Below are 56,966 nucleotides of genomic sequence, written 5' to 3'. Positions count from 1 at the left end.
TGGTCGGTGTTATCCTGGTTCAGAAGTCCGAGGGCGGTGGCCTTGGCGTCGGCGGCGGGGGCAATCCCGGCGGCCTGATGTCGGCGCGCGGCGCGGCCGATTTCCTGACCCGGGCGACCTCGATCCTCGCCGGTCTTTTCGTGGTTCTCAGCATTCTTCTTGCCGCGATGGCGGTCGACGCCAACAGCGTCGGCGATATCGATACCTCGCTGCAGCGTGGCGGTGAACCGGCGGCTCAGGAAGCCCCGGCAGACCCGCTTGCCGGCTCGGCTGGTGGCGAATCGGAGGCGGGTGCCGCAGCGGCCCCCGCGAACGACGATCCGCTCGCCGGAGCCGCGCAGCAGTAAGAGCTTCGCGAAGGCGAGTTCGGATCGGAAAGTCCGGAGCCGTCTCGAAACAGCATTGTAACCGAAATGCCGTCTGGCGCAGTCAGGCGGCATTTTATTGAGTTTGACCTGTGGATTCGGGTTCTTGGCGCTTGCGCTGAACCCCCCACGCAATTTAAGGCCCAATTCCCATGGCGCGGCACATCTTCATCACCGGCGGCGTGGTCTCCTCGCTTGGCAAGGGCCTCATGGCCGCCAGCCTGGCCGCGTTGCTGCAGGCCCGTGGGTTCCGAGTGCGAATCCGCAAGTTCGACCCCTATCTCAACGTCGACCCGGGCACGATGAGCCCGTACCAGCACGGCGAGGTCTTCGTGACCGACGACGGTGCGGAAGCCGACCTTGACCTTGGCCACTATGAACGCTTCACCGGCGTCTCGGCGCACCAGGGCGACAACATCACCTCGGGCCGCATCTACCAGGATATCATCGCCAAGGAGCGCCGCGGCGACTACCTCGGCGCCACCGTCCAGGTCATCCCGCACGTCACCGACGCGATCAAGAACTTCGCGCAGGCCGACACCGAGGACCTCGACTTCGTGCTGTGCGAAGTCGGCGGCACGGTGGGCGACATCGAAGGCCTGCCCTTCATCGAGGCGCTGCGCCAGATGCGCAACGAGCTGGGCCGCGAGAACACCTGTTTCGTCCACGTCACGCTGGTGCCCTACATTGCGGCGGCGGGTGAGCTGAAGACCAAGCCGACCCAGCACTCGGTGCGCGAGATGACCGGCCTTGGCATCCAGCCCGACATCCTTCTGTGCCGCTGCGAGCACGAACTGCCCGAGAGCGAGCGCGCCAAGATCGCTCTGTTCTGCAACGTGCGCCGCGAAGCGGTCATTCCTGCGCTCGACGCGCCCAACATCTACGCGGTGCCGCTCCAGTACCACGCCGAGGGTCTCGACGCCGAGGTGCTGCATCACTTCGGCCTCAATTCGCCCGCGCCGGAACTGTCGCGCTGGACCGGCATCGTCGATCGCTTCCAGAACCCGGAAGGCGAAGTCACCATCGGTGTCGTGGGCAAGTACGTCGGCCTGCCCGATGCCTACAAGTCGCTGAACGAGGCGCTCGTCCATGGCGGCATGGCCAACAAGGCCAAGGTCAAGATCAAGTGGCTCGACGCGGAAATCTTCGAGCAGTCCGATGCCGAGATCGCGCACGCGCTCGAACCCATGCACGGCATTCTCGTGCCCGGCGGCTTCGGTGAGCGCGGGACCGAGGGCAAGATCGCGGCGGTGCGCTTTGCGCGCGAGCGCAAGGTGCCCTTCTTCGGCATTTGCCTGGGTATGCAGATGGCCTGCATCGAGGGCGCGCGCGCGGCGGGCATCGCTGCGGCAAGCTCGACCGAGTTCGGCCCGACCGACGAGCCGGTGGTGGGCATCATCACCGAGTGGATGGGCAAGGAAGGCCTGGAAACCCGCGCCGAAGGCGGCGATCTGGGCGGCACCATGCGCCTTGGCGCCTACACCGCCAAGCTGGACGGCAACAGCCAGGTTTCCAGCATCTACGGCGGCGCGACCGAGATTTCCGAGCGCCACCGCCACCGCTACGAAGTCAACGGCAAGTACCGCGACGCGCTCGAAAAGGACGGCCTGATCTTCTCGGGCATGTCGCCCGATGGCCTGCTGCCCGAAATCGTCGAGCGTCCCGATCACCCGTTCTTCGTGGGCGTGCAGTTCCACCCCGAACTTAAGTCGCGTCCGTTTGAACCGCACCCGCTGTTCTCGGGCTTCGTGGCGGCCGCGCTCCAGCACTCGCGCCTGGTTTGAGTGCTTCGCCGCGCCTTGGCGTGGGTCTTGTCGGAAACGGCATGGCCGCGCGGGTGTTTCACGCACCCTACATTGCGGCCTGCACCGGCCTTGACCTGCGCGCGGTGGTAAGCCGCCGGGCCGAGGCCGAGCTGCCTCTGCCCGGCCTCGCACGGGTGCCCGACATCGTCGATCTGCTGGACGATCCCGCGATCGACCTTGTCGTGATCGCCACCCCCAGCGCCACGCATGCGCAGCTGGCCCAGCAGGCGCTCGACGCGGGCAAGCACGTCGTCGTCGACAAGCCCTTCACCCTCGATCTGGCGAGCGCGCAGGATCTTGTCGCGCGCGCCAAGAGGGCAAACCGCGTCGTCACCGCCTTTCACAACCGGCGCGGTGATGCCGATTTCCTCGCCATCGAAGCGGCCATTGCGGCAGGGGAGATCGGCCGCGTCGTCCACTTCGAATCCCACTTCGACCGCTTCCGCCCCAAGGTGCGCGAGCGCTGGCGCGAGGACGGCAGCGAAGGCTCGGGCGTGTGGTTCGATCTTGGTCCCCACCTTGTCGATCAGGCGCTGTGCCTGTTCGGTGCGCCCGAAGCCGTAAGCGCCGATATCGCAGCGCTGCGCGAGGGCGGCCGGTCGGACGACTACGCGCACGTCACGCTCCACTACCCACAGTTGCGCGCCATCCTTCATGCCGGAATGTGCGTGGCGGGCGGCGAACCTCGCTTCCGTGTCCACGGCACGGGCGGCTCACTTCTGAAGAACGGCATCGATCCACAGGAAGCCCAATCCGTTGCGGGCATGCGCCCCGGCGATCCCGACTGGGGCCGCGATCCCGAACCGCTGGTGCGCTTTGATGGCGAAGGTGCTCGCCACGAGACGCCCCTTCCGCGTGGGTGCCAGGAACGTTTCTACGAGGATGTCGCCGCCGCGTGCCGGGGCGAGAAGCCGGTCGCGGTGTCGGGTGAGGACATCGTCCTCGTCCAGGCGGTGATCGAGGCCGCGCGCACGGCGAGCCGGACCGGGCAGCGCGTGGCGCTGGCCGAGGTGTTGGAAGAGGCAGGTCGGAAGTAGGATTTGCCGAGGGCCATTGCCCTCGGGCTCCCCGAACTGTCCAGCTCACGTCCCGCGCGCGACGCAGGCCGAGAAAGGCGACGCTGCCCATTTCGGGGTCAAGGGGCAATGGCCCCTTGGATCATTTCCTTCCTACCTTCCTGTTGCCTTTCCCGTCTTTTCGCGAAACCTTGGGTGTTCGGGCTCTCATCGTTGTGGGCCTGGCGAAGAGGGGGGAACACGTGGCTTTACCGCGTTCGCGCAAGCAGAAGCTGCACATCCTGGGCAGTCGCCTTCACAAATGGCTGGCAGTCTGTGTGGGGATCCAGGTCCTCCTGTGGATGGGCTCGGGAGCGATCATGTCCTGGCTCAAGATCGAGCATGTGCGTTCCGAGCATGTCATCGCGCGCACGCCGGGGGCGCTTCCCGCCGATGCCCCGGTGCCCTCGTGGCTGGCGAACGACGGCACGCTTGTCGCGGTCACGACGCGCGCGGTGAACGGGCAGAGCGTCATCGAAGTGCGCCGCCGCGATGGTTCGGCCGCCCTGCACGATCCGGTATCCGGTCGCCGGCTTTCCCCGCTTTCGGCCCGCACGGCTTCCGAGATTGCACAGGGTGCGTGGAAAGGGGCGCCGACAGACGTGCAGGGCGTCTTGCCCGTGCGCGCGCCGGTCGGGACCGAGTACGGCGGGCCGTTTCCGGCCTGGCAGGTGACGTTCGCGGACCCGGATCGCACCCGGCTCTACATCGATGCGTCGAGCGGGGCGGTGCTTGCCGCGCGCAGCGACACCTGGCGTGTCTTCGACCTTGTGTGGGGCCTGCACATCATGGACTGGACGCTGCGCGAGAGGATCAACAGCTGGTGGCTGTTCGTCTTTGCGCTGGGCGGCACGGCCATCGCGCTTTCGGGTTTCGTGCTTCTGGCAAACCGATTTCCGCGCCTGCCTCGTCCCCGCAAGCGGCGCTAAGTCGCTGAGCTTGCTCTTGCTCCGCCGCTCGCTAGCATGGGGGCATGGCAACCGGGCATCAAGGTGAGGGGCAGGGGGCGGACACGCCATGGCCTGAGGGCGTGATCGAAAGCGACGTTCCGGCCCGGCTCGACCGCCTGCCGTGGTCGCGCTTTCACTGGCTGGTGGTCTGCGCGCTGGGCATCACCTGGATTCTCGACGGGCTGGAAGTCACGCTGACCGGCTCGATTGCGCCCGCCTTGCGCGAGAGCCCGGTGCTCGCCTTTTCCGCGCGCGAGATCGGGCTGGCGAACAGCCTGTATCTGGCAGGTGCGGTCACGGGCGCTCTGTTCTTCGGCTGGCTGACCGACCGGCTGGGGCGCAAGCGGCTCTTCACGCTGACGCTTCTGATCTACCTCCTCGCCACGGCAGGCACGGCTTTTACCTGGGACCTGCCGAGCTTTGCGCTCATGCGCTTTCTCACCGGCGCCGGGATCGGGGGGGAGTACAGCGCGATCAATTCGGCCATTCAGGAGCTGATCCCCGCGCGCCGCCGGGGCTGGACCGACCTTGTCATCAACGGCTCGTACTGGGTGGGGGCAGGGGTTGCGGGCGCGCTCTCGGTGGTGGTGCTCGATCCGCGCCTCTTTGCCCCCGATGTCGGCTGGCGCATTGCCTTTGGCTTCGGGGCGGTGACGGGGCTCATCGTGATCGCGCTGCGCCGCCACATCCCGGAGAGCCCGCGCTGGTTGCTCACTCACGGGCAGGGTGCCAAGGCCGAGGCCATCGTGGGTGAGATCGAGGCGCGCACGCAGACGCAAGGGCTCACCATTCAGGGTGAAACTCCGAAGGCCCGTCTCAAGGCACGCCGCGCCACGCCCTTGCGCGAAGTGTGGGAGGCGCTCTTTCGCACGTATCCGCGCCGCACCGCGCTTGGCCTTGTTCTGATGGCGGCGCAGGCCTTCCTCTACAACGCGATCTTCTTCACTTACGCCCTGATCCTGAGCGATTTCTATGGCGTGCCTTCGGACCGGGTGGGCTGGTACGTGCTGCCTTTCGCGGTGGGCAACGTGCTCGGGCCGCTGCTGCTGGGCCCCCTGTTCGACAGTTGGGGGCGGCGTCCGATGATCGCGCTGACCTATGGCGTCTCGGGGCTTCTGCTCGCCGCGACGGGCCTCGCCTTCCGGCTTGAGATGCTCGATGCCACCACGCAGACCCTGTGCTGGAGCGTGACGTTCTTCTTCGCCTCGGCCGCCGCCTCCTCGGCCTATCTGACCGTGGCCGAGAGTTTCCCGCTCGAAGTGCGCGCGCTGGCCATTGCGGTGTTCTATGCGCTGGGCACGGGGATCGGCGGGGTCATGGCGCCCTGGCTCTTCGGTGTCCTCATCGAGAGCGGATCGCGCGCGGACGTGCTGGGCGGCTATCTCCTTGCCAGCGCGCTCATGCTGCTGGCCGCCTTCGTGGGCTGGCGCTTCGGACTCGATAACGAGCGCAAGGCGCTGGAGGCCGTGGCGCGGCCCCTGTCCTGGCACGATGAGGACGGCGGGTAACTACGCGAAAAAGGGCGGCCCGCGTGTGCGGACCGCCCTGAATGGCATCATCGAATGGAAGAGGCCTCAGGCCGCGGCGCTATCCGCGTCCTTGTTGGGCTCGCTCTCGATCACCTTGAGCTGGTTGCCGCCAATGGCGATCTTCTTGGGCTTCATCGCCTCGGGCACTTCGCGCACGAGGTCGATCACGAGGAGACCATCGGCCAGGTCCGCCGCGTCCACCCGCACGTAGTCGGCGAGTTCGAAGCGGCGATCAAAACCCCGCTGGGCAATGCCCATGTGCAGGAAGTCGCCATCCGCGCCCTCGTCGGGCTTGCGGCCCTTGACGATGAGCAGGTTGGCCTGCGCGGTGATGTCGATGTCCTCGGGCTTGAAGCCGGCCACGGCCAGCGTGATGCGGTAGGCATCCTCGCCGCGGCGTTCGATGTTGAAGGGCGGATACTTGTCGCCCGCGTTCACGCGGTGCTGGTTCTCGAGCATGTCGAAAAGACGGTCGAAACCGACCATGGAACGGCGATAGGGCGCAAAATCGATACGGTTCATGACAAAAATCCTCATCTGAGCAATCTTCGTGGGTGAAGCCCGGCTGCCCGGCGCTTCGTCAGGTGTGTCATCCCCTTTTGGCTGGGCCATGACACATGGAATTAGATATGATAGCCCCGCGCCAAATCAAGGGCCTGACACACGGCCCTTTCGTAAAATTTCAGGAGACACCCGCATGAGCCAGCCCAAGGTCGAGATCTACTCCAAGTGGGGCTGCCCCTATTGCGTGGCCGCCAAGGCTCTGTTCGACCAGAAGGGCGTGGCCTACGAGGAATACGACATCACCATGGGCGGCCCCAAGCGTGACGAGATGGAAGCGCGCGTGCCCGGCGCCCGCACGCTTCCCCAGATCCTCGTGGACGACAAGGCCTACGGCGGCTTCGACGATGTCAACGCGCTCGAGCGCGCGGGCAAGCTCGACGCCATCCTCGGCCTGTGATCGGCTGACCCGATGCCCCGCGCTGCACTTTTCCAGATGACCAGCGGGATCGACCCCGCTGCCAACGCTGAGGCCATCGTCGGCGCCATCGCCGAGGCGCGCCGCGAAGGCGCGGCAATGCTCTTCACGCCCGAGATGTGCGGCCTGCTGGACCGCGACCGCAAACGTGGTGCTGCGCATGTCGTGGCCGAGGGCGAGAACCCGGTCCTCGCCGCCGCGCGCGAGGCGGCCGCGCGCGAGGGCATCTGGGTGCACCTGGGCTCGCTCGCGGTGCAGGGCGATGACGCGGGTGAGGGCGGGGACGGGCGCTTTGCCAACCGTGCCTTCGTGATCGACGATACGGGCGCGGTGCGCGCACGCTACGACAAGATCCATATGTTCGACGTGGACCTGGCGACCGGAGAAAGCTGGCGCGAATCGAACGCCTATGCCCCTGGGCGCGAGGTGGTGACGGTGGATACTCCGCTGGGGAGGCTTGGCCTCGCGATCTGCTACGACATCCGCTTTCCCGCTCTGTTCGAGGCCTTGGGGCGCGCCAAGTGCGACGTCATCGCCATCCCCGCCGCGTTCACCGTCCCCACGGGCCGTGCCCACTGGCACCTATTGCAATGCGCCCGTGCGGTCGAGGCGAGCGCCTACGTCGTGTCGGCCGCGCAGGTCGGCGAGCATGCGGACGGGCGCACGACTTATGGCCATTCGGTGGTGGTCGACCCCTGGGGCGAAATCCGCCTCGACATGGGCGGAGCCGACGACGGCGGGTGCCCCGGCCTTGGCTTTGCCGAAATCGATCCGGCCCGTATCGCCGAAGTGCGCGCCCAACTCCCCAGCCTTGCCAACAGGCAGACCTTGCCAAGCCCCCTGTGATCGCCACATAGGCGTCACATGATTGTCTACGATCTGGAATGCCGCGGTGAGGGTCATCGCTTCGAGGGCTGGTTCAAGTCCTCGGACGATTTCGCGCGCCAGCAGGAGCGGGGCCTCGTCGCCTGTCCGTTCTGCGGCTCGGGCGATGTTGCCAAGGCGCCCCAGGCCGCCCGTCTCGCGCGCAAGGGCAACCAGAAGCCCGAACCCTCCCGCCCCGCCGCCAGGTCGCCCGAGCGTGGACCCGCGAGCGCGCCGCGCGAAGGCGGCGAACCTGTCGCGGTGGCCCCGGTTTCCTCGCACGAGTTGCCCCAGCAGACGGTGGAGATGATCCACAAGCTCGCCGAAATGCAGGCCAGGGCGCTCAAGGCCTCGCGCTATGTGGGCGAAAGCTTCGCCGAGAATGCACGCCAGATGCACTACGGCGAGCGCGCGGTGGAGCAGATCCACGGCGAAACCACGCTCGAGGACGCGCAGGAACTGATGGACGAGGGCATCTCGGTCGTCCCCCTCCCGTTCCCGATCGCCCCGCCGGACGAAACCAACTAGGTTTACGCGCCCCGCACGCCATCCCCCGCTTGCCTAGCCGCCTTCCCGCCGCTAGGACGCCCTTGCGTGCGCCCATAGCTCAGCCGGATAGAGCACCAGATTCCTAATCTGGGGGCCAGTGGTTCGAATCCACTTGGGCGCACCAACATCTCTCTTTCTTCATATCGCAGGATTTCGTTCGGGCGCTGCGGCGTGGCCCGCTTCCGGCGGGGGCGAGTCTGCTCGGGCTTTGTGGCTCTGGTGGGACCAGACGCTGTCGCGTGGGCCGTTGCGTGCGCGGCGGCGGGTGGCGCGTGCGGCGAGGGTGAGGCTGGCGGCGAGCGCGACGCTGACGGCATCGACCAGCGGCTGGCTCCAGGGATGCAGGTCAAGGAAGGTCAGGCTCGCCAGTGGGATGGTGAGAAGGGCGAGCGCGGCTGCGGGGAGGAGTTCGCGCGCGCCTCTTGCGGTGCCGCGCACCAGCGCCCAGGCGACGAATCCTGTAAAGACCACATAGTAGATGGCGCTGTGAATGCCCGCGGTGGCCTCGGTGCCGAGCGGTTTGGCCGCTGCAAGCGTCACCGCGATTCCCGCCACGCAGCCCAGCGGTACGCCCACGGTGAGCGCGCCCAGGGCTCGTGTCGCGCGGGTCTGCGTCACCGCACCGGCCTTACGCTCGCGCTTGCGACGCGATTCCACCCAGAGCAGGTTGCCCGTGTAGAACAGCATCGCGCCGGCCAGTCCCAGCAGGAAGTAGGACCAGCGGATCGGTGCTCCGCCGAAGCTGCCGAAGTGCAGCGCGAAGAAGTTGGTGATCGTGGCCCCCCATGCGTCCTGCAGGCCGGGCATGTAGGTCGTGTCGGTCAGCGCGCCGGTGACCGGATCGGCCTCGACCATGCCGAACGTGGGGCCGCGCAGGCCAAAACGTGGATCATGGCCGCTGAGGCGCGCCTGCGGCTGACCCTCGCGGCCCGTGTGGTAGGTGATCGCGCGGATGGTGAAGCCCGGCGCCTGGCTCTCGACACGCTGGGCGAGCTTGGCCGGTGTGAGCAATTCGGGACCCTGTCCGTTCGGGTTCGGCGGGGGCGGCGGTGCCATCTGTGCGCGCGGGGCGCCCCGGTCCATGAAGGCGGCACCTTGCAGGTCGTAAAATTCGTCGTGGAAGGCGAAGACCACGGCGGTCAGGGCCATGACGATGTGGAAGGGCAGGCTGACGATGCCCAGCACGTTGTGGACATCGAGCCACATGCGCTTGGCGTTCTTGCCCACGCGCACCGCGAAGAAGTCCGCGACGAGACTGGGGAGGAGCACGATTACGCCCGAGACCAGCGCGATGAAGTAGAGCAGCGAGATCGCGCCCATGATCGGCATGGCAACCTCGTGCGCAAAGGGCAGGCCGACCTGCTGGTGCAGCCTGTCGATGAACTGCGCCACGGGCGAGGCGGCCTGCTTCTCGACCTCGAGCGTGCCGTCGGGCGCCAGCGCGGCGAGGAAGATCTCTGGGTCGCGTCGGCTGCCCTGCGACCATGTGACGCGGGCCGGGTTCTCCGGTCCGGTTTCAAGGTGCACGTCGTAGGAGCGGGCGGCCTCGGGATGGGCGGCGAGGACCGCCTCGACCAGTTCGGGCGCGCGCTCCAGCGGGACCGGGGCCGAGAGCGAGGTGGGCGCAGAGGCCCAGCGCTGGATCGGCTCCTCGAACATGGTCACAGCGCCCGCGAAGAAGGCGATGAACAGGGCGAGGCCGGAGACGATGCCGACCCAGCCATGTATCTCCTTGTACATCCGCAGGATATCGGTGCGCACTTTCATGACAGGCTCCCCAGCGCGAACAGTGTGAGCCACACGGCTGCGGCGGCAAGGCCGAGCCAGAGCCAGGCGCGAAGGCCGCTGCGAAAGAGAAAGCACAGCGACAGGACGGCACACCAGACCGGCGCGATGGTCCACATCGTGAACTGGCCTTGCGGGGAAAAGAAGCTGTCGCGCACGCCCAGCAGGGTGGCGAGCAGTCCCGAGACACCAAGCGCGAGGGCGAGCCCCAGGACGAGGCCGGCGGCGGTCTTGCCCGCCCAGTTCCGGCTGGTGAGTGGCGGGGTCATTTGGGAGCCTTTCGATCTCCGGCGCGCCAGGCGGCCGCGAGTGGGAGCAGCGACCAGACCAGCATGAGTGCGGTCAGCCAGATGAAGACGGAGGTGGCCGGGCCCGACCAGGTGAGCAGGTCAAGAAGGCCGAGCAGGGTGGCGCCCCAGCCTGCCCAGAAGATCCCGCGCGCTGCAGGCTTGCCCGGGCGCAGCGCCTGGTTGGGCGCGGCGCGGTAGAGTAGCGCGGCGCCCAGCACGGTCAGGACGAGACCGGTGGGCAGGGCCAGTTCGGCCGGGAGCGTGGACCCCGTCATGGCCGGGCCTCCTGGAATGCGACGCGTACCGCCTGGCCGAGGCCCGGCAGCAGCGTGCCGCCATGGCTTTCACCCGAATAGACGCGGCTGTGCACCTCAAGATTCTCCACTGCGGCGAGACGGTCGGCCAGTTCGCGGTGGGTCATCGTCATGGCCTGGCTGCGGGCGCGGACGCTGTCCTGCTCGCGTTCCCCCACCGCGAGATGGAGCGTACGGGGCCCGGCCGCCGCGAGGCGCGCGGGAAGGCCGGCAAGGCCGCCCAGCAGGCTGCGCGCCCCGAACCAGAGCGAGGGGCTGGTTGCTACGTAGTTACGGAACAATTCCGGCTCGCCCAGCAGTGTGTCGAGAACAAAGAGAGCGCCGAAGCTGTGGCCCCACAGCGTCTGGCGGGCGGTATCGACACGGTAGCGGCCCGTAATGCGGGGCATGAGGTCGCCCGCGAGGAAGCGGCGGAAGGCAGGCGCGCCGCCGGTCGGATGGGCGACGGCGTCCGGCGGACCTTCGGGCGTGTAGTCGAAGCTGCGCCGCGCGAGCATGTCGTCCCCGTCCGGGTAGCCGATGGCAACGACGATGCCTTCGCTCTGCCCTTCGTCGCGGCCGAAGCGGGCCAGGCGCTGTGCGGTCTCGACCGCGCTTGCAAAGGTCATGTCGCCATCGAGCAGGTAGAGCACGGGAAAGCCGCCCGGCGGTGCGGGGCGCCGGGGCACGTGGACATGGACGCGATAGCGCGCGCCCGTGCGCGAGGTCATCGCGAATGTGTCGCTGCCCTCGATGATGTAGGGCGCGGCCAGGAGCGGGGCGGGCGCGGCGAACGTCGCCAGCGCAAGCCCCGCCGTGAGCGCGCGTGCCCTGGAGCTTACCATGTGAACTGCACCCGCGCGGTCACCACGCGGCCCTGTCCGTAGTAGCACGAGGCGACCGAGGTACAGGTGACGACATAGCGCGTGTCGGCCACGTTGCGCGCGTTGAGCGAGAGGCCGATGCCTTCCAGCGCCGCGTTCGCCTCGCCCAGGTCATAGCGCAGCATGAGGTCGAACAGGGTGTAGTCCTGGATGCGGAAATCGGCGTTCATCGCATCGCCCCAGCTCTTGCCGGTGTAGCGCACGCCGCCCCCGAAGCCGAGCCCGGCCAGCGGACCGTTCGCGATGCGCTGGTTGACGAAGAGCGAAGCCATGTAGGCGGGCACCTGGGGCAGGCTCTTGCCGACGAGGTCCTCGTGGGTGTCCTGGGTCACGTCGGAATCGAGGTGGGTGGCGGACGCGATGACGGTCGTGCCTGACCCCAGCGAGGCACGGGCCTCCAGTTCCGCGCCGCGAATGCGCGCCTCGCCGGCCTGGACCAGGCAGACATTGCCGTTGCCGCAGATCGTGCCGTCGGGATCGTTCGTCTGGACGTTCTGCTGGGTAATCTCGAAGACCCCCGCGGTGAGGTAGATGCCCGTGCCCGCCTGGTAGCGCAGGCCCGCCTCGAACTGCTCACCGGTGGTGGGGCGGAAGGGCTGCTGGTCGAGCACGCTTTCAAGCGGCACGAGCTGCGGGATGAAGCTTTGTGAGTAGCTGAAGTAGGGTGCGAGGCCGTTGTCGAAGAGGTAGACCGCGCCCGCGCGCCAGGTGAATTTGCTGGCGTCGTAGTCGTTTTCGGTGTCGGTCAGGCGGTTGCGGGTGTGGTCGCTGGTCCAATCGTAGCGCCCGCCGATGTTGAGGCGAAGGCGTCCCCATTCGACCTCGTCCTGTGCGTAGAGGCCGGTCTGCTCGCTCGTCGCCGCGCCGTAGACCTGCGGGGCCATGTTCGCGGCGTAGTCCTGGCTGCCGCGCGGCTGGGGATCGAAGATGTCGTAGAGCGGATCGACCTGGCCGCGCGGCAGGCCGGGCAGGCTGACCAGGTCGCGGTCGTGGGTCCAGTCGGTGTGGAAGTAGTCCAGCCCGGCGAGAAGGGTGTGGGCAAGCGTGCCGGTGCGCACGCGCCATTCCAGCTGGTTGTCGATGGCAAAGCCGTCGCTCGAGCCTGCCGAGGCGATCGCGCGGCGTCCGATGGTCTGCCCGTCGATGCAGGCCGGGCCATACTGCGGGACCGCGCTGCAGTCGGTCACCGTCCCGCCCGAGAGCACGGTCACCCGGTAGGCCGAGGTGATGTGGGTGTAGCGCAGGTTGTTGCGGAAGGTGAGGTTGTCAGCGATGTCGTGGCGGAAGAACGAGGCGGCAAGATACTGGTTGCGCGTGAAGTTGTTCCACGAAGGCTCGCCGATGTTGGCGTCGTTGGCGATGTAGCCGCCGTTGCTGGGCTCGTAGGTGCCCAGCGCGGGCAGGAACTGGTAGGTCGCGCCGCCATCGTCGTGCTGGTACTGGCCCAGCAGGGTCCAACTGGTGGCCGCAGTGGGCTCCCAGGTCACGCTGGGCGAGACGTAGTAGCGGCTGTTCTCGACATCGTTGACCTGGCTGCCACCATGTTGGGCGAGGCCGACGAGGCGGGCGGACAGGCGCCCGTCCTCGTCCAGCGGGCCGCCGAAGTCCGCGCCCAGGCGGCCCGACCAGTTGCCAAGATCGGTGTAGCCTTGGGCCTGGAGCAGCACTTCGCCCTGGAAGTGGGAGGTGGGGCGCTTGGTGACGATGTTGACGATGCCGCCCGGTGCCGACTGGCCGTAAAGCACGCCCGAAGGGCCTTTCAGGACCTCGATCTGCTGGAGGCCGAAGGTGTCGAAGCCGAAGCGGGTGAACTGGCCGCCCGTGGGCAGGCGCAGCCCGTCGACGAAGTTGTTGTTCGAGGAATAGCCACCCGCGCTGAAGCCGCGCACCGAGACCTCGTCGGTGCGGCTATCGATGCCCATGGGTTCGGCCTGGACCCCGGCGGTGTAGGAGAGGGCATCGGCGATTGTCGTCGCCCCGCGCAGGTCCATCTCCTCGCGCGCGACGATCGAGACGCTCTGGGGGGCTTCGATGATGGGCGTGTCGGTCTTGGTGGTCGAGGTCGCGCTGGAAAGGCCCGTCGCGGTGACGATGATGCGCTTGCCTGCGTCCTCGGGCCCCAGATCATCTGGACCCGGAGCGGGCGCGCCTTGCGCGGCGCACAGGCTGCTCCATCCGGCGCTGAGCAGCAGGCCGCCAATTGCGTACGTTCTCACGATGTCCCCTCATTCTCTCTGATCTCTCGCGACTCCTTCTAATGCGAATCAGTCGCATTAGCAATGCTAAGTGGAGTTTTGGAAGGCGGAAGGGGGTGGGCATTGGCGGACGAAGGCGGTGGCCGTGTGGCCTGATCCGGTGGCGGAACGCTCGACGCAGGAGAGGGGGCACGAGGGTGCAAAGTTCGCGGACACAGCGGCTTGGGCCGCGTGCGGGAAGGAAAGAGACGTCTCCGAAAAAAGGGGTTCCGAGGGCCATCGCCCTCGGGCTCCCCGAAATGTCGACGTCACCTTAAGTGAACAACGCGGGCTGAGAGAGCGGAGGTGGCCGAGTTTGGGGTCAAGGGGCGATGGCCCCTTGAAAGGATTTTCTTCTTCTGGCTCGCTCCGGTGAGCCCGGTCCACGCCTCAAACCTCGCCCGCCATGCGCGCGATGATCGGACAGTCGGGACGCGCATCGCCCGCGCAGCCCTCCGCCAGGTGGAGCAGGCTTTCGCGCATGTCGGACAGCGCCTTGGCCTTGCGGCCCAGTTCCTCGGCCTTGGCGAGCGCGAGCGCCTTGACCTCGGCGCTGGCGCGGTGGTCGTTACCCCACAGCTCCAGCAATTCGCCGATCTCCTCGATGGCAAAGCCCAGATCGCGCGCGTTGGCAATGAAGCGCAGCCGCGCGATGTCGGCGTGGGCGTAATTGCGATACCCGCTGCCCCGGCGCGCGGGCGCCGGGATCAGGCCGATCTTCTCGTAGTGACGGATCATGCGCTGCGAGACGCCCGTGCGTGCAGAGGCTTCCCCGATGTTCACAGCTTCGTCGCTTTCAGGCGCAGCGCGTTGCCGATCACGCTGACCGAGGAGAGCGACATCGCCGCCGCCGCGATCACGGGGGAGAGCAGGATGCCGAAATGCGGGTAGAGGACACCGGCAGCCACCGGCACGCCCAGAGCGTTGTAGCCGAAGGCGAAGAGGAGGTTCTGGCGGATGTTGGCCATGACCTTGCCGCTCAGCGTACGGGCCCGGGCAAGGCCGGTAAGATCGCCTGTCAGAAGCGTGATCCCCGCGCTCTCGATCGCGACATCGCTGCCCGATCCCATCGCGATGCCCACGTCTGCTGCGGCCAGTGCGGGGGCGTCGTTGACCCCGTCGCCCGCCATCGCGACCACCCGGCCTTCGGCACGCAGGCGTTCGACCACCTCGCTCTTGCGGTCGGGAAGGACTTCGGCCTCGACCTCGGTGATGCCGAGACGGCCGGCGATGGCCGTGGCGGTCGTCGCGTTGTCGCCGGTGAGCATGACCACGCGCAGTCCCTCTGCACGCAGCGCGGCGAGGGCGTCGGACGTGCTCTCCTTCACCGTGTCGGCCAGCGCGAGAACGCCGCCAAGGTCCCCGTCAAGCGCGACGAAGATCGCGGTGGCACCGTCCTTGCGCAGGGCCTCGGCGGTTTCGGAAGCCGCGTCGGTCGCAATGCCGTTTTCCTCCAGGAAACCGGCCGAGCCGACAAGAACGCGGCGTCCTTCCACCTGGCCTTGCGCGCCCTTGCCGGTGGGAAAATCGGCTTCGGTCACCTCGCCCAGGGCCAGATCGCGGCGCTGGGCCTCGGCCACCACGGCGCGCGCGAGCGGATGCTCCGAGGCTTGCTCGAGCGCGGCAGCAAGGCACAGCACATCGTCTTCGCCGTACCCGCCGAAGGTGCGGACCTGCGTTACCGAAGGGCGTCCCTCGGTGAGCGTGCCGGTCTTGTCGACGACCAGCGTGTCGACCTTCTCCATGCGTTCGAGCGCCTCGGCGTTCCTGACGAGGATGCCTTCCTGCGCGCCGCGCCCGATGCCGACCATGATCGACATGGGCGTGGCAAGGCCGAGCGCGCAGGGGCAGGCGATGATGAGGACCGCGACCGCGGCGAGCAGGGCATGGGTGGCGCGCGGTTCGGGGCCCCAGATCATCCAGGCGGCAAAGGCCAGCGCGGCGACGGCGAGGATCAGCGGCACGAACCAGCCCGCGACCTGGTCGGCAAGGCGCTGGATCGGCGCGCGCGAGCGCTGCGCCTGCGCGACCATCTGGACGATGCGCGCAAGGAGCGTGTCGCGTCCCAGCTTCTGCGCCTCCATGACCAGCGCGCCGCTGGAGTTGAGCGTGCCCCCGATCACCGCATCGCCCGCCTCGCGGGTGACCGGCATGGCTTCGCCCGTCACCATCGATTCGTCGAGCGAGGAGCGCCCCTCCAGGATCGTGCCGTCGACCGGGATCTTCTCGCCCGGCCGCACGCGCAGGCGGTCCCCGATCCTGAGTGCGTCCAGCGGCACGTCTTCTTCGCCCGTGTCGGTCAGGCGCCGCGCGGTACGCGGAGCCAGGCCCAGCAGCGCCTTCAGCGCGTCGGAGGTGCGCTCGCGCGCGCGCAGTTCGAGCACCTGGCCCAGCAGCACGAGGACGGTGATCACCGCGGCGGCCTCGAAATAGACCGGCACGGTGCCGTCCATGGTGCGCATGGCGGGCGGAAAAAGTCCGGGCGCGAGCGTCGCAATGATCGAATAGGTCCAGGCAACGCCGGTCCCGAGCGCGATCAGCGTGAACATGTTGAGATGGCGCGTGCGCACCGAGGCCAGCGCGCGCGTGAAGAAGGGCCATCCCGCCCAGAGCACGACCGGGGTGGACAGGACGAGCTGGATCCACACCGAGACATGCATGGGGACGAGGCGGTGAAGCGCCGGGACAATATGGCTCCCCATCTCCAGCAGGAAAACGGGGAGAGCAAGCGCCAGCGCGACCTTGAAGCGGCGCGTCATGTCGCGCATTTCCTCGCTCGGGCCGGCGTCGGGATCGACCATCTCGGCCTCGAGCGCCATGCCGCAGATGGGGCAGGCGCCGGGGTGGTCCTGGCGCACGTCCGGGTGCATCGGGCAGGTCCAGATGGCGCCTTCCGGGACAGGCTCGTCGGCGCCCGCGCCCTCCAGCCAGCGGGCGGGATCGTCCTCGAACCGGGCCTGGCAGCGTGCGCTGCAGAAGTGGTAGGCCTGCCCTTCGTGCTCGGTATGGTGCGGGCTCGTCGCGGGATCGACCGTCATGCCGCAGACGGGATCGGTGACCGTGTGCGCCTCGTGTCCGCCTTGCGCGCTCTGCGGGGCATGGTGATGGCAGTGCTGTTCGTCGTGCATCGCAGTCCCTCCTTGGACCCGCTTCCCATATAGGGTCTGACATCGTGTCAGGGTCAAGGGTGTGGGCGCGCATCGGTGTTGTTGTGATACAACATATCATGCTAGGTGGCCTGCGTACCTATCAGGATCGCAGGATTTCCATGACCCCATCTTCCCGGCCCGACACGCGCCTGCCCGTCACCGTCCTCTCCGGCTTCCTCGGCGCGGGCAAGACGACGCTGCTCAACCATGTCCTCTCCAACCGCGAGGGGCGCCGTGTAGCCGTCATCGTCAACGACATGTCCGAGGTGAACATCGATGCCGATCTCGTGCGCGGAGGCGGGGCGGCGCTGTCGCGCAGTGAGGAAACGCTGGTCGAGATGACCAACGGCTGCATCTGCTGCACCTTGCGCGACGACCTTCTTCAGGAAGTGCGCCGGCTGGCCGAGGAAGGGCGCTTCGATTACCTCCTGATCGAGAGCACGGGGATTTCCGAGCCGCTTCCCGTTGCCAGCACCTTCTCGTTCCGCGACGAGGGCGGGGCTGCGCTCGACGATGTCGCCCGGCTCGACACCATGGTGACCATGGTCGATGCGGTGAACCTTCTGGCCGACTATTCGAGCCAGGATTTCCTTGCCGACCGGGGCGAGAGCACGGGCGAGGAGGATACCCGCTCGCTGGTCGGCCTCTTGGTCGAGCAGATCGAATTTGCCGATGTCGTGCTCATCAACAAGGCCTCGTCGGTGAGTGCGCAGCATCTGGACGTGGTGCGCAAGCTCGTGCGCAGCCTCAACGCCGAGGCCCGGATCGAGATCTGCGATCATGGCCGGATCGAGGCGGGTACGATCCTCGACACCGGGCTCTACGACGAGGAACGTTCCGCGCAGCACCCGCTCTGGGCCAAGGAGCTCTATGGCTACGCGCAGCACCGCCCCGAGACCGAGGAATACGGGATCGAGAGCTTCGTCTACCGCGCACGTCAGCCGTTTGACCCGGCGCGCTTCCACCGCTTCCTGACGGCCGACGGGCTTGACCACGTGGTACGTGCCAAGGGGCATTTCTGGCTGGCAACCCGGCCCGACTGGGTGGGCGAACTCGCCGTCGCGGGAAGCGAAACCGTGACCGCGCGCATGGGGCGCTGGTGGGACAGCGTGCCCCGGCACCTCTGGCCCGAGGACGATCGGTTCGAGAATTTCGTGCGCGAGCGCTGGGACCCGGTCTGGGGCGACCGGCGCCAGGAACTGGTCTTCATCGGCATCGGCATGGACGAGGCGCGCATCCGCCGCGCGCTCGAGGCTTGTCTGGTGCGAAGCGCAGCCTTTGCGCCCGAGGACTGGGCGGACCTGCCCGATCCCTTCCCGGCCTGGGCACCGGTGGCGCAGGAGGCTCTGGCATGAGCGCGGCGGTCTGTGCCAACGCGCCCGAGGTCCTGACGCGCATTGCCGAGCCCGATGTCCACCTTGCGATCTGGCAGGCGGGCCGTCCGTCCCGCCTCGACTGGCTCGACACGCTGGACCTTGCGGGAATTTCGGACCTGTCCTTCCCCTGTGCGCTCACCGATCTGGACCGGGAGATCGGGGACGGGCTGGCCGAGGCGGGCTATCCCGACGGGGCAGAGAGGGACGTGCTGGGCGAGCTCATGGCGGATCTCGCGCGCCGGTTTGCCGCGATCATGGGGTGCGCTGAGGTCAAGGTCCGGCTGGAGGTGATCCGCACCGATGCCTGCCGCAAGTTCCACGCCGACTACGTGCCCGCGCGCCTTATCGCCACGCTCGCGGGACCCGGCACGCAGTGGATCGAGGCGGACAGGATCATTGAGGGCAATCCTGAGGAGATCCACCAGATGCGCGCCGGTGATGTCGGTCTGTTCAAGGGGCGTCTGCTCGCGCCCGAACCGGCGATCCTCCACCGCTCGGTGCCCCTGTCGGTGACCGGGGGCACGCGGCTGCTCCTGGTGTTCGATCCGCTGGGCGTCGGGGAGGGCACCCGGTGAGCGGGGTGCTCTCCAGCCTCGATGGCCTGATCCCCGTCTCGGTCCTCACCGGGTTCCTGGGGAGCGGCAAGACGACAACGCTCAACGCGCTGGTGCGCAGCCCCGAGATGGCGCGCGCGCTCGTCATCATCAACGAGTTCGGCGAAGTCGGGCTCGACCACGATCTGGTCACGCAAGGGCACGAGGAGATGCAGGTCGAGATGATCGGCGGGTGCCTGTGCTGCACCATTCGCGGCGACCTGCTGGCGACCTTGCGCGATGCCCCTTGGCGTTTCGCGCGCGAGGGGCGCTGCTGGTTCGACAGGGTGGTGATTGAGACCACCGGCCTCGCCGATCCCGCGCCCATCCTCCACACGCTGATGCGCGACCACACGCTGGAGACGATCTACCGGCTCGACAGCGTGATCGCGACGGTCGATGCGGTGAACGGCGCGGCCACGCTCGCGCGACAGGAGGAGGCGGTGAAGCAGGCGGCCATGGCGGACCGTATCCTGCTCACCAAGACCGACCTCGTCGGGGAGCCCGAGCGCGAAGCCCTGACCGCGCGGCTGCGCGCGCTGAACCCGGCGGCGCCGATTCTGGCCGCAGAGCACGGCGCGGTCGCGGCGCACGCGCTGTTCGGCGGCGGGGCCTTTGACCCGGCGGGCAAGAGCGCAGACGTGCAGGACTGGCTGCGCGCCGAAGCCTACGCGGACCACGACCATGTGCATGACCACGCACACGCGCACGCGCACGCGCACGCGCACGGGCATGACGTGAACCGCCACGGGCCCGACATCCGCGCGACCTGCCTCACTTTCGAGGAGCCGCTTGATCCCGAGACCTTCGAGCGCTGGATCGAGCTTCTGACCTGGATGCGCGGGGAGGATGTCCTGCGCATCAAGGGCATCCTCAACCTGCAGGGGCAGCCGGGACCGGTGGTGGTCCACGGCGTCCAGCATGTCTTCCACCCGCCGGTCGTGCTGGACGAATGGCCTTCGCACGACCGGCGTACCCGGCTGGTCTTCATTACGCGCGGGCTTGACGCTGCGGCGCTGGAGGAGACCTTCGCAATGGTGACGCCCGAGCCGGTGCCGGATGCGCCCGTGGACGTGGACGTGGAGGAGGGCGGGGAGGCTCTCACTGCGGGAGGCTCGCTGACCGGCTGGACGCGTTAACGGCAGGCCGGGTTGTCGGCCTTGGCAAAGGTGAGGAAGGTCACGCTCGAAGGCGCGAGCGTGACCGAGCCTGACCGGCGAAGGCCGGCAAGGTCGGGCAGCGTGTCCCCGGCGCCCAGTTCCAGCGCTACGCCGTTGAGCGCGGCGTGCGCGGGATCGCTTTTGGCCTGCGTCAGGCTGCGCACCTCGGCTTCGCCGGACAGCGCAAGATCATGGGGCTGCGTGCGGTCGGGATTGATCGCGAGCACGCTGACCCCGCCGGCAACACCGCGCTGGCATTGGGCGTAGAGCCGCAGGCCGGACTTGGCATCGGCGCTCCCGGCATCCAGCACCCTCGTTCCCATCGTGCGCTTCCAGAGAAGCGCAGCCCAGTAGTTGGGGCGCGGCGCAAAGCTCTTCTCGTCGAGGAGCGCGTAGTCGCTGGCGGCCAGCGTGTTGTGCATGACGACCGAGACCCCCTGGCGCGCCGCGCGGGCGAGCTGGTCGACGAAACGGAAGGTGTCGGCAAAGGTCGCGGCCTGCGGGTTGCCGCCACACGCGGTCTCGGCGGTTTCGGTCAGCCAGAGCGGGGCGTCGGGCGCGATTTCGCGGCGCAGGGTTTTGGTCCTGGCGATGGCGTGGTCGATCATGCCCAGCCACTGTGCGCCTTGCGCATCGGGCTGCGGGCCCGCGCAGCGCTGGGAAATCTCGCCGTAGAAGTGGAACGAGACCACGTCCGGGCGCGCCGGTCCATCCGGCACCATTTCGCGGGTCGGCAGCGTCGTGATGAAGGTGGGAAGCGGGCTTCCATCGTTGTATTCGAAGGCGCCGGGCGCCAGGACCCTGGTCTGGGGGGAGCGCGCCGCCAGCCAGTCGTGGAAACGGGTATAGTCGCGGCGGTAGTCGGCGCTCGTATAGCCCTTGGGCGGCTGGGTGCCGCCGATGAGGTTAGGCTCGTTGGCAAATTCGCTGGCCCAGATCTTGCCGCCCATCTCGTGGGTGGCGGCCAGCCAGCGCTCGGCGGCATCGCTCTGCCAGGCTCCGTTCTCATCGCGCGCGCCCGCGCTGGTAGGCATCGAGGTGACGATCCGGCCATCCACGGCCTTGGCAAAGTCGATCGCGCCGCGCCACTGCGCGCGGGTCAGGACGGCATCGAAGCCTTCGGGCGCGGGCCCTTCGTGCGTCTCCTCGTCGCGGTAGGTCGTCGCGTTGGCCCAGGTTCCGCTGTAGCGCAGGTAGACCGGCCCGAGAGCAGCGGCCAGCGTGCGCAGGCGCGGGTTGGAAAGGTCGATCGGCGGGCGGTACTCGTACTGGTCGGAAGGGTCGGCCTTGCCTTCGCGATAGGGCTTCCAGAAGCGTCCGCCCGTCAGTTCCACCATCTCGACATTGTAGGAGAGGAAACGCGCGTCGACGGTCCCGATCTGCGCCAGCTTGCCCACGGCAAGGGCCGGCTCGGGCGCATCGGCCACAGCCGGAACCCCGCCGAACGCGGCGAAGAGTCCGGTCGTGAGAAGGATACGGCGCAGGCGCGTGGATGCGCGAGAGCGGGCGGGCCGGGGCGGCGGCGAAGGAACGTGTGTCATGCACAGGGTCTAGGGGCGCGCGTGGATCGGGCGCAAGCAGAAATTTTACATTGTAAAAAATAGTGCCGGACGCCCGCAGGCCTATCTCCTTTGTGGTGCCAAAGCGTGCTAGGAGCGTGCCGATGACGACGACATCCTCCGATACCGCCCCTGCGCGCGCGGCGGCGTCCGCCAAGGGCGCGGCGCGGCGCGAGAAGATCCTGCGCGGGGTAATCGCGATCATTGGGCGTGACGGCTACCATCAGCAGTCGCTGCGTGAACTTGCCAAGGCGCTGGAGATGGAGGCGCAGCACATCCTCTACTACTTTGCGAGCCGCGAGGACCTGCTGCGCAGCGTCATGGAACTGTGGGACAAGGACAGCCTCGCGAACGCCGATCCCGCCGCCTTGGCCGGGCCAAGCCTTGATCTCTACGTGGCGGCGGTCCGGCGCAGCAGCGCGGCGCCGGGCATGTCCTACCTCTATCTCTCGTTCGCGGCCGATGCGGTCGTGCCCACGCACCCGGGGCACCACTTCATTCGCGCCCGCCAGGCACGTGTGCGCCGTGATCTTGCCGAGGCCATCCGTGCCGAACAAGCGGCAGGAACGATCGCGCCCGAGATCGATCCGCTGCGCGCCGCGCGCCAGCTTTCCGCGCTCTCCAACGGGCTTCAGCTCCAGGCTCTGCTCGACCCGGATGGCGCGGACTGCGATCCGGCGGCCGAAGTCGCCGCGGCGGTGGCTCGCCTGCGCGGGGCCGTGCCCTAGGCTCAGGATCGCGCGGTGGCGGGAAGGTTGGCACGCGCGCGGTACTGGCTGGGCGTCATTCCGAACCAGCGGCGAAAGCGGCGGTTGAAGTCGGAGGCATCGCTCAGTCCCAGCTGTTCAGCGACGCTGCGAATGGCCAGGCCATTCTCGCGCAGAAGCGCCTCGCTGCGTTCCTGCAGGAGCGCGTCGACCAGCGCCTGAAAGCGCGTGTCTTCCCCCTTGAGATGGCGGATCAGCGTACGCGCGGAAACGCCGAGCTCACCGGCCACCTGTTCGAGGCGGGGCACGCGGCCGGTGGAGGTCAGCAGGTCGCAGCAGGCGCCCCGGGTTCGGGCCGACCAGCCTTGCGTGGGCCGCGTGGGTTCCACTTCCGCCTCGCAGCGGGCAAGCGCTTGGGTCCAGACGGCGGGATCGTGGATCACGCTGGGGCAAAGGGCCAGGGCGCGCGGCAGGGTGATGGCATCGCGGGGGGCGGCGAATTCCACAGGGCAGCGAAAGGCCGCGCGCAGCCGGGCGGCATAGGGCACTTCGCGATGGCGCAATTCGATTCGCGCTTCGTGGACGGGGTGGCCCAGGTTGGCCGCCGCGACGCGCGCGAGAAAGAGCAGCGGCGCTCCGGTCAGGATCGGGCGGGCGTCGCCAAGCGCAAGGCGGGCGTCGAGTTCCAGCGTCAGCGTGCGCGCATCCATCGAAAGGCGGTGCTCGAAGATGCCGGGGCGCTCGTTGGCAAAGCGTGGCAGGATCGCGAAGGCGCTGCGGATATCGGGCGCGTAGCGGGTCGCAAGGTCGATCCCGCCCCGGAAGTAGGGCACGCCGGCCTCCAGGAAATCGATGAAGTAGGCCGGGTCCGGGGCATGGCGCGCCATGTTGGAGATGATCGTGATGTACTGACCCACGCGGATCGTTTCGGGGAGTTCGTCCAGCCGTTCGAGCCCTGTTCCGGCAAGAAGCCAGGCGGGCCTTTCGAGCGTGGCGTGAAGGGAACGGACAAAGCGCGCGCAAATCCTGCGAACCGCGCGGCCATCCGGAGTTTCGGACGCCTTGCCGGACCAGCCCCATGTATCCATCGTATCCATCGCGCTGGCGCGTAACCTGTTCGACATCCCTTCCTCCCTGAAGCGCTGTGCGAACCGGAGGCAAGTTTGCGTAGTCCCGGAAATGAGGTCAACGCGAAATATGGAGAGAGGTGGCCCGCTCCAATGTGCACAATTTATCAAACTATCTCTTTTCAGCGTTTTAGTATTATTCTGCTGATTTGTATAATTTCCATATTTTAATCGGAACCATGGGCGGTTCCCGATTTGGCAGCAAATGCCAAGGATGTTGCCACCTATTGTCATTGACCGGTTGCGGATGTGACGGAATGATCTGAGGGTGTTTGCGGAATATTTCCGCAGCATATCGGTTTGCAGGAGGGGCGGATGCACCTTTGTCTTGCGCATGTGCGGGAATTCCGGCCCGGGCCCTCAGGGTTGCTTCTGGTCCTATGTGGCCTGCTGGCGGCCTGCGGCATGGCCCCTGGCGAAGAGACCACGGTTCCCGAGGTCGAGCCGGTCGCATTTCCCGAAAGCCTCGTCGTGATCGGCGATGGCTATCCGGCGAAAGGCGATCCCTGTCGGCGCCTGGGCGAAAGTGCGGTGACATCCAACTGGCTCGATGACAGCGCGGTCCTTGTCGGTTGCCCGGGCATGGCGGAGGCCAAGGCCCTTGGCGGCACCATACTTGGCGCCGACGGGCCCATTGCCATCGTTTCGGTGCCGATGGGCGATGCCAATGCTGGCCTGAACCCGCCAGGCTCTGTGCCCCCGTCGGCTCAAGGAGGTCCGGAGGAGGTCGCCGCAGCCGCGCCCGCGACCGATCCGATCCGTGGGGCAGGGGGCATGGAAAGTGCCTGCCATGAGCGCATCAACGCGATGACCAGCGGCAAGGTGGTGGGCACGCAGCGTATCGAGGAGGCGGAATCGGGCGTCATGATCTACGTGAACGTGCGGACTGCGCAGGCGCCATGGCAATGCTTTGGAAGCCGCGACGGCGTGCTCGACCAGGTCTTCTACGGCGGTGACGAGGGGGCGCTCTAGTTGGCCACCGCAGCGCTGCCTGGAGCATGGTGATGAAGTGGGTCGTCCTCGTTTTCATCGCGCTCTACCTGGGCGCGCTGGCCCTGCTCGCCATCGGCACGTTCGGTTGGCTGGGGCAGGAGAGGGACCCGCTTTCGGGCGTCTTCCTCGTGCCCTTGGGGCTTCCCTGGAACCGTCTGGCCGAGGGCCTTGGCTGGGGCGGCGTGGTGAGCGGTATGCTGGCGCCGGCGGTCAACGCCGCGCTGCTCTGGGGGCTTTGGAAGGGACGGCGGCGCACCGCCGGATAACGGGATCGCGGGCAGGCAGGAGAGGCCCTGCGCGCACGGGTGAGACGGACGACACGGACGAGGAGAGACGTCATGGGCTGGATCGTTGCCCTGATCGTGGGAGGGCTGGCCGGGTGGCTGGCAAGCAAGGTGATGAACCGCGATGCCTCGATGGGCATTTTCTGGAACATCGTGGTGGGCTGCGTGGGCTCGGTCGTGGGCAATGCGATTGCCAGCAATTTCGGCATTGCAGGCAGTGTGCAGGAGTTCTCGATCGTGGGTCTTCTGGTTGCCTTCGGCGGCGCGGTGGTGCTGCTGGGCGTCGTCAACCTGATCCAGCGCGGGAAGGTGCGCTGATGGGGTGCCGCGGGTTCGCGCGCCAGGGCGCGGCCAGGCTGCGCGCTCCGGCTCCGGCCAGCGCACTGGCCCTGGCACTCGTCCTGGCCCTGGCCTTCGCGCTGCTGCCGGTCCTGGCGCGCGCGCAAGGCTCCAAGGTCAGTTCCGCGCCCGAGCTGGCGCGGGCCATCGAAACGCTGAAGCCGGGGGAATGGGTCTGGGCCCCCGAGGTCGCGCCCGAAGGGCCCGTGCTCGTCTTCGTCGATCTCTCGCGTCAGATCGCGCTCGTCTACCGCAATGGCATCCGCATCGGGGCGACCACGGTTTCCACGGGGAAACCTGGCCACGCGACGCCGACAGGCGTCTTCACGATCCTGCAGAAGGACGCCAAGCACCGCTCCAGCACCTACAACAACGCGCCCATGCCCTACCAGCAGCGGCTGACCTGGGACGGCGTGGCGCTCCATGCGGGAGGGCTGCCGGGCTACCCCGAAAGCCATGGCTGCGTGCACCTGCCGTACAACTTCGCGCGCGAACTCTTTACCGTCACCGAACTGGGCGTGACCGTGGTGGTCGAGGGCGATGCCCAGCACCACCTGGAGACAAGCGGCAACGCGCTGCTCTCGCCCTTTGACGATACGGGCAAGGCGATTGCCTATCACCCTCTGCGGCCCGGCGAACAGTTCCACTGGACCCCGGATGTGGCGCGCGAGGGACCGGTTTCGGTGATCGTCTCCAAGCTCGACCAGCGCATCGTCGTCCTGCGCGGGGGCAAGGAAATCGGACGCAGTGTCGCGCGCATTCGCGGCGCGGATGCCGGATCACACGTCGTCACCCAGATCGTGCGCGAGGGCAAACCGCACTGGGTCTTCGTCGGGATGGCGGGCCACGAGGAGGAGGAAGGGCGCGAGATCGACGAGGCGCTGCTCAACCGCGTGGAGATGCCGCGCGCGTTCCACCGCGATCTCGACGCGGTGATGGGGCCGGGAACAACCGTTCTGGTCACCAACTCGCGGGTCGGCGCGGGCGCGTGGGATCACCTGACCGTGATCGACGCGATCCACCCGCACGCCGCGCCGGAAGGGAGTTGATGCGCAGGGATACGCGCAGATGGCGCCAAGGATTGGGAAACAGAAGGGGAAAGCCTGATCATGAGTACGCACACACGCTTCGCCGTCATGGGATCACTGGCGGTTTTCATCGCGCTGGCGCCGCATGCGGTCATGGCCAGGAAGGCCTCCTCGCTGACCGACCTCAACGGCGCACGCGCGGCAAGCGCGGAAAGCGCGCTCCAGTCGCGGGGCCTCAAGTATATCGACGGGCGCAAGGGAAGTTATGGCGAGAGCTACTCCTACTGGTGGGCCGATGACGGCAACGACTGCGTGGTGGTCGAGGTGAGCGACGGGCGCGTGATGACCATCAACGATGCCGACAAGAAGGATTGCCACCATTCGGGCGACAACACCGGGGCTGCGGTAGCCGCCGTGGCGGGGCTGGCGCTGCTCGGCGCGCTCATCGCCCACAAGTCCGACGATCACGACGACAAGGTCCATTTCGACAACCACGACCACGAACGCGAATACGATCGTGGCTACCAGGACGGGCTCTACCACAAGTCCTACCACAACTATGACGACTCGAAGTACTACTCGCGCGGATATTCCAAAGGGGTGGAACAGCGCAACAACCGTACCCAGCACCACCACGGCGATGGCGGGTACCAGCGCACGGCGACCTATCTTGACCTCAAAGATGCGCGCGCGGCCGGCGCGGATTCGACACTCCAGCAGCGGGGCTTCCGCAATGTTGACGGCTTCAAGTCGGGCAGCACGGCCTACACGATCTGGAATCGCCCCTCGTCCAAGCAGTGCCTCCAGATGACCGTGGCGGACGGCCACGTGAAGGACATCCGCGACATCCACAGCCACCCCAAGTGCCGTTAGGAGCCGTCGTGGCTTCCTGAGCGCGGCGCAACGACCGACTTCGCCGGGACGATACCCCCTCCCGGTGACAGGTCCCGTGTCCCCGGCACCGAGGGGGGCGCGGGACCTGGACCTTCCGGCCCTGTCGACTGGCGGTCTGGTAACGCCCGGAAATGAGCGCGACGTGCGTCGCGGATTTCCGGATTGGCTGTGCGATGGGCCATCCGGACTGCTTGATGCAAATGCGATAATACGTAAACCGCATAATTACAGTATTCTACGTAGATTTTCTGATAGAGGGTGTCAGGTTGCCCGGGGCGGATTGTTGTGTGTCAGGCGCGGCAGTGGAGGTCTATAACATTTAGATATATTGCCTATAAAACAGAAGCTTGTGATTCATTCCTCGTAAATTCACGTAGTTTGTGAAAACGGGCCGGGGAAGCGACCTGCGGGGGCGTAGCGGGTTTTTGCCGCGCGATGTCGTTTGCTAATTCGGGCCGAGACTGACGGGCGCGCGTGCGGCTTCGTCGCGGTCGAGATAGATGAGGTAGACGGTGCCGTCCGTCAGCGGCGCAACCCCGTGCGAGGGCCTCGCGCGCGGCCGTACGCAGGATCCACCCACGAAGGCGATGGCGTCCTGTGCCCTGTCCAGGGGGCAGAAAGTCCCGGCGGTCGCGATCTCGGCCCCTCTCCCTTCGTGGGGGGCGTTCGCTGTCCGCTCAGACTAGGCGGAGTGCAGGGTGCTGCAATCCATTGCCGGGTTCAGGAGGCAGGGCGGGGCTGGCCGGGCGTCAGGATACCTTCGTGCTGGAAGGCGCGCAGGACCCGCAGGTTCACGTCGGACTCGAAGGCCTTTTCAAAGCGCGTGTCGAGGACGTAGGCCTTGAGCCGCAGGCGCACACCGACAAGGTAATCCGACACCCACTGGTTGACGAGGATGACCACGGGCTTGGCGAGGAAGACGTAGCGGCTGGACAGCACGGCCTCGTTCACGATCTCGCGCGCGCGCTCGATATCCTGATCGGCGGCGATGTGGAAATCCATCACCACCTGCATGTCGAGCGCGCCGTAGTTGCCCGAGGACGTCACATCGCTCAGGAACTTGCTGTTGGGGATGGTGACGGTGTTGTCGTCCAGCGTCTGCATGCGCACCGAACGCAGGCCGATGGCGGTGATGTCGCCGTATTCGCCCCCGAAATTGACGCGGTCGCCGACCTGGAAGGGGCGGTCGAGCATGACGATGACGCCCGCGATGAACGAGGCGACAAGGTCCTTCATCGCAAAGCCGACCGCGACCGCCACCGTGCCGCCGATCACCGCCAGTGTCGTCTCGTCGACCCGGAAGGAGAGCAGGAGCACGAGCAGCGTCGTGGCGACGTAGATCACGAACTGGCCGATCGTGCTGACCTTGTGGAGGGTCAACCGGCGTGAGGAGAACTCGCTCCCGAAGGCCGCGACGAAGCGGCCGAGAAGCCGCAGCAGCATCCACGCACCGGCCACGACGAAAAGCGAGGTGATGACCCCGCCCCAGCGCACGATGTCGGCGAGGCGGCTGATCGTGTCGATGTCGATATCGTCCTGGGCCCATGCCGGGCTGGCGACGAGGGCCAGAAGCGGGGCGGCTGATCGCAGGGGCCGGAACAGGACGCGGGCAAACGAGGGGCAGGGCATCAGCGTGTCTCCCGCACGATGAGGTTCTGGCGCGCGAGCAGGCGGGCGACGGTCGTCCACCAGTTGAGCGCGATCTGGTAGCCGGGCGGCATCTGCGTCACCGCGCCCATGCGTTCAAGGCGGCGCAGCGCGTCGCTGATCTGCATGTCCGAAAGGTCGGTGCTGGCGTGGATGGCCGCCTTGTCGGCAAAGTCCATCTGGAGCAGCACGCGCAGCACGAAGAGGGCGGGCATGGGCAGTGCGGCGAGGCTTTCCGTGGGCGGCGTGTCGAAGGTGCGCACGGTGACCGTGCCGGTGACCGCTTCGACGAAGAGCGAGCGGCGCCAGTAGTCGAGCGCGATGGCCGGGTTGCCGCCGACGTGTTCGGCGAGGCGCTCGAAGTAGCCGCGCTTGCGGCGCTCGGTCACCGAGACATCCTCGCCGAACTCGAACACGCCGTCATCGACCATGGCCGAGAAATCCGGCGCGATCCCGGCCTGCGTGGAGCGGCGCTCGATGAGGGCGCGCAGTTCGTCGGCGGTCCAGACGGGGAGCGTGTGGATGGCATCGAAGAGGATGCGTTCGCTGCGCGCGCGCTGGAGGAAGCGCCAGGCGGCATCCGAGATCGCGAAGACCCAGGCATGGCCCTCCTCGCACGAACGGCGGGCCTGTCCGATCAGCCGGTCGAGCGCGGCAAGTCCGCCGATGGCCGGGATGATGAGGCGCTGGATATCGTCGATGGTGATGAAGAGCGGGGCCGCTCCGGTGCTCTCCTGCGCCAGCCTGTCGGGCAGGCGCTCGACCCAGTCGGCGGGCGGGCAGGGCGGCACTTCCAGGTGGACGTGGCGCATGTCCTTGCCCGACTTGCGGGCCAGATCGCGCAGGTACGAGGACTTGCCGAGCCCGCGCTCGCCCACGAACAGGGTGAGCGATCCGGCCGGGACCGGGGGCATCGGCAGGTGTCCGGGGCGCTCGGTCCCGAGGCGCAGCGTCGAGGGCGGGCGGTGCGGATCGAAGACGGCAAGGGTTTCGGGCGGGAGGCGGTGGAAGCGTCCGCTGGCCTTGTCCTCGGCCACCTGCCGCTCGGCCGCGATGCGCGCGCGCTGCTCGAGCATTTCGCGCACCAGCGCCACGTCGCGCACGCGCCGTGCGATCACCGCGCGCACGCCCTTGGCCAGCAGCAGCACACCCACCGCGATGCGCCCGGCCACGCCGGTGACGCCGCCCGGGTCCCGCGCGATCCAGCGCAGCAGCGCGCTGTCACCGGCATCCGCCGCGGCAAGGCTGACGATGCGCGCGCGCCACCACCTCGCGAGCAGCACCGCCACCACCGGCACCAGCAGCCAGGCGATGGTCACCACCCAGTTGTAGATCGCGCCTTCCCCCACGCTCGCGCGGGTGAGGTTGAGCATGAGGCCGATCGCGAGCAGGCTGCCCGCGATCAGGCGCAGCGATTTCCAGCGCAGCGCCGCGCGCGGGTCGTCCTGCCCGCGCCCGCGCGCCAGCTCGTTGACAAGGCGCACGGTGACCACGGTCGCCAGCGACCAGAACACCACGATCCAGAGGAAGCGCAGGCCCGCCAGCGCGAGATCCTCGGGCCAGAGCCACCACAGGACGCAGGCCAGCAGCAGCCAGTCGAGCGGCGCGCGCACGCAGCGCCAGTGCTGGAGCGCGGCGCTCTGCAATGAACGCAGGACCGTGCGGGGGCGCTTGAGTGCCGCCTCCATCTGCGCGCGCGCCAGCAGGGCATCGCCGCGCCTGCGCCACCAGGCGAACGCCATGGCGATCAGCATGAGGCGCAGCACGGCGAGGACGAAGGCGGGGCTCGGGCTGGTCACGCGGGCCAGAAGGTCGCTGGCGGTATGGCGCCAGGCTTGCAGGTTGAAGCGCAGTTCGAGGACGATCTCGAAGACCTCGCGGCGGACCTGCGCCACGCCTTCCGGGCCAAAGCCGGTCACGCGGCCCCGCATCGATCCGCTCAGCGCGTGCAGGAGGGTTAGGCGCGCGCCGTTCATCAGGTTCATCGCCTCACGCAGTGCGCTGCGCTGCTGCCACAGCCGCTGGGCGTGGGCCTCGGTCAGCAGCGCTGCATCGCGTTCGAGCGCGGCGCGGTGGGTCTCCAGCGCGCGCGTCTCCGGCGCGTCGGAGGACAGTGCGCGGTCGAGGGCCGGCGGGATCAGGCCGGGCGTCGAGGGCGCTTCGGAGGCCTCGAGCGCGGCCTGCAGCTCCCCACGCACCTTGGTCAGTTCGGCAACCAGTTCGGGGTAGAGCGCGTCGGCCGTGGCGGGGCCGGCCTCGGCGGCTTCGAGGGCGCGGCGGCGCCAGGCCAGCGCGTTGTCGCCCACGGTGTCGGGCGAGGCGCTGCCGCGCACGAGGTCGGCGCGGAATTTCGCCTGGGCCTGTTCGGTCTTGAGGAGGCGCGCGCGCTCGCTGGCGACAAGGCGCTCATGCTCGCTGGCGGCATCGCGCGCGTCCTGCTCGGCCTTGTCGAGGCGGGTGTTGGCGTTCTTGAGCCGGGCATCGGCCTGCGCGACTTCCTGCGCCGAGCGCGAGGAGACGCCGGACGCGGCGGCAAGCTGGACGAGGCGGTCGGGAGGCAGGCGGAAGATCGTGCGCCGGGCCAGCGCGACCTGGTCCTTGAGCCAGGCGATGCGCAGCGCCGGAGAGGCGTCTTCGGCGGGTTCGGCCTCGTCGGGGATTTCGGTGTCGCGCAGGAGCGCCATCTGGCCTGTGTTGTTGGCGGCATCGAGCAGGTTGATGTCGAGCGCGCCCGGCGGCACGGCCTCCCCCTTGAGGAAGGCCTCAAGCGCGCCAAGCTCGGTCTTCAGGCGCGTGAGTTCCTGGGCTTGCGAGCTCTTCTCCGCGGCGGCCTCGCGGAAGCTGCGGTGGGCCTTTTCATGGCTTTCGAGGAGAGTGCGGCGGCGCTGGTCGGAGAGGCGCAGGAAAGCGGCTTCGGCGAGCGCAAGCTGCGCCTGCGCGGGAGGCAGGCCGTCCAGTGCAGCCGGATCGCGCGCGGCGCGTGCATAGAAATCGCGGTCCTCGACCATGCGCGCGACAAGCCGCAGACGCGGCGTGTCCTGCCCTATGAGGCTGGCTCCAAAGAGGTCGTGCGCGTCGACGGCCGGGTCCAGGTTCCCGGCGAGGAGCGCCTGGATACGTGCGGCGCGCTGGGCCGCCGGAGCTACCTCGGGCGCGTTCTCGGGAGCGGCGTCCGGCTCGGTGGGCTGCGCCACGAGCGGCGTCTCGCAGACGGCCAGCGCCATCATGGCGACAAGGACGAGCAGGACGAGGCGAAGAGGCGAGAGCGTCATGGACGCACGATGCCGCCAAGCGGGCCGCGCTGCAACGGTGGGAACGCGGATACGCACGGTTCCCGTACCCGCGCAGCACCGCTCCAAGGCCTTGTGGCGCAGAGGGATAGACCGGATGGGCGGGCCGCGCATGGGCGCAAGGTTTGGCGCAGGTTCCTGGACCTGCCAACGCTCTGCCGGCGCTGCGGACGATTCGACCTTTCATGGCGGTCTGAGAAGCCCTGGGAAAGCCTGTCTTGCGGTATTTCTCCGCAATTGCAGGTGTGCCGCGGCAAGCCGCGCTTACAGGCAGGTTTGCCCGTGATTTCATGTATCTGTCGCGAATCTATATTCATTAAAAGATGAACAATAGTGTCATTATTGGGATCAACTTTATTAATGATTGGCCGATGTGCGGCTTGATATAGAATTCGGGTGGGTCGCTCTTCGCATTGCAGGTCCGGTGTCGGACGAGAGGAGGGCTCATGGCGCAGGCGTCGGCGGTGAAGGCCGGGAGGGGATTCTTCGGGGGCGCCCTGGGCGAAACTCTCGCAGGTGTGCTCGGCGTGCTGCTGGCTGGCAGCCTCTTCTTCGCCTTCTTCGTACAGCCCCGCGCGCAGCAAGAGCGTGACCGCATCTACCGCGCAATGGCACAAGTCGCGCGGCTGATCGATGACCAGGTCGAGGTTGCTGGGGCGGCCGCGACAATCTGGCGCAGCCATGGCGATGACGCGACGAACGCCAAGGATGCCCAAGGAAGGAGCGAAGCTCTCGAAGACTATCCGCATCTGGGGTTCAATTGTCCGGATGGGCCGGTCCTGTGTGTCGAGAGCCTGCGCAAGCCCAACGCCGCACACGACACGAGCGACGTAGATCGGCCGGGCATTGTGCACCTGCCCCTGAAGACGATCGCCGAGAATGCCGACCTGCCCTATCCCGAGGCCATCCTCCTCATCATGGACGAAAAGGGAAATGTCCTGGCCGGGCAGGACAGGGATGGTCGCTGGGACCTTTTTCACTCGCTCGGCATCCTGATCCTGAAGGCGGACAGTTCGCGGGACAAGGCCGCGGAGCAGAGTTCGAAACCTGATGGTCGCTCCGGAGGTGAGGCCAGTAAAACCCGCGAACTGGCCGAGATGAAGCAAACCATCGAGGCCTACCAGCGCGGCGAGCGCAACGTGGTCTTTTCAGGGGCGCCCGCGCGCCTGACCCACAGTTTCGGAGGGCAGGACTATGCGGTGTTCATGGCCGCGCATCGCCTTTCGGCGGTGGACGGCGCGGTGTGGATCGGAGGGGACGACAGCCCGATCGCGTCCGGCTCACAGGGCGCCGAGCAGGGGGAATCCGGGCCAGCGCGGAGCCGTGGCCTGATCTATGCCTTTCTCGTGCCTGAGCGGGTCATTGACCGCACGGCGACGGCGCTGCCCAAGAGCGCTCTTGTTCACCTGCTGATGGCCATCGTCGTTCTGTTCCTGGCCATTCCGCTGATCAAGTTGTTCAGCCAGAGCGCGCTCAAGCCGATCCGCCGTGCGGACCTTGCCGGGGTCATGCTCTCGATCATGCTGATCACCATGACCGCCACGCTGTTCACGACCGTTGTGCTCTTTCGCAGTAGTGTCACGCGCGACATCGAAGGCGAACTGGCCTGGCTCTCGAACCAAGTCTCGCAGAGCCTTTCGAAGGCCATTGCGGCCGCTCACACAGGGGAAGCGGCCGAGAAGGACGTGCTGTTCGGCACGCACCAGGGCGTTGTCGCGCGACAGGACGCGGACGCGCTGGTCGGCGTGACGGCTGTCAATGACGCAGGCACGTGTCTGCCAGCGCTCGGGCAGGCGGATGCGAACGAGAACGCCCTGTGCGGAGGCGGTTTTTTCGGCAGGCAGCCGCTGCGCAGTCGGCTGAATGTCGCCAAGCGGCCCTATTTCGTGGCTTCGCAGATGGGCCTTGGTTTCCCCACGGGCAGCTATGTCCAGTTCCTGCGCTCCAAGGGCAACGGTCGACTTTCGCTTTCGGCCATGGGGCCGGAGGTGTCCTGCTCTGGTGACGACTGTAGCAAGGGCAACAAGGACGGGAGGCAGCTTTTCACCTTCTTTCCGGTTGCGCTGCGCGCTCCGGTCCTGCCGCCCAACTTCGCCTTCATGGTGGTCCTGAACAGCGATCTGCCCGAGGAGCTTGGCGCGCGCGGCGGCCAGGTGGTGGGCGATGTGCTCTACCACAGCCACCAGGCGCGCAGCATGAACGAGAACCTGCTGGTCGAAGCGGGATATGATCCGGGGCTGGCCTCGGCTCTCGAAATGCTGCGGCAGGGGGCACGCACTGCGCAGGATGAGGTGTCCGAGGTCCGCAGTTCGCTGCTCTCGATCTCCTATCAGGGGCACCCGCATTTCGCGCTGGTGCGGCCGGTTCCGGACACGCCCTGGTCGATCGTTGCGATCTACGCGCGTGACGAGGCGCTGGATCTGCTGGGGGCCTCGGTGGTCCAGGCCTTCCTGCTGGGATGTGCCTGGATCGCCCTGGTCTTCGCGGTGTGCTGGGGCCTGCCACGGATCTTGCGGGTGCTCTTCCCGCGCCCCGCTTCCGGGCTGGACGGGCAAGCCCCGCGCCCCGATTCTGGGCTGGACGGGCAAGCCCCGCGCCCCGATTCTGGGCTGGACGGGCAAGCCCCGCGCCCCGATTCTGGGCTGGACGGGCAAGCCCCGCGCCCCGATTCTGGGCTGGACGGGCAAGCCCCGCGCCCCGATTCTGGGCTGGACGGGCAAGCCCCGCCCCCCATCCGCGGGCGGTCAATCTGGTTCTTTCCCAACGCCCTGTGCGTGGGGGCAGGCGACGGGCTGCGCTATTCCTTCGTGACCGGCGCGCGCGAGCTGATCTGGCAAGGGGGTGTTCTGCTGCTGCAGGGGGCTGTGCTGTGGGCCTGCGCGCCCGAAGTCGCCGTCCTCGCCAACTTCGGGCTCGCGGTGGTCCTGCTGATCGGCAACTACCTGACCATTGTACGCCGCAGCGCGGACACGGACGAGGAGCGCGGCCGCCGGCACGCGGTCCGGGTTGCGTGGCTGCGCAAGGGGTCTGCGGGTGTCACCCTGCTCGCGATGGTCTTCGTCCTGGGTTTCTACGGGAAAGTCGATGGATCCGATCGTGCGCAGACTTCGCTGTTCCTGCTCGCTGCGGGAGGGGTTGTGGTCCTACAGCTGGGGCGTTGGCTAGCCCTGGGGCGCGACCCGGACAACCCGCCGTGTGCACCTCTGCCACCTTTGTACAGCGCCCGTCAGCGCCGGGCCTACATCCTGCGGACCCTTACCCTGCTGACCATCGTCGTGAGCATGCCCATGGTCTGCATCATGGCGCTGACCTACAGCGTCAATCTCGAGCGGTACATGGGACGCTCGCTGGCGCATGTCGCGGCGCAATCGGAATGGCAAGCTCTCGAGTTCCAGGATGATGCGAGGCGTCTGGCACACGCGAGAGGAGGGAATGAGGCGGCTACGCGCGATGAGATACTTGACCAATGGGGACGCGCATTCGGGTTTGGCACGGATGTGTCGCGAAATCCCGGCTGGTTGGTAAGCCCGCTGCCGGTTGCGAAAAGGACACCGGCTCCGGCTCCGGCCCCGGATACCGAAACGGACGGCGGTGGGTTGTTTGGGGTGGGAGTGAAGTCCCGCTGCGGGGGCAGCGAAGAGGAGGGCAACAACAGCGCCCACGAAGATTGCGACGTCACGTCCCACCAGTCGCAGGGGTGGCTCGCGGCTCTGGTTGAGCGGTTGCAGCCGCGCGTCGGGGTGCCCGACCCTGTGGTGGCGGGGCAGGCCAACGGCTACGTTCTGGTCCGGGAGGCGGGGCGCCTTGCGCTGGCGCTTCCAGGGCAATTCCAGCCCTTGCGCGCGCAGAGGGCGGACTGGTCGCTGGAAGGAAAGGCGCTGGTCAGCAGCGATTCCACGCAGCTGCCGCTCCATCCCGATTGGTGGACCAGGGTCTTTCTTGGCGGGTTCGTCGCGCTCTTCGGGTTTGCCCTGTATCTGCTTCTCGTGGCCGTGGCCGAGCACCTGACCGGTCTCTATCTCCTGCCGGTCGAGGTGGCGCCTGAACAGTTGAAGGCACGCCGTGCACAAATGGCGTCCCAACCGCGCATGGCCTGGGACGCGCTGGGAGGCTATCCGCAGAAGGCGCGGCTTCTGTCGCTGGCGTATGGCCGCACGATCAATTTCCACGAACGGACCTCGATCCGCGATCTGGTCGAGCGCGGCTACCTGCAGCTGACGCCCTACGTGCGTATCGCGAGCGAGGAGCTTGCCGAGTTCATCCGCCACGACCTCCCCCGCGAGGAGCGCGCCCGGGTGCGCGCGTATTGCGCGCAGGTGGACGACAAGTGGGACCATGTGCGCCTGCCCATCATCGTCGCCTACGTCGCGGCCTGTATGCTTGTGGCCTACGTCTCCCCCAACCTGGTCCAGCTTGTCGCGACCTCGTTCTTCGCGCTGGCCGCGCTGCTCCCGCTGATGCGCGATCCTCTGGCCCAGTTCCTGGGCAAGAAGGGGTGATGCGCGTGCCTGAAATCGACCCACCGGGCCGCCGTGCCCACCAGAGGAGAGTGTCATGTCCAAGAGCCTGATCGTGTGCTGCGATGGAACCTGGAACAGCGCGGACCAGAAGGGCGAGCCGACCAACGTCACCAAGATGGCGCGCGCCATCCTGCCGCGCACGGCGACAGGTCGCGCGCAGGTGATCTATTACGACGAGGGCGTGGGCAGCGGCAACGTGCTCGACCGGGTGGTGGGCGGCGCTTTCGGCACGGGGCTGGGCACCAATGTCCAGCAGGCCTACCGCTTCCTGTGCCAGAACTACGAGCCTGGGGACAGCCTGTTCCTGTTCGGCTTCTCGCGCGGGGCCTATACCGTGCGCAGCCTGGCGGGTCTGGTCGGCCTCGTCGGGCTGGTGCGCAAGGGCGATCTCGACAAGCTGCCCGAGATCTGGGCCTACTACCGCATGGATGATGGCAAACGGGCCAAGGCGCCCCTCGATCCGGCCCTCTTCGAAGGGCGTCATCCCGACATCGAAATGGTGGGCGTGTGGGATACCGTGGGTGCGCTGGGGGTCCCCTCCAATGTCCTCGGGTCGTGGGGCCGGGGCGGCTACGCCTTTCACGACGTGAAGCTGGGGGCTAGGGTGCGCCATGCCTACCAGGCTCTTGCCATCGACGAGCGCCGCAGCAAGTTCGTGCCCGCGATCTGGGACACCTCGGGCGGCATCGCGCCGGGGCAGGAGGTCGAACAGGTGTGGTTCGCGGGCGCGCACAGCAACGTGGGCGGAGGGTATCCCGACAAGGTGCTGTCCGACATCGCGCTGCTGTGGATGTGCGGAAAGGCGCAGGCCTGGCTCGAACTCGACGAGGACTACCTTGCGCGCAAGGTGGAGCGGCTGGACGAGGACGCGGCGCGGGGCCTGCTGGTCAATTCGGCACGCTCTGCGTTCTGGAAGCTGCAGGGCCAGAAGGAGCGCGCACTGGGCTCCGACGCGACCGAGACGATCCACCCGAGCGTGCTGGCGCGTCTGAACCTGAGCCGGGAGATGAAGGCGGGGGGGACGCCTCCTTATGCGCCCTTTCCCTATCTCCCGCGCAATCTCCTGCGCTTCCTGGAGAAGACGGGCCTGATCGGCTGAGCGGCCGAACGCGCGTGGGCACTTCGCGCATCGCGTTGCGGCGCAGCAGCATCCCTCCCGGACGTTTTTTCCCTTGCACTTGGCCTCGGCGCGTGGCGCTGTGCGGCACGGCTCGTCGCATCCTCTGATATTACTATTGCTGATAGATAAAATATCGCTATTCAGCATAGCCAAGTGATTCAGGGCCAGCAGAGCCAAGGGAGATAGGGATGACTGAGTTCTCGCGTCGCAATCCGCTGACAGGCGAAATCGCCTCCAGCGCGCCGGCCATGCAGCCCGGCGATATTCCGGCCATCGCGAAGAAGGCCGCGCAGGGGCAGGCCGAGTGGGGCCAGATGGGCCCCAACGCCCGCCGTGCTGTCCTCACCAAGGCCGCCGAAGCGCTCGAGGCGCGCCGCGATGATTTCGTGGCCGCCATGCAAAGCGAGATCGGTGCAACCGCGGGCTGGGCCATGTTCAACCACGGCCTGTCGGCCAGCATGATCCGCGAGGCCGCTGCGCTCACCACGCAGATCTCGGGAGAGATCATCCCCTCCGACAAGCCCGGATGCCTTGCCATGGCCGTGCGCGAGCCGGTCGGCGTCATCCTCTCCATCGCGCCCTGGAATGCGCCGATCATCCTGGCCGTGCGCGCCATCGCAACGCCGCTTGCCTGTGGCAACGCGGTGATCCTGAAGGCCAGCGAGATCTGCCCGCGCGTCCATTCGCTGGTGATCGAATCCTTTGCTGCGGCCGGTTTCCCCGAAGGCGTCGTCAACGTCGTCACCAACGCGCCCGAAGATGCAGGCGAGGTCGTGGGCGCGCTCATCGACGCGCCCGAGGTCAAGCGCATCAACTTCACAGGCTCCACCGCGGTGGGCCGCATCATCGCCCAGCGCGCGGCTGGCCATCTCAAGCCCTGCATTCTGGAACTGGGCGGCAAGGCGCCGTTCCTGGTCCTGGAGGATGCCGATCTTGATGAGGCTGTGAAGGCCGCCTCGTTCGGCGCCTTCATGAACCAGGGCCAGATCTGCATGTCGACCGAGCGTATCATTGTGGTCGACGCGGTCGCCGAGGCGTTCGCGGAAAAGTTCGCGGCCAAGGTCGCGACGATGACCACGGGCGATCCGCGCGAGGGCACGAGCCCGCTTGGCGCGGTGGTTGACCAGAAGACGGTGAGCCACGTCAATTCGTTGATCGAGGACGCGCTGTCCCATGGCGCGACCCTGCTGACGGGCGGAACCGCCGACAGCGTGCTGATGCCGGCAACGGTCGTCTCGGGCGTGACGGACGCGATGAAGATCTACCGCGATGAAAGCTTCGGTCCGGTCGTCGCGGTCCTCCACGCGCGCGACGAGGAACACGCGATCGCGCTGGCCAACGACACCGAATACGGCCTTTCCGCCGCGGTCTTCACCCGGGATACCGCGCGCGGCCTTGCCGTCGCCCGGCGCATCAGGTCGGGGATCTGCCACGTCAACGGCGCGACCGTCCACGACGAGGCGCAGATGCCGTTCGGCGGGGTCGGGGCCTCGGGCTACGGCCGCTTTGGCGGCAAGGCCGGGATCGACAGCTTCACCGAGCTGCGCTGGATCACGGTCGAGACCCAGCCCGGCCACTACCCGATCTGAGCCGCGGAGCGGTCCGGGCACGGTCGGCACGATGAGCCTTTCCCGCCACGGCACCGGCCCCTGGGGCCAGGCCCTATCGGGTTCCGCCTCAGCGCCAGAGCGCGTTGAGGGCGGGGACGAAGTGGTCGCGGTGCTCGGTGGGGATGCGCTGGAGCAGATCCTGCTCGAAGGTCTGGGTGATCCGGCGCACCTCGCGCAGGATTGCCTCGCCGTCCGGGGTCAGGATGATCGCCATCGACTTGCCATCGAGCGGCACGCGTTCGACCAGTCCGCGCGTGACCAGGCGTCCGATCAGCGGGGCCATGTTCGCCGAGCGGATGTCGAGAGCGGTGCCGATCTGGCTGGAGGTCATCGTGTCGCGCCCGTCGATCAGCAGGAGGATCGAGGCTTCGGACACGCGCAGGTCCACTTCGGACAGCAGCGTGCCCAGTTCCGCCATCATCGCATTGGCCGCACGGCGCAGCGTGTAGCCGGGCAGGATGGCAAGCGGATCGGGTTCCCCATGGGGCGCAGGAAGCGAGCCGCTATCGGGCTTTCCGGATGTGTCGGCCAAGGTTCTCTCCGCAATTGGGCTCTTCGTGAGCCATCTTATTCGTATCGAAGATAGTCAAATACACAGATCAAGGAAATTTGCCATGTCCGAACGTGCACCTGAAGATACCGTCTCCTACACCGTCGAGAACCGCATTGCCTGGGTTTCGTTCAACCGCCCGGAAAAGCGCAACTGCATGAGCCCCAACCTCAACCGGCGCATGACCGAGATCCTCAACGAGTTGGAATTCCGCGAGGACGTGGGCGTGCTCGTCCTGACCGGTGAGGGCACGGCCTTCTCGGCGGGCATGGACCTCAAGGAGTACTTCCGCGAGAACGAGGAAAAGGGCCTGTGGGCGACCCGCCAGGCGCAGCGCGAAGCCTATGGCTGGTGGGAGCGCCTGCGCTGGTACGAGAAGCCGACCATCGCGATGGTCAACGGCTGGTGCTTTGGCGGCGCCTACGGCCCGCTGTTCAGCTGTGACCTGGCCGTTGCGGCCGAGGATGCACAGTTCGGCCTTTCGGAAATCAACTGGGGCATCCTGCCCGGCGGCGGCGCCTCGAAGGTCATCGTCGAGCTGACCGGTTTCCGTAACGCGATGTACCACGCCATGATGGGCGAGAACGTCGATGGCAAGAAGGCCGCCGAGTGGGGACTCGTCAACGAGGCGGTGCCCGGCGACAAGCTCAAGGCCCGCGTCGAGGAAATCGCCGGCGTGCTGCTGGGCAAGAACCCGACCGCGCTGCGCGCCACCAAGTGGGCGATCCGCCGCGTGGGCGAGATGACCTTCGACAACTCGATGGACTACCTCGTGCGCACGCAGGAAGCGGCCAACTTCTTCGACGGCGAAGGCCGCAAGGAAGCCACCCGCCAGTTCATCGACGAAAAGACCTTCAAGCCGGGTCTGGGCGCCTATGACCTGAACAAGAAGGATTGACCTTCACGGGACGGGGCCACGTCGCAGCGGCGGGCCCCGTCATCCCCTGACCCATCCCCCATTCACCCGAACCTCGCCGGGAGAGGCCTCCAGAATGACCGTTACCACCCTTTCGCACGACGCCATTTCGCGTTTCCTGAAGCCGCGCTCGATCGCCATCGTGGGCGCGAGCGACAAGCCGGGCGCACTGGGCGCCTCGGTGCTCACGAACCTGGAACGCAACGGCTATTCGGGCGCCATCTACCCGGTCAATCCCAAGCGCGAAACGATCGGCACGCACCGCTGCTACCCCAGCGTCGAGGCGCTGCCCGAGGGCGTGGACGTGGCCGTTCTGGCGATCCCGCAGCCCGCCGTGCTCGACGCGGTGAAGGGGCTTGCCGCGCGCAAGGCGGGCGGGGCCATCATCTTCTCGGCGGGCTTTGCCGAGGGCGGCGAGGAGGGCAAGGCCCAGCAGGCCGAGATCGCCCGGATCGCGGCCGAGCACGGCATGGTCATCGAGGGGCCCAATTGCCTGGGCGCGGTCAACTACGTCGATGCCGTGCCGCTGACCTTCGTGGAAACGCAGGCGCTGCCGCCCGCCGGACGCCGCGCGCTGGGCGTCGTCTCCCAGTCGGGCGCGATGGCTGCGGTGCTGGGCGCGACCTTCGGCGCGCGCGACCTGCCGATCAGCTATTCGGTCTCGACCGGCAACGAAGCGGCGAGCGGCGTGGAAGACTACGTCGAATGGCTGCTCGAAGATGACGAAACCCACGTCATCGCCATGATCGTCGAGCAGTTCCGCAAGCCGGCCCGCTTCCTCGAAGTCGCCGCAAGGGCGCGCGGGGCGGGTAAGCCGATTGTCCTTCTGCATCCGGGCAAGTCCAGTGCGGCGCGCGAGAGCGCGGCCACCCACACCGGCGCGATGGCGGGCGACTATTCGCTCATGCGCCGCAAGGTCGAGCGCGAGGGCGTGATCTTCGCCGAGACGCTGGAGGAGCTGGGCGACATCACCGAGATCCTCATGCACTGCCCGCACATGGAACGCGCCGACATCGCGGTGCTCGGCGAATCGGGCGCGTTCAAGGCACTGACGCTCGATCTTGCCGAAGAATTCAATCTGCCCCTGGCGCATCTGGACGACGCCAACGCACCGGCGCTGCGCGAAGCGCTGCCCCCGTTCGTGCCGGTCAGCAATCCGCTCGACATTACCGCGCAAGGGCTCAGCCAGCCCGAAATCTACACCAATTGCCTCACCGCGCTGCTCGACGATGATCGCGTCGGCGCGGTGGTCGCCGGGATCATCCAGACCGATCCCGTCACCATCGGCATCAAGGCGCCTGCGATCCGCGCCGCGCTTGATGGGCGCACCTCGACCAAGCCGCTGATCTATGCAGGGCTCGATGAAGGCGCGCCGATCCCCGAGGAGATCATCACCGATTTCCGCGCGCGCGGCATTCCCTGCTTCCCCAACGCGGAACGTGCGATCCGCGCGCTTTCGCGCCTCGCCGCCTTCGCGCGCCGGGACCTTGCGAAGGGCGCGTTCGAGCCGACCCCGGTGCCAGGGCTCGATGCCTACACGGGCGTCGTTGCCGAGTACCAGGCCAAGGAGCTTCTCGCCCCGCTCGGCCTTGCCTTCCCCGAAGGTGGTTTTGCCGACAGCGCGGATGCGGCTGTCGCCGTGGCCGACAAGGTGGGCTATCCGGTCGCGATGAAAGCGCAGGCGCAGGCGCTGGGCCACAAGAGCGATGCGGGCGGCGTGCTTCTCAACCTTGCCGATGCGGATGCGGTGCGCGCCGCGTGGGGCACGATCCACGACAACGTCGCGGCCTACAACGCCGCGCTCGCGCTCGACGGCGTGCTGATCGAGAAGATGGGCGCGCGCGGCATGGAGATGATCGTGGGCGGGCGCAACAATCCGGACTGGGGGCCGGTGGTCCTTGCCGGATTTGGCGGCGTGACCGCCGAGATCCTCAAGGACGTGTGCCTGTTCACCCCCGACATGACGCTGGCGCAGATCGAGGAGGGGCTGCTCGGCCTCAAGTCGGCCGCGCTGCTATCGGGCTATCGCGGTTCGCCCAAGCTGGACGTTCCGGCGCTGGCCGCGCTCGTCGCGCAGGTCGCGGCGGTTCTCAGTGCAGAGCCAAGTCTTTCCGAACTCGACCTTAATCCCGTTATCCTCTATCCCGAGGGACACGGAGTGGTCGCGCTCGACGCCCTGATGCTGGTCGAGCCGGTCGCACCCTGAGGCGAAACGGGCCGCAAGGCCCGTTCCCCCTGGCACACGAACAACGCAGCGGCGCCAGAGAAGCGCTGCCAGAGAGGAAGTCCGGCATGAACGCATCACCGCAAGGTGCGACAGATCCCCGCGCCCAGATTGCGCAAGGCCCCATGCGCGCGCGCCAGGTGCTCGCCATCGGGGTGTGCGTCCTTTTGAACGCGCTCGACGGGTTCGATGTCCTCGCCATCAGCTTCGCCTCGCCGGGCATCGCGGCGGACTGGGGGATCGACCGGGGCGCGCTGGGCATCGTCCTGTCGATGGAGCTGTTCGGCATGGCGCTGGGTTCCTTCGTGCTGGGCCCCATGGCCGACCGGATCGGGCGTAAGCCCACCGCGCTCGCCTGCCTTGCGGTCATGGCGACGGGTATGCTGGGGGCGGCCTATGTCGGGTCGGTCTACCAGCTGGCGGCGCTGCGCTTTGGCACCGGCATCGGCATCGGCGGCATGCTCGCCTGCACCAACGCGATGGTGGCCGAATACGCCAACGACAAGTGGCGCAAGGCCGCGATCTCGGTAATGGCGGCAGGCTATCCCGTCGGGGCCATCACCGGGGGCGCCTTCGTCAGCGCGTTCCTGCTTGAGGATGGCTGGCGCAATGTCTTCATCTTCGGGGCCGTGGTCAGCGCGGCGTTGATCCCCATCGTGATGCTGCTCGTGCCCGAGAGCGTGGGCTTCCTCATGCAGGGTGGGCGCTCGGGCCGTCTTGCCAAGGTCAACCGCGCGCTGGCCGGACTTGGCCATTCGGCTGTCGCGGCCGTGACCGAGCCGGAACTTGCGCCGCGCGCGAAAGTCTCGACCGCGCGGCTGTTTGCGCCCGATCTTCGCCGCACCACCATCCTTCTGACCATTGCCTATTTCACCCACGTCATGACCTTCTACTTCATCCTGAAGTGGGTGCCCAAGATCGTGGTCGACATGGGCTATGCGCCGTCCTCGGCCGGGGGCGTGCTTGTCTTTGCCAACATCGGCGGCCTCCTGGGCTCGCTGCTTCTGAGCGTCCTGCTGCTGCGCATCGGCCTGCGCCCGCTGATGGTGGCTGCGCTCGCCTGCTCGACGCTGCTTGTCATCAACTTCGGGCGCGGGGCGGGTGACCTTTCGGGCCTGTCCTGGGCCGCCGCATCGGCGGGCTTCTTCACCAATGCGGGCATGGTCGCCTTCTACTCGCTGATCGCCGGAGCCTATCCGACCGAGGCGCGCGCGGGCGGCACCGGCTTCGTCATCGGCATCGGGCGCGGGGGCGCGGCGCTGGGGCCAGTGCTGGCCGGCTTCCTGTTCGAGGGCGGACTTGGCCTGCAGGGCGTCGCCGTGGTCATGGGGCTGGGCTCGTTCATCGCGATCCTCGCGCTCCTGGGCCTCAAGGGCGCGGCGCGCGAGATCTAGAACAGGCCATCGTCGAAGTCGTCGAAATCATCGAAGCCCTCGAACCCTCCCCCATCGTCCGAAGCGCTGGGGGAGTGAGCGTTCCCGCTTGTGTTCAGCGCCACCATACCGGGGCGCAGGAAGCGGTTGTGCACACTGCGCTCGCCCGCCATCGTGTAGCTTCCCGCAATGTCTTCCAGAAGGAGGCGCAAGGGGCCGTCGTCGCCCGGCGCGGCGGGGGATAGCGGGCTGGCGGCCAGCGCCTGGGCTTCCTCGGCAATGCCGGGCGCCATCTGAAGCGCGGCGGCAAGGAAGCCCTGGGTCTGTTCCATCAGCTCGGCCATGCCGATCGCGCCTTGCTCAACGGTGGCCATGGCCATGTCGGTCGCCTGCGCGCTGTCACGGATGGTTGCGAGCGCCTCGGAAAGTCCGGTGCCCACCGCGCCATCGCCGTTGCCCGCCATCGTGCGCATGCGCTCCGAGATGGCGACCAGTTCGGCTTCGGCGGTGTTGATCCCGGCGATCAGCGTGTCGAGCTTGTCGGAGTGGCTGCGGATTTCGTTGGCGATGATCGAGACGGGGCGTCCGATGACCTCGGTCTTGCGGCAGCGCAGGCCGATGTTGATCGCCATCTGGCGCACATCGACGCGCAAGTTGCGGATCGCGGCCACGCGCTCGGTCACGGTTGCCACGGTCGCCAGGATCACGCCGAGCGTGGCCTCGGCCTGAACGTCGGCTTCGTGGAGCTGGCCGATCATCCCGGCGGCTTCCGCGATGCCGTCTTCCATGCGGCGCAGGAACAGGGCGCCGGCCTGCTCGTCGAAGGTGTCGCGGTCCTGCAGCGCGGTCAGCTTTTCGGCATTGGTGCGCAGGCGCTGGAGCGCGGCGACGAGCGCGCGGGTATCGCGCGCATACTCGTCGGCGGTGTCCTCGACCTGCGCGTGGAGAAGGGCAAGGACATGGCCGCGCTGGGGGGCGGACAGGGCCTTCCCTGCCGCCTCGTCGAGCCGCGTGCAGGCCTGGCAGACGTGTTCGAGGCGCTGGCGCGCGCGGTCACCGACCTGGAGCGCGGTCAGCGCGCTCGCCAGCTCGCCCTGGATCGCGCGGGCGTGGTTCGAGGTGGCCTCGGCCAGGTCAACAAGCTCGTCCTGGTGGCTGGCGAGCGCTTCGGCGTCGCGGGCAAGCCGGTCGGGCACCTGGGGGATGACCTTGCGGCATTCGCGCAGGAGCCGGGCGTCGATGCCCTGCATCGAGGTGATGCTGGTGTCGAGTTCGGCGAGCTTGAGGGAAAAGGCGTCGGTCTCGCGGTTGCCCGCGCCCAGCTTCACGTTCATCTCGTCGGCGAAGTTCACGAAGTCGGGGGCGCCCGAGGCCGCGATCTTCACGTTCATCGCATAGATCTGGAGGACCTGCAGGCAGCGCTGGACTTCGCTTATGGCGCGGCGCAGGTCGCGCGATACCTTGTGGATCGCCGCGATCTCGCTGCCGCGCCGCTCCAGGCTCTGCGCGACCTGGCCAAGCCGGCTTGCCGAATCGCGCAAGGTCGCGATGGCCACGGTGGCCTCGCTCTGCGCGAAGACTTCGGCGACCTCGCGCAGCGCGGTCAGGATGATGTCGATGGTCTCGACCGTCTGGCCGAGCGCGAGCCCGGCCTTGTCGAAATGCCCGTTCAGCCCCTCGGCAACGGCCGCGAGGTTCTGGCGCACGAGGTCGGCGCGCCCATCGGGCGCGTCCGGCCCGGCGTCGAGACGGTGGGCGAGGCTGGCCATGGCCTAGCGGACCGTGGCCTGCAGGAACTCGCGCGCGATCGCCGAGAGCGGAACGATGCGATCAACCGCGCCGTGGGCGATGGCCTCCTTGGGCATGCCGAAGACGATCGAGGTGGCCTCGTCCTGGGCGATGGTGCGCGCGCCGCCCTGCTTCATCTCGAGCAGGCCGCGTGCGCCGTCATCGCCCATGCCGGTCATGATGACGCCGACCGCGTTGGACCCGGCCGAGCGCGCGGCCGAGCGGAACAGCACGTCGACCGAGGGGCGGTGGCGCGAGACCAGCGGCCCGTCGCGCACCGCGACGAGGTAGCGCGCGCCCTGACGTTCAAGCAGGGTGTGCTTGCCCCCCGGCGCGATCAGGACGTGGCCGCGCATGACCGTGTCGCCGTCCTCGGCTTCCTTGACGCTTACCTCGCACAGGCTGTCGAGCCGCTTGGCGAAGGCGCGGGTGAAGTTCTCGGGCATGTGCTGGACGACGACGACGCCCGGCGCGTTGGCGGGAAGCGCCTGAAGCACTTCGCGCAGCGCCTCGGTGCCGCCGGTCGAGGCGCCGATGCACACGACCATCTCGGTCGTGCGGCTCATCGGGCGCCCGTCGGGCGGGGGCAGCATGGCGTCGGCGGTGAGCTTCTTCTGCGGTTCCAGCGAGGGCAGGACTGTGGGCTTGAGCCCCCCGACGCGGGCGCGGGCGGCGGCCTTGACGACGTCGCGGATCGTGGCACGGGCCTCCTGGAGATGCTCGGCCACCCCGACACGGGGCTTGAGGATCACGTCCACCGCGCCCGCCTCGAGCGCCTCCATCAGCGTGTCGGAGCCGTCTTCGGTGAGCGAGGAGCACATGACCACGGGGACCGGGCACTGGCTCATCAGCTTGCGCAGGAAGGTGATGCCGTCCATGCGCGGCATTTCCACATCAAGCGTGATGACGTCGGGCACTTCGGTCTGGATGATGCGCGCGGCGGCGAAGGGATCGGCCGCGGTCGCGATGACCTCGATCACCGGGTCCTCTTCGAGGATCGCCTTCATCGTCTGGCGCACGCTCGCGCTGTCATCGACGATGAGCACGCGCGTCTTGGCAAGGGGCATCGGGTCAGTTCCTCTGGAAGACGGTGCCGGATGCGGCCGTCAGGTTATGCTGGAATCCGCTGATCGATTCCGAATGGCCCAGGAACAGGTAGCCACCGGGGCGCAGCTGGTCGCACAGGCGGTTGACCACGGCCTCCTGCGTGGGGCGGTCGAAGTAGATGAGCACGTTGCGGCAGAAGATCATGTCGACCGGCTCGCCGATGGCGTAGTGTCGGTCCATGAGGTTGAGGCGGCCGAACGCGATCTTGCGGCGCAGGGCAGGCGCGATGCGGATTTCGCCGCGGCGCGGGTCCTTGGCGTCCATGACGTAGGCCTTGCGCAAGGTGGCGGGCACGGGGTCCACCATCTCGCGCGGGTAGATGCCCCGGATCGCGGTGGAGAGGACACGCGTGTCGAGGTCAGTGGCGAGGATCGAGTACTCGAAACCGGAATTGCGCTGGGCAAAGGCGTCGAGCAGCATGGCGATGGTGTAGGGTTCCGCCCCTGTCGAGCAGGCCGCGCTCCAGCAGCGCACCTCCCGGCGACCGCTCTCGAGCAACTGGGGCAGGATGGTTTCGGTCAGGTAGTCGAAATGGCGTGGCTCGCGGAAGAAGTCGGTCTTGTTGGTGGTGACCGCGTTGATGAGGTTCTCGATCTCGTCCGCGCCATGATCCTGCGAGAGGATCCACTTGCAATAGGCGCCCAGGGTCGCGTGGCCCCCTTCGCGCGCGCAGCGGCGCAGCCGTCCCTCCAGCATGGTGCGCTTGGCCGGTGCCAGGTTGATCCCGGTGTGCTCGCGAATGAGGGCGGCAAGGCCCTTGAACTGGGCCGGGGAGATGGTGTCCCCGGCCGCGGGGTTCTCGAAGGGGACGAAGGCAGCGTCGTTCATGGCGGGCCCGCTTGCAGGAGGAAGGAAGGGATCAGGCAGCGAACCCGAAGTCGGCGTCGTCGGAGTCCGGGCCGCCCATGTTCATGTCGAGGGTGAAGCCCTGGGCACGGCTTTGCTGGTGCTGGACGCTGCCGGGCTTGGGGCCGGAGGAACGCGCGGGCGCCTTGGGAGCGGACCGCGGGGCGGGCTGGGGCAGGGCGGCCTGGCGCGGCGCGGGGGCCGGGCTGGCGCGCAGCATGCGCGCCCCACCCTCGCCGGCGCCGACCTGGAAGAAGGTGATCGAGTTCTGCAGATCACCGGCCTGTCCGGCGAGGCCGTCCGAGGTGGAGGAGATCAGCTCGGAGGCGTGGGCGTTCTGCTGGGTGACCTTGTCGAGCTGCTGGATCGCATCGTTGATCTGCGAGGCGCCGATATCCTGTTCGCGGCAGGCCGCGCTGATCTCGGAAACGAGCTCGGCGGTGCGGCGGATGTCGGGAACAAGCTTGCCCAGCATCTCGCCCGCCTCGGCCGCGGCCTTGACCGTGTCGGAGGACACCGAGACGATCTCGGAGGCTGCGCTCTGGCTGCGTTCGGCCAGCTTGCGCACTTCGGAGGCGACGACCGCAAAGCCCTTGCCGTGCTCGCCCGCGCGGGCGGCCTCGACCGCCGCGTTGAGGGCAAGGAGGTCGGTCTGGCGGGCGATTTCCTGGACGATGGAAATCTTCTCGGCGATCGTGCGCATCGCGCCCACGGCCTTTTCCACGGCAACGCCCGAAAGCTCGGCGTCCTTGGAGGACTGGCGGGCGATCTTCTCGGTCTGCGAGGCGTTGTCCGCGTTCTGCTTGATGTTGGCGGCCATCTCTTCCATCGAGGCGGAGGCTTCTTCGGTCGAGGCGGCCTGCTCGGTCGCGCCTTCGGAAAGCTGCTGCGAGCTGCCCGCGATCTGGCTCGATCCGCTGGCGACCTTGTTGGCCGCCTCGCCGACGTCGCGGGCAAACTGGCGCAGGTTGCCGACAAGCGCGTTGATGGCGTCCTTCATGCGCTGGTGATCGCCCTCGCAAGTGATATCGACGGTCTGGAGCAGGTTGCCCTGGCTCACCAGCGCCAGCACGCGGTTGCCCTCGGCAATGGGATCAAGGATGGCATCGAGCATGCCGTTGATCCCTGCGATGAGGCTGGCGAAATCGCCCACGAAGCGGCGATCATCGCCGCGGGTTTCGAGCTTGCCGGCGGTGGAGGCCAGGATCAGGCGCTGGATCTCGGCGGTGATGTCGCGCAGGTTCGAACGCAGCGTCTCGACCGTCTCGTTGATGAAGGCCTTCTTGCCCGGGAAGCGTTCGAGCGGGGCATCGAAGTTGCCTTCGCCGAATTCGCGGATGCAGGCCATGGCCTTCTTCTTGACCGCGATATGGCCTTTGACCATCTCGTTGATGCCGCGCGCCACGTCGGCGAAGTCGCCGTCGAACTTGTCGACCGGGAGGAAGACGTCGATGTCGCCGCGCTCGTGCTCCTCGGCCATGTGCTTCATCTCGTCGACGAGGCCCTGGAGGTTGCGGCTGAGGGTATCGATGGTGCGGTTGATGAAGGCCTTCTTGCCGGGAAGTTCCTCCAGCTTGGCGTCGAAGTCGCCCTCGCTGATCGCCTTGACGCAGGCCATGGCCTTCTTCTTGACCTCGATATGGCTCGCGACCATCGCGTTGATGCCGCGCGCCATGGCGCCGAAATCGCCCGCGAACTTCTCGGCCGGAACGAAGACGTCGATGTCGCCGCGTTCGTGTTCGCTCGCCATGTGGGTCATCTCGGTGATGAGGCCGGAGAGGTTGTGGCGCAGGGTCTCGATAGTCTCGTTGATGAAGGCCTTCTTGCCCGGGAACTGTTCGAGGCGCGCGTCGAAATTGCCTTCGCTGAACTCGCGCACGCAGGCCATCGCCTTCTTCTTGACGGTGATGTGGGCCGCGACAAGCTCGTTGATGTGGCGCGCCATGACCGCGAATTCGCCGTGGAAGTCCTGGGCCGGGATCACCGCGTCGATGTCGCCGCGATCGTGTTCGGCGGTCATCGCCGAGATCTCGCGGCTGAGCGCTTCGGTGGGCTGGAGGCAGGTGTCGACCAGACGGTTGACCGCGTCGAGCACGGCACGGGTCTGGCCCTGGCCGTAGGTCATTTCGGTGCGCGCCGACATGTCGCCGCGCGCCACCGCCCGTTCAACGCGGGCGATCTCGTCGAGGACGTGGTCCGGATCGAGGCTGGAAAACAGGGTGAAGGGCATGGGGACGTTTCCTTGTGCAGTCGGCGTGCGGTCAGCGGTGTGCCTTCGGCGGCGTGCGGGGGTGGGGGATGGGGTGGATCAGGTGCCGGTGGGCGCCAGGGCGGAAAGGGCGAGGCTTGCCGCCTCGGTCCCGGTGAAGATGGCGGCGATGTCGACGAGGAGGATGAAGCCGCCCTCGCGGCGCACGACGCCCAGGAGATAGTCGCTGCTCCAGGCGACCCCGATTTCGGGGGGCGTCTCTATCGCGGCGGTCTCGAAACTGGTGACGCTGAGCACCCGGTCGACAACCACGCCCAGCGTCAGGGCACTGCCCTGCTGCGCCAGGTCGAGAATGAGGATGCGCGTGGCAAGCGAAGCCTCGGCGGGCGGAAAGCCCAGCCGGCGGCGCAGGTCGAGTGTGGCGACCCCCTGGCCGCGCACGTCGGTCAGGCCCAGGAAATAGGCCGGACCATTGGGCACGGGCGAGGGCGGGGCGTAGTCGAGGATCTCGCGCACGATGGCCACAGGCACGGCAAAGACGTCCCCGCCCATGCCGAATTCGACGACCTGGAGTTCGTTGGCAGCGTTCATGCGGCGTGTCCCATGGAGGTCTCGCCGCCGCCCAGGCCCTGGGGATGGGAGAGCGAGGCAAAGATGGCGGGAAGGTCGGGCAGGACGATCACGGCCTCGCCCTGGCGCGCCAGCTCGCGCGCGTAGGTGCGGCGCCAGCGCATACCCAGCACCGGGGGCGGGGCCGAAGTCGTGCGCTCCAGAAGGGTTACCTCGTTGACCTTGTCGGTGCGCAGGCCGATCTGCGTTTCCTCGCCGTCGAGCTCGATCTCGATGACGACGATGCGGCTGTCGGGCGTGGGCTCCTCCAGCGGCATGCCAAAGGCAATGCGCAGGTCGGCGATGGGGATGATCTTGCCGCGAAAGTTGATCACGCTGCCAACCAGCGCGTGGGCGCCGGGCACCGGGGTCTCGGGCAGGAGATCGAGGATCTCGCGGATGGTCACGGCCTCGACGGCCAGACGTTCGTCGCCGACCTCGAAGGTGAGAACCTCAAGCTGGCCGTTCGCGTCCCAGGCGGTCGCGCCATCGACCTCGGTCTCGGGTTTGGGGCTGGATTGGGGCATGGCTGGTTATCCCGCGGCGCGCAGCCGCTCTTCCTGTTGCTGGCCCAGCGCGACAAGCTGGACGATGTCGAGAATGAGCGCGACGCCGCCGTCGCCCAGGATCGTCGCGCCCGAGAAGCTGGGCAGGCGCCGGTGCAGTCCCGAGAGCGACTTGATGACGGTCTGGTGGCTGCCGATGATCTGGTCGACGACCAGCCCCACGCGCTCGCCGCCGGTGCCGATGACGACGATCTTCTGGTAGGGATCGGGCCGCGTTCCGGTCTGGAACACCTCGCGCAGGCGCAGGAAGGGCACGAGCCGTCCGCGCAGCGAGATCATGCTGCGCCCGCGCGTGCGGATGTCCTCTTCCAGCGAGAGCTCGATGCATTCCTCGACCGCGGCGAGCGGGATGACATAGTTGCCCTGGCCCACGCGCACGAGGAGGCCCTCGATGATGGCGAGGGTGAGGGGGATGCGCAGGGTGATGGTCGATCCCTTGCCCGGCTCGCTGGTCATGTCGATGGTGCCGCGCAGCGCCTCGATGGTGCGCTTGACCACGTCCATGCCCACGCCCCGCCCGGACAGGTTGGTGACCTGCTCGGCGGTGGAGAAGCCGGGGTGAAAGATCATCTGCAAGAGTTCGCTGTCGGGCACGACCTGGCCGGGCTGGAGCAGTCCGTTGGCCTCGGCCTTGGCCCGCACGCGCTGGCGGTTGATGCCGCGCCCGTCGTCGGTGATGGTGATGAGCACTTCGCCGCCCGCCTGCTCGGCGCTGAGGCGGATGCGCCCGGTCGTGGCCTTGCCGGCCTGGCCGCGCTCCTCGGGCGTCTCCAGGCCATGGTCGCAGGCGTTGCGGATCAGGTGGACGATCGGATCGGCCAGCTGCTCGGAGACGGTCTTGTCGATCTCGGTGCTTTCGCCCTCGGTGACCAGTTCGATCTCCTTGCCGGTCTCGTGGGCAAGGTCGTGGACAAGGCGCCGGAAGCGCCCGAAGAGCGCCGCGATGGGCACCATGCGCAGGACCATCGTGGTGTCGCGCAGTTCGCTGGCGAGGCGCTCGACTTCCTCGGAGATCGAGCGCAGCGCCAGTTCGCCTGCCGGGCCGCGCAGGCCGCTTTCGGCGAGCTGGGCAAGGCGGCTCTGGACGATCACGAGTTCGCCCACCCGGTCCATCAGGACGTCGAGCCGGCCTGCGGGCACGCGCACGCTTTCCTCGGCGGCGCGCGCGCTGCGCGGGGCCGGGCTGCGCGGGCTCTCGGCGGGGGCGGCTGCCTTGGCCGAGGCGGCCGCCTGCACCGCTCCGGCAGCCGGAGGAGCCTCGCTCTCGAGCGCCTCGATGGAGAGGTCCATGTCGTCCATCACGAAGATGAAGACGTCCTCGATGTCCTCGCGTGTGGCGGGGCCTTTCAGCGTGACGTCCCAGCCCAGATAGCACAGGGTCGGGTCGAGCTCGTCGAGCGGGGGAACGGTGTCGGTCAGGACGCGCACCTCGGCGTCCCCCAACTCGCGCATTTCATCGAGGAGGATGAGCGGATTGGTGCCGTTCGCCATGGCCTCGGCGGGCAGGCGGAAGACGATGTGCCAACCGCCGGGGGCGGCCGTGGCGTTCGCCGTGGGCAGGGGCTGCGCGGCAGGGGGCGCCTCTCCGCCCGCTTCGGGCGCGGAGCCGAGCGCGGTGTGCAGGCGCTCGAGGATCGCGTTTCCGGCTTCTTCCAGCGCGGGATCGTCGCCCTCGAGGTCGACGAGGGTGCGCATGTGGTCCATCGCCCCCAGCGTGATCGCGACGAGTTCGGCGCTGGCCTGGACGACCCCCTTGCGCACCTTGTCGAAGGCGGTCTCGCAATGGTGGGTGAAGGCCGCGAGCGCGTCGAAGCCGAACATCGCGCCCGAGCCCTTGAGCGTATGCATCCCGCGAAACACCGTGTCGACGAGGTCGCGGCTGGCAAGGTCGTGGGTCAGGTCGAGAAGCGCCTGCTCGGTTGCATCGAGCAGGTCGGCCGCCTCGATGCGGAAGGCGGCGGCGGGGTCCTGTTCGCTCATCCGCCCAGCACCTTGCGCGCGACCTTGAGGAGGTGGTCGGGGACGAAGGGCTTGACCAGCCATCCGGTCGCGCCCGCCGCCTTGGCCTGGCTCTTGAGGTTGTCGGCGGATTCGGTGGTGAGGAAGATGATCGGGGTGCCCGCCTGGATCGGCAGCTTGCGGATCTCGCGGATCATCTCCAGCCCGTTCATGCGCGGCATGTTGAGGTCGGTGATGATAAGGTCGTACTTGGCCATGCGCGCCTTGCCCAGGCCTTCGCTGCCATCGGCGGCTTCGGCCACCGAGTGCCCCGCGCCCGAAAGCGCGATGCGGATGGCCATGCGCACGCTGGCGGAATCATCGACGGTGAGGATGCTGCTCATTGCGGGGCGTCTCCGTGGAACCAGAAGGCAAGGGTGGCGCTGTCCGCGCACGCGGCGAGGCCTCCGCGCGCGAGGAGCGCGGCGAGGGCGGTATTGGCGGGGTGCGCAAGGCGAAGGGGCTTGCCCTCCTGCGCGCCCTGGATGCGCGCGGCCTCGATCAACTGCACGAAGCTGAGATCGGCCTCGTCCAGCTGCGATGTATCGAGTTCGAGTTCCTCACCCGGGCCAAGCGCGGCGAAGCCTTCGAGAAGGCGCGTCGCGAGGCCCTGGATGGTCCGGATCGTGGCGGTATCGCCTACGCTGATCTGCATTGCTGTCTCACCGTTTCTCGGGTGTCCTTGGCGAGCAGGTACCTGAAACGAATGAGCATATGCTTGGGTGCGCCTAGCGACTTCTACGGGGCGCGCTGGCGATGTCCGGGCAAGAGAGGGGGGAATGGGGAGAGGCGCGCAGGCCTCTCCCGCAAGGGAAAATCAGTCGCCGATGCCCATGAGGCGCGCGTTGAGGGTGCGGTCCGAGCCGGTGTCGGCAAAGTCGTCGAAGGCCTTTTCGGTGACGCGGATGATGTGCCGGTCGATGAAGGGCGCGCCTTCGGCGGCGCCGACTTCGGGGTGCTTCAAGGCGCATTCCCATTCGAGCACGGCCCAGCCGTCGAAATCGTACTGCGCCATTTTGGAGAAGATCTGCGCAAAATCGACCTGCCCGTCGCCCAGACTCCGGAAACGACCCGGACGCTCGGTCCAACCCTGGTAGCCGCCGTAGACGCCCGAGCGGCCCGAGGGGCGGAACTCGGCGTCCTTGACGTGGAAGCACTTCACCCGCGCGTGGTAGATGTCGAGGAAGGCGAGGTAATCGAGCTGCTGCAACACGAAGTGCGAGGGATCGTAGAGGATGTTCGCGCGGGCATGGTTGCCGGTCGCCTCGAGGAACCTCTCGAAGGTGACACCGTCGTGCAGGTCCTCGCCCGGATGCAGTTCGTAGCCGATGTCGACGCCGTTCTCCTCGAACACGTCGAGGATCGGTGTCCAGCGCCGCGCGAGCTCGGCAAAGGCGTCCTCGACAAGGCCCGCCGGGCGCTGCGGCCAGGCGTAGAAGTAGGGCCAGGCGAGCGCGCCCGAGAAGCTGGCGTGTGCGGTCAGACCCAGGCGGCGTGAGGCGACGGCGGCGAGCTTGACCTGTTCGACGGCCCACTCCTGACGCGCCTTGGGATTGCCGCGCACGTGGGTGGCGGCAAAGCCGTCGAACTGCGCGTCATAGGCCGGATGGACCGCGACGAGCTGGCCCTGCAGGTGGGTCGAGAGCTCGGTGATGGCGATGCCCTTCTCGGCCAGCATGCCCGTGGTCTCGTCGCAGTAGTCCTGGCTTGCGGCAGCTTTCTCGAGGTCGAAGATGGCGGGGGCGCTGGTGGGCACCTGGATGCCCTTGTAGCCCAGCGAGGCCGCCCAGTCGGCAATCGCGGGCAGCGAGTTGAACGGCGCTTCGCTGCCCAGGAACTGGGCGAGGAAGATGGCGGGGCCCTTTATCGTCTTCATGTACCTGTCTCCAAAGTCCGGTGGGGCCGATCAGACGGCAAGGTCGACCCAGCCCGCGTTATCGCGGCTGGCGGCCACGGCGGTGGCGATGAGGGCCATGCCGCGCAGGCCTTCATCGGCGCTCGGCACCAGCGTATCGGGCGCGCCGCGCAGGTGCCCGGCAAAGTCGGTGTAGAGGTTGGCGAGCGCTTCGAGCAGGCCTTCGGGATGACCGCCGGGAAGGCGCGAGCTGGCCTGCGCGGCCGTGCCCAGCGACGGATCGCCCGCGCGCACGATTTCCATGCCGCCCTCGGCCTTCAGCACGGTGAGCTGGTTGGGGTTCTCCTGGTTCCAGCGCATCCCGCCCTTGTCGCCGTAGACGCGGATGGCGAGGTCATTGCCTTCCCCGGTCATCACCTGCGAGGCCATGAGGAGCCCGCGCGCGCCCCCTGCAAAGCGCAGGAACATCTGGCAGTCATCGTCGAGCACGCGGCCGGGCACCACGGCGCCCAGGTCCGCGTTGATCTGTGCGACCCGCGTGCCGGTCACGAATTCGGCGAGCTGGAAGGCGTGGACACCGATGTCGGCTATGCAGCCGCCAAGCCCTGCGGTCCGGGGATCGACGCGCCACTCGGCCTGCTTGCCGTTCGCATCCCCGGCGAGCCAGCCCTGGTTGTACTCCACCACGACCTTGCGCAGCGTTCCGATAGCGCCGCTTGCGATCCGGGCGCGCATCTCGCGCACGAGGGGGTAGCCCGAATAGGTATAGGTAAGCCCGAAGGGGACCGGGTTGTGCTTGAGCATCGCCACGATCTCGCGCGCCTCGTCCAGTGTCGCGGTCATCGGCTTGTCGCTCATCACGGCAACGCCCGCGGCGATGGCGGCCTTCGCCGCGACGGCGTGGTGGGCATTGGGCGTCGCGATGGTGATGAACTCGATGCCGTCCTCGCGCTGCGCTTCGGCGGCGAGCATCGCGTCGAGCGAGGGGTAGCCGCGCTCGGGCGCCACGCCGTAGCCGATCGCGGCCTCGCGCGAGCGCGCGGCATCGCGGCTGAAGGCCCCGGCGACAAGCTGGATGCGGCCATCAAGGCGCGCGGCCATGGCATGGACCGGGCCGATGAACGAGCCGGGCCCGCCCCCGACGAGTCCCATGCGCACGGGCGAAGAAGCAGGGGCAATGTCGGATGCGGCCATGGAAGGTCCTTGTGATCTGGGGGCGAGAGCCCGCGAATGGGAGGATGGATACCCGTCTAACCGCGCGGGAGGGACGCTGCAATGCGCGATGTAATCGTTACCATGAAGCGGGACGCAAATGTTCCCGGCCTGTCGTCGAAGTTCGTTTCCAAGGATTCTCAGTGCGGTCCTTGCGTAAGAGGCCGTTTCGAAAGGGGTTGAGCGGCTGAGGTTCGTGTGATTCCGGGGGTTTTGCAGACAACCCGGAGATCTTGATGTGGACCCCAGCCACCCGCGTGCAGCATACGCGTGTTTCGAAGCGTTACCAGACGGATTTGAGCGATGCCGAGTGGGCGCTGATCGCGACATTTGTTCCCGAGGCGCGCACGACGGGGCGGCGACGGCAATGGCCAATGCGCGAAATCGTGAACGCCATCTTCTACGTTCTGCGCGGCGGGATTGCATGGCGGTTGCTGCCCAAGGACTTCCCGCCGTGGCAGACGGTCTACCGCTGGTTTGCCCGGTTTCGTGACGAATGCCTGTTCGAGCGGATCAACCATGCGCTGGTCGCGCTCGATCGCGAGCGAGCCGGAAGGGACGCCTCGCCAAGCGGAGCCATCATCGACAGTCAGAGCGTCAAGACCACCGAGAGCGGCGGACCGCGCGGCTACGATGCTGGCAAGAAGATCAAAGGTCGCAAGCGCCATGCTCTGGTCGATACTGACGGCAGGCCGCTGCTTGTCGAGCCGCACACCGCCGATGTCCAGGATCGTG

General features: G+C 67.6%; 48 protein-coding genes and 1 tRNA gene (2 of these 49 only partly in view). 25 read left to right on the top strand and 24 right to left on the bottom strand.

The window, feature by feature from the left end:
• The 5 genes from secG to HT578_RS02800 all read left to right on the top strand — a co-directional run.
• Positions 1 to 347 carry the 3' portion of a preprotein translocase subunit SecG gene (secG, locus tag HT578_RS02820; RefSeq protein WP_039393296.1) on the top strand. Its footprint begins 46 nt before the window's first position, so only the last 347 of its 393 coding nucleotides appear in the window; its start codon lies beyond the left edge, outside the window; it ends in the stop codon at positions 345 to 347.
• A gap of 170 nt (positions 348 to 517) precedes the next feature.
• Entirely contained in the window at positions 518 to 2,149 is a 1,632-nt protein-coding gene (locus HT578_RS02815; protein ID WP_039393299.1) for a CTP synthase, read from the top strand.
• Positions 2,146 to 3,207 carry an oxidoreductase gene (locus HT578_RS02810; RefSeq protein ID WP_239026457.1) on the top strand — a complete coding sequence of 354 codons (1,062 nt, stop codon included), beginning with the start codon at positions 2,146 to 2,148 and terminating at the stop codon, positions 3,205 to 3,207. The genes HT578_RS02815 and HT578_RS02810 overlap by 4 nt, the downstream gene beginning before the upstream one ends.
• Before the next feature lie 221 nt (positions 3,208 to 3,428).
• Complete coding sequence (locus HT578_RS02805) at positions 3,429 to 4,154, top strand: PepSY domain-containing protein (RefSeq protein WP_213502102.1); 726 nt, start codon at positions 3,429 to 3,431, stop codon at positions 4,152 to 4,154.
• A gap of 44 nt (positions 4,155 to 4,198) precedes the next feature.
• Entirely contained in the window at positions 4,199 to 5,683 is a 1,485-nt protein-coding gene (locus HT578_RS02800) for an MFS transporter (protein WP_213502100.1), read from the top strand.
• Positions 5,684 to 5,749: 66 nt separating this feature from the next.
• Here HT578_RS02800 and HT578_RS02795 read toward each other — a convergent pair whose 3' ends face one another.
• Positions 5,750 to 6,226, bottom strand: coding sequence for an Hsp20 family protein (locus HT578_RS02795; protein WP_213502098.1), 477 nt, complete (start codon positions 6,224 to 6,226; stop codon positions 5,750 to 5,752).
• Between the two features lie 175 nt (positions 6,227 to 6,401).
• On the opposite strand from HT578_RS02795, the gene grxC reads away from it, so the two are divergent.
• From grxC to HT578_RS02775, 4 genes are all read left to right on the top strand, one after another.
• Positions 6,402 to 6,665 (top strand): glutaredoxin 3, encoded by a 264-nt coding sequence (gene grxC / locus HT578_RS02790; protein WP_213502097.1) that lies wholly within the window; start codon positions 6,402 to 6,404, stop codon positions 6,663 to 6,665.
• A 12-nt stretch (positions 6,666 to 6,677) separates the two neighbouring features.
• Positions 6,678 to 7,529 carry a carbon-nitrogen hydrolase family protein gene (locus HT578_RS02785; protein WP_213502095.1) on the top strand — a complete coding sequence of 284 codons (852 nt, stop codon included), beginning with the start codon at positions 6,678 to 6,680 and terminating at the stop codon, positions 7,527 to 7,529.
• 18 nt (positions 7,530 to 7,547) lie between these two features.
• Positions 7,548 to 8,075 (top strand): DUF1178 family protein, encoded by a 528-nt coding sequence (locus tag HT578_RS02780; RefSeq protein ID WP_039393307.1) that lies wholly within the window; start codon positions 7,548 to 7,550, stop codon positions 8,073 to 8,075.
• Between the two features lie 68 nt (positions 8,076 to 8,143).
• Positions 8,144 to 8,220 (top strand) — tRNA-Arg (locus tag HT578_RS02775).
• 14 nt (positions 8,221 to 8,234) lie between these two features.
• Here the strand turns inward: HT578_RS02775 and HT578_RS02770 are convergent.
• From HT578_RS02770 to HT578_RS02740, 7 genes are all read right to left on the bottom strand, one after another.
• Entirely contained in the window at positions 8,235 to 9,863 is a 1,629-nt protein-coding gene (locus tag HT578_RS02770; RefSeq protein WP_213502094.1) for a PepSY-associated TM helix domain-containing protein, read from the bottom strand.
• Positions 9,860 to 10,150, bottom strand: a complete 291-nt coding sequence (locus tag HT578_RS02765; protein ID WP_213502092.1) for a hypothetical protein — start codon at positions 10,148 to 10,150, stop codon at positions 9,860 to 9,862. Before HT578_RS02765 ends, HT578_RS02770 begins: the two co-directional genes overlap by 4 nt.
• Positions 10,147 to 10,446 (bottom strand): hypothetical protein, encoded by a 300-nt coding sequence (locus HT578_RS02760; protein WP_213502090.1) that lies wholly within the window; start codon positions 10,444 to 10,446, stop codon positions 10,147 to 10,149. The genes HT578_RS02765 and HT578_RS02760 overlap by 4 nt, the downstream gene beginning before the upstream one ends.
• Positions 10,443 to 11,309: an alpha/beta hydrolase gene (locus tag HT578_RS02755; RefSeq protein WP_213502088.1), complete on the bottom strand. Its 867-nt coding sequence runs from the start codon at positions 11,307 to 11,309 to the stop codon at positions 10,443 to 10,445. Before HT578_RS02755 ends, HT578_RS02760 begins: the two co-directional genes overlap by 4 nt.
• Positions 11,303 to 13,564 carry a TonB-dependent siderophore receptor gene (locus HT578_RS02750; protein WP_239026456.1) on the bottom strand — a complete coding sequence of 754 codons (2,262 nt, stop codon included), beginning with the start codon at positions 13,562 to 13,564 and terminating at the stop codon, positions 11,303 to 11,305. The genes HT578_RS02755 and HT578_RS02750 overlap by 7 nt, the downstream gene beginning before the upstream one ends.
• A gap of 408 nt (positions 13,565 to 13,972) precedes the next feature.
• The gene (cueR, locus tag HT578_RS02745) at positions 13,973 to 14,365 is read right to left on the bottom strand and encodes a Cu(I)-responsive transcriptional regulator (RefSeq protein WP_213502086.1); all 393 of its coding nucleotides are present in this window, start codon (positions 14,363 to 14,365) and stop codon (positions 13,973 to 13,975) included.
• The gene (locus HT578_RS02740; protein WP_213502084.1) at positions 14,362 to 16,710 is read right to left on the bottom strand and encodes a heavy metal translocating P-type ATPase; all 2,349 of its coding nucleotides are present in this window, start codon (positions 16,708 to 16,710) and stop codon (positions 14,362 to 14,364) included. Before HT578_RS02740 ends, cueR begins: the two co-directional genes overlap by 4 nt.
• A gap of 140 nt (positions 16,711 to 16,850) precedes the next feature.
• Between HT578_RS02740 and HT578_RS02735 the strand changes: the two genes are divergently transcribed.
• The 3 genes from HT578_RS02735 to HT578_RS02725 are packed head-to-tail and all read left to right on the top strand — an operon-like array spanning position 16,851 to position 19,839.
• Positions 16,851 to 18,086, top strand: coding sequence for a GTP-binding protein (locus HT578_RS02735; protein WP_213502082.1), 1,236 nt, complete (start codon positions 16,851 to 16,853; stop codon positions 18,084 to 18,086).
• Positions 18,083 to 18,682 (top strand): DUF1826 domain-containing protein, encoded by a 600-nt coding sequence (locus HT578_RS02730; protein ID WP_213502080.1) that lies wholly within the window; start codon positions 18,083 to 18,085, stop codon positions 18,680 to 18,682. The genes HT578_RS02735 and HT578_RS02730 overlap by 4 nt, the downstream gene beginning before the upstream one ends.
• The gene (locus HT578_RS02725; RefSeq protein WP_213502078.1) at positions 18,679 to 19,839 is read left to right on the top strand and encodes a CobW family GTP-binding protein; all 1,161 of its coding nucleotides are present in this window, start codon (positions 18,679 to 18,681) and stop codon (positions 19,837 to 19,839) included. Before HT578_RS02730 ends, HT578_RS02725 begins: the two co-directional genes overlap by 4 nt.
• Here HT578_RS02725 and HT578_RS02720 read toward each other — a convergent pair.
• Positions 19,836 to 21,401 (bottom strand): hypothetical protein, encoded by a 1,566-nt coding sequence (locus tag HT578_RS02720; protein WP_213502077.1) that lies wholly within the window; start codon positions 21,399 to 21,401, stop codon positions 19,836 to 19,838. The genes HT578_RS02725 and HT578_RS02720 overlap by 4 nt on opposite strands.
• Positions 21,402 to 21,523: 122 nt before the next feature.
• Between HT578_RS02720 and HT578_RS02715 the strand changes: the two genes are divergently transcribed.
• A complete protein-coding gene (locus tag HT578_RS02715; protein WP_213502075.1) occupies positions 21,524 to 22,147 on the top strand; it encodes a TetR/AcrR family transcriptional regulator in 624 nt (207 codons plus the stop codon).
• A gap of 2 nt (positions 22,148 to 22,149) precedes the next feature.
• Here HT578_RS02715 and HT578_RS02710 read toward each other — a convergent pair whose 3' ends face one another.
• On the bottom strand, positions 22,150 to 23,250 hold the full coding sequence (locus HT578_RS02710) for a helix-turn-helix transcriptional regulator (RefSeq protein WP_213502073.1): 1,101 nt from the start codon (positions 23,248 to 23,250) through the stop codon (positions 22,150 to 22,152).
• A gap of 408 nt (positions 23,251 to 23,658) precedes the next feature.
• On the opposite strand from HT578_RS02710, the gene HT578_RS02705 reads away from it, so the two are divergent.
• The 5 genes from HT578_RS02705 (at position 23,659) to HT578_RS02685 (ending at position 26,770) form a co-directional block, all read left to right on the top strand.
• The gene (locus HT578_RS02705) at positions 23,659 to 24,225 is read left to right on the top strand and encodes a hypothetical protein (protein ID WP_213502072.1); all 567 of its coding nucleotides are present in this window, start codon (positions 23,659 to 23,661) and stop codon (positions 24,223 to 24,225) included.
• A 32-nt stretch (positions 24,226 to 24,257) separates the two neighbouring features.
• Positions 24,258 to 24,512, top strand: coding sequence for a hypothetical protein (locus tag HT578_RS02700; RefSeq protein WP_213502070.1), 255 nt, complete (start codon positions 24,258 to 24,260; stop codon positions 24,510 to 24,512).
• Between the two features lie 72 nt (positions 24,513 to 24,584).
• Complete coding sequence (locus HT578_RS02695; RefSeq protein WP_213502068.1) at positions 24,585 to 24,848, top strand: GlsB/YeaQ/YmgE family stress response membrane protein; 264 nt, start codon at positions 24,585 to 24,587, stop codon at positions 24,846 to 24,848.
• Entirely contained in the window at positions 24,848 to 25,918 is a 1,071-nt protein-coding gene (locus HT578_RS02690) for a L,D-transpeptidase family protein (protein WP_213502066.1), read from the top strand. The genes HT578_RS02695 and HT578_RS02690 overlap by 1 nt, the downstream gene beginning before the upstream one ends.
• A gap of 60 nt (positions 25,919 to 25,978) precedes the next feature.
• Positions 25,979 to 26,770 (top strand): hypothetical protein, encoded by a 792-nt coding sequence (locus tag HT578_RS02685; RefSeq protein WP_213502065.1) that lies wholly within the window; start codon positions 25,979 to 25,981, stop codon positions 26,768 to 26,770.
• Positions 26,771 to 27,511: 741 nt separating this feature from the next.
• Here the strand turns inward: HT578_RS02685 and HT578_RS02680 are convergent.
• The gene (locus tag HT578_RS02680; protein WP_213502063.1) at positions 27,512 to 28,420 is read right to left on the bottom strand and encodes a mechanosensitive ion channel family protein; all 909 of its coding nucleotides are present in this window, start codon (positions 28,418 to 28,420) and stop codon (positions 27,512 to 27,514) included.
• Positions 28,420 to 31,710: a hypothetical protein gene (locus tag HT578_RS02675; RefSeq protein ID WP_239026455.1), complete on the bottom strand. Its 3,291-nt coding sequence runs from the start codon at positions 31,708 to 31,710 to the stop codon at positions 28,420 to 28,422. Before HT578_RS02675 ends, HT578_RS02680 begins: the two co-directional genes overlap by 1 nt.
• A gap of 464 nt (positions 31,711 to 32,174) precedes the next feature.
• Between HT578_RS02675 and HT578_RS02670 the strand changes: the two genes are divergently transcribed.
• From HT578_RS02670 to HT578_RS02660, 3 genes are all read left to right on the top strand, one after another.
• Positions 32,175 to 36,227, top strand: a complete 4,053-nt coding sequence (locus HT578_RS02670) for a hypothetical protein (RefSeq protein ID WP_213502061.1) — start codon at positions 32,175 to 32,177, stop codon at positions 36,225 to 36,227.
• Between the two features lie 55 nt (positions 36,228 to 36,282).
• A complete protein-coding gene (locus HT578_RS02665; RefSeq protein WP_213502060.1) occupies positions 36,283 to 37,347 on the top strand; it encodes a DUF2235 domain-containing protein in 1,065 nt (354 codons plus the stop codon).
• 209 nt (positions 37,348 to 37,556) lie between these two features.
• The gene (locus HT578_RS02660) at positions 37,557 to 38,957 is read left to right on the top strand and encodes an aldehyde dehydrogenase (protein WP_213502058.1); all 1,401 of its coding nucleotides are present in this window, start codon (positions 37,557 to 37,559) and stop codon (positions 38,955 to 38,957) included.
• 88 nt (positions 38,958 to 39,045) lie between these two features.
• Here HT578_RS02660 and HT578_RS02655 read toward each other — a convergent pair whose 3' ends face one another.
• On the bottom strand, positions 39,046 to 39,510 hold the full coding sequence (locus tag HT578_RS02655; protein ID WP_052322508.1) for a MarR family winged helix-turn-helix transcriptional regulator: 465 nt from the start codon (positions 39,508 to 39,510) through the stop codon (positions 39,046 to 39,048).
• An 82-nt stretch (positions 39,511 to 39,592) separates the two neighbouring features.
• On the opposite strand from HT578_RS02655, the gene HT578_RS02650 reads away from it, so the two are divergent.
• The 3 genes from HT578_RS02650 to HT578_RS02640 all read left to right on the top strand — a co-directional run bounded on the left by HT578_RS02650 (position 39,593) and on the right by HT578_RS02640 (position 44,062).
• Entirely contained in the window at positions 39,593 to 40,426 is an 834-nt protein-coding gene (locus HT578_RS02650) for a p-hydroxycinnamoyl CoA hydratase/lyase (RefSeq protein ID WP_039393331.1), read from the top strand.
• A gap of 94 nt (positions 40,427 to 40,520) precedes the next feature.
• Complete coding sequence (locus HT578_RS02645) at positions 40,521 to 42,650, top strand: acetate--CoA ligase family protein (RefSeq protein WP_213502057.1); 2,130 nt, start codon at positions 40,521 to 40,523, stop codon at positions 42,648 to 42,650.
• An 86-nt stretch (positions 42,651 to 42,736) separates the two neighbouring features.
• Positions 42,737 to 44,062 (top strand): MFS transporter, encoded by a 1,326-nt coding sequence (locus HT578_RS02640; protein WP_239026454.1) that lies wholly within the window; start codon positions 42,737 to 42,739, stop codon positions 44,060 to 44,062.
• Here HT578_RS02640 and HT578_RS02635 read toward each other — a convergent pair.
• From HT578_RS02635 to HT578_RS02585, 11 genes are all read right to left on the bottom strand, one after another.
• On the bottom strand, positions 44,059 to 45,810 hold the full coding sequence (locus tag HT578_RS02635) for a hypothetical protein (RefSeq protein WP_213502055.1): 1,752 nt from the start codon (positions 45,808 to 45,810) through the stop codon (positions 44,059 to 44,061). The two genes, HT578_RS02640 and HT578_RS02635, sit on opposite strands and share 4 nt — an antisense overlap.
• 3 nt (positions 45,811 to 45,813) lie before the next feature.
• The gene (locus HT578_RS02630; RefSeq protein WP_213502053.1) at positions 45,814 to 46,896 is read right to left on the bottom strand and encodes a protein-glutamate methylesterase/protein-glutamine glutaminase; all 1,083 of its coding nucleotides are present in this window, start codon (positions 46,894 to 46,896) and stop codon (positions 45,814 to 45,816) included.
• A 4-nt stretch (positions 46,897 to 46,900) separates the two neighbouring features.
• The gene (locus tag HT578_RS02625; RefSeq protein ID WP_213502051.1) at positions 46,901 to 47,764 is read right to left on the bottom strand and encodes a CheR family methyltransferase; all 864 of its coding nucleotides are present in this window, start codon (positions 47,762 to 47,764) and stop codon (positions 46,901 to 46,903) included.
• 31 nt (positions 47,765 to 47,795) lie between these two features.
• Positions 47,796 to 50,012: a methyl-accepting chemotaxis protein gene (locus HT578_RS02620; RefSeq protein WP_239026453.1), complete on the bottom strand. Its 2,217-nt coding sequence runs from the start codon at positions 50,010 to 50,012 to the stop codon at positions 47,796 to 47,798.
• 78 nt (positions 50,013 to 50,090) lie between these two features.
• Positions 50,091 to 50,582: a chemotaxis protein CheW gene (locus tag HT578_RS02615; RefSeq protein ID WP_213502050.1), complete on the bottom strand. Its 492-nt coding sequence runs from the start codon at positions 50,580 to 50,582 to the stop codon at positions 50,091 to 50,093.
• Positions 50,579 to 51,127 carry a chemotaxis protein CheW gene (locus tag HT578_RS02610; RefSeq protein ID WP_213502048.1) on the bottom strand — a complete coding sequence of 183 codons (549 nt, stop codon included), beginning with the start codon at positions 51,125 to 51,127 and terminating at the stop codon, positions 50,579 to 50,581. The genes HT578_RS02615 and HT578_RS02610 overlap by 4 nt, the downstream gene beginning before the upstream one ends.
• Before the next feature lie 6 nt (positions 51,128 to 51,133).
• Positions 51,134 to 53,146 (bottom strand): chemotaxis protein CheA, encoded by a 2,013-nt coding sequence (locus HT578_RS02605; protein ID WP_213502046.1) that lies wholly within the window; start codon positions 53,144 to 53,146, stop codon positions 51,134 to 51,136.
• A complete protein-coding gene (locus HT578_RS02600; protein ID WP_039393349.1) occupies positions 53,143 to 53,508 on the bottom strand; it encodes a response regulator in 366 nt (121 codons plus the stop codon). The genes HT578_RS02605 and HT578_RS02600 overlap by 4 nt, the downstream gene beginning before the upstream one ends.
• Positions 53,505 to 53,819, bottom strand: a complete 315-nt coding sequence (locus HT578_RS02595; protein WP_039393351.1) for an STAS domain-containing protein — start codon at positions 53,817 to 53,819, stop codon at positions 53,505 to 53,507. Before HT578_RS02595 ends, HT578_RS02600 begins: the two co-directional genes overlap by 4 nt.
• Before the next feature lie 162 nt (positions 53,820 to 53,981).
• The gene (locus tag HT578_RS02590; RefSeq protein WP_213502045.1) at positions 53,982 to 55,040 is read right to left on the bottom strand and encodes a sugar phosphate isomerase/epimerase family protein; all 1,059 of its coding nucleotides are present in this window, start codon (positions 55,038 to 55,040) and stop codon (positions 53,982 to 53,984) included.
• Positions 55,041 to 55,070: 30 nt separating this feature from the next.
• On the bottom strand, positions 55,071 to 56,213 hold the full coding sequence (locus HT578_RS02585) for a Gfo/Idh/MocA family protein (RefSeq protein ID WP_239026452.1): 1,143 nt from the start codon (positions 56,211 to 56,213) through the stop codon (positions 55,071 to 55,073).
• Positions 56,214 to 56,467: 254 nt separating this feature from the next.
• Between HT578_RS02585 and HT578_RS02580 the strand changes: the two genes are divergently transcribed.
• A protein-coding gene (locus HT578_RS02580) for an IS5 family transposase (RefSeq protein WP_213500422.1) crosses the window boundary here: on the top strand, positions 56,468 to 56,966 show its 5' portion. The gene runs 314 nt beyond the window's last position; 499 of the gene's 813 nt are visible here — the first part of the coding sequence; its start codon is at positions 56,468 to 56,470; its stop codon lies off the right edge, out of view.

Origin of the sequence: Novosphingobium decolorationis (genome assembly GCF_018417475.1) — a bacterium.
GTDB classification, from domain to species: domain Bacteria; phylum Pseudomonadota; class Alphaproteobacteria; order Sphingomonadales; family Sphingomonadaceae; genus Novosphingobium; species Novosphingobium decolorationis.
The sequence above is the reverse complement of the archived record's forward strand: the minus strand, read 5'-3'. Positions and strand labels throughout refer to the sequence as shown.

Bases quoted from the DNA above. Each gene is read 5' to 3' on its own strand.
- HT578_RS02705 (WP_213502072.1), top strand. From the start codon at position 23,659: ATGGCCCCTGGCGAAGAGACCACGGTTCCCGAGGTCGAGCCGGTCGCA.
- HT578_RS02780 (WP_039393307.1), top strand. From the start codon at position 7,548: ATGATTGTCTACGATCTGGAATGCCGCGGTGAGGGTCATCGCTTCGAG.
- HT578_RS02605 (WP_213502046.1), bottom strand. From the start codon at position 53,146: ATGAGCGAACAGGACCCCGCCGCCGCCTTCCGCATCGAGGCGGCCGAC.
- HT578_RS02645 (WP_213502057.1), top strand. From the start codon at position 40,521: ATGACCGTTACCACCCTTTCGCACGACGCCATTTCGCGTTTCCTGAAG.
- HT578_RS02600 (WP_039393349.1), bottom strand. From the start codon at position 53,508: ATGAGCAGCATCCTCACCGTCGATGATTCCGCCAGCGTGCGCATGGCC.
- grxC (WP_213502097.1), top strand. From the start codon at position 6,402: ATGAGCCAGCCCAAGGTCGAGATCTACTCCAAGTGGGGCTGCCCCTAT.
- HT578_RS02815 (WP_039393299.1), top strand. From the start codon at position 518: ATGGCGCGGCACATCTTCATCACCGGCGGCGTGGTCTCCTCGCTTGGC.
- HT578_RS02685 (WP_213502065.1), top strand. From the start codon at position 25,979: ATGAGTACGCACACACGCTTCGCCGTCATGGGATCACTGGCGGTTTTC.
- HT578_RS02710 (WP_213502073.1), bottom strand. From the start codon at position 23,250: ATGTCGAACAGGTTACGCGCCAGCGCGATGGATACGATGGATACATGG.
- HT578_RS02770 (WP_213502094.1), bottom strand. From the start codon at position 9,863: ATGAAAGTGCGCACCGATATCCTGCGGATGTACAAGGAGATACATGGC.
- HT578_RS02670 (WP_213502061.1), top strand. From the start codon at position 32,175: ATGGCGCAGGCGTCGGCGGTGAAGGCCGGGAGGGGATTCTTCGGGGGC.
- HT578_RS02660 (WP_213502058.1), top strand. From the start codon at position 37,557: ATGACTGAGTTCTCGCGTCGCAATCCGCTGACAGGCGAAATCGCCTCC.
- HT578_RS02765 (WP_213502092.1), bottom strand. From the start codon at position 10,150: ATGACCCCGCCACTCACCAGCCGGAACTGGGCGGGCAAGACCGCCGCC.
- HT578_RS02640 (WP_239026454.1), top strand. From the start codon at position 42,737: ATGAACGCATCACCGCAAGGTGCGACAGATCCCCGCGCCCAGATTGCG.
- HT578_RS02625 (WP_213502051.1), bottom strand. From the start codon at position 47,764: ATGAACGACGCTGCCTTCGTCCCCTTCGAGAACCCCGCGGCCGGGGAC.
- HT578_RS02675 (WP_239026455.1), bottom strand. From the start codon at position 31,710: ATGACGCTCTCGCCTCTTCGCCTCGTCCTGCTCGTCCTTGTCGCCATG.
- HT578_RS02755 (WP_213502088.1), bottom strand. From the start codon at position 11,309: ATGGTAAGCTCCAGGGCACGCGCGCTCACGGCGGGGCTTGCGCTGGCG.
- HT578_RS02690 (WP_213502066.1), top strand. From the start codon at position 24,848: ATGGGGTGCCGCGGGTTCGCGCGCCAGGGCGCGGCCAGGCTGCGCGCT.
- HT578_RS02680 (WP_213502063.1), bottom strand. From the start codon at position 28,420: ATGCCCTGCCCCTCGTTTGCCCGCGTCCTGTTCCGGCCCCTGCGATCA.
- HT578_RS02700 (WP_213502070.1), top strand. From the start codon at position 24,258: ATGAAGTGGGTCGTCCTCGTTTTCATCGCGCTCTACCTGGGCGCGCTG.
- HT578_RS02695 (WP_213502068.1), top strand. From the start codon at position 24,585: ATGGGCTGGATCGTTGCCCTGATCGTGGGAGGGCTGGCCGGGTGGCTG.
- HT578_RS02630 (WP_213502053.1), bottom strand. From the start codon at position 46,896: ATGCCCCTTGCCAAGACGCGCGTGCTCATCGTCGATGACAGCGCGAGC.
- HT578_RS02785 (WP_213502095.1), top strand. From the start codon at position 6,678: ATGCCCCGCGCTGCACTTTTCCAGATGACCAGCGGGATCGACCCCGCT.
- HT578_RS02735 (WP_213502082.1), top strand. From the start codon at position 16,851: ATGACCCCATCTTCCCGGCCCGACACGCGCCTGCCCGTCACCGTCCTC.
- HT578_RS02665 (WP_213502060.1), top strand. From the start codon at position 36,283: ATGTCCAAGAGCCTGATCGTGTGCTGCGATGGAACCTGGAACAGCGCG.
- HT578_RS02585 (WP_239026452.1), bottom strand. From the start codon at position 56,213: ATGGCCGCATCCGACATTGCCCCTGCTTCTTCGCCCGTGCGCATGGGA.
- HT578_RS02610 (WP_213502048.1), bottom strand. From the start codon at position 51,127: ATGCCCCAATCCAGCCCCAAACCCGAGACCGAGGTCGATGGCGCGACC.
- HT578_RS02800 (WP_213502100.1), top strand. From the start codon at position 4,199: ATGGCAACCGGGCATCAAGGTGAGGGGCAGGGGGCGGACACGCCATGG.
- HT578_RS02740 (WP_213502084.1), bottom strand. From the start codon at position 16,710: ATGCACGACGAACAGCACTGCCATCACCATGCCCCGCAGAGCGCGCAA.
- HT578_RS02715 (WP_213502075.1), top strand. From the start codon at position 21,524: ATGACGACGACATCCTCCGATACCGCCCCTGCGCGCGCGGCGGCGTCC.
- HT578_RS02620 (WP_239026453.1), bottom strand. From the start codon at position 50,012: ATGCCCTTCACCCTGTTTTCCAGCCTCGATCCGGACCACGTCCTCGAC.
- HT578_RS02615 (WP_213502050.1), bottom strand. From the start codon at position 50,582: ATGAACGCTGCCAACGAACTCCAGGTCGTCGAATTCGGCATGGGCGGG.
- HT578_RS02720 (WP_213502077.1), bottom strand. From the start codon at position 21,401: ATGACACACGTTCCTTCGCCGCCGCCCCGGCCCGCCCGCTCTCGCGCA.
- HT578_RS02635 (WP_213502055.1), bottom strand. From the start codon at position 45,810: ATGGCCAGCCTCGCCCACCGTCTCGACGCCGGGCCGGACGCGCCCGAT.
- HT578_RS02595 (WP_039393351.1), bottom strand. From the start codon at position 53,819: ATGCAGATCAGCGTAGGCGATACCGCCACGATCCGGACCATCCAGGGC.
- HT578_RS02730 (WP_213502080.1), top strand. From the start codon at position 18,083: ATGAGCGCGGCGGTCTGTGCCAACGCGCCCGAGGTCCTGACGCGCATT.
- HT578_RS02760 (WP_213502090.1), bottom strand. From the start codon at position 10,446: ATGACGGGGTCCACGCTCCCGGCCGAACTGGCCCTGCCCACCGGTCTC.
- HT578_RS02795 (WP_213502098.1), bottom strand. From the start codon at position 6,226: ATGAACCGTATCGATTTTGCGCCCTATCGCCGTTCCATGGTCGGTTTC.
- HT578_RS02650 (WP_039393331.1), top strand. From the start codon at position 39,593: ATGTCCGAACGTGCACCTGAAGATACCGTCTCCTACACCGTCGAGAAC.
- HT578_RS02590 (WP_213502045.1), bottom strand. From the start codon at position 55,040: ATGAAGACGATAAAGGGCCCCGCCATCTTCCTCGCCCAGTTCCTGGGC.